Source organism: Nonomuraea sp. C10, assembly GCF_008017515.1.
GTDB classification, from domain to species: Bacteria; Actinomycetota; Actinomycetes; order Streptosporangiales; family Streptosporangiaceae; genus Nonomuraea; species Nonomuraea ferruginea.
This window is the reverse complement of record NZ_VPFF01000003.1, coordinates 2,360,541-2,418,211: the sequence shown is the minus strand read 5'-3', so window position 1 is coordinate 2,418,211 and position 57,671 is coordinate 2,360,541. Positions and strand designations below refer to the sequence as shown.

The following is a 57,671-nucleotide window of genomic DNA, read 5'->3' as shown; positions in this document are numbered from 1 at the left end:
CGTCCGCCACCCAGCCGTCGGCGAGCACCAGCAACGCCAGGGCGATCAACGCCGAGAGCGCGATCGCGGCGACCATGCCGGTGGCGTAGCCCTGCGCGATCCGCGTGCGCTCCTGGATGGCCGGCGCGTCCAGGCGCTGGTTGTCGTTGCGGAGCTCCTCCGCGGTGGTCGGCATGGCCGGCAGCGGCACCTTGGCCAGCCGGAACGACAGCGTGGGCACCAGCGGGCTGAGCGCCAGCAGCAGCGCGATGGCCACCGCCGCCACCCCGGCCGGCGGCGGCGACCACACCATCACGACCGCCGAGCAGATCCCGCCCACCGTGGCCACGCCGGCCGTGCCGAGGAAGCCGGGCACGCCGTCGGAGATCAGCGCGCCGCCCACGGCGGCCACCAGGGCCAGGCAGGCCAGCGCCGCCAGCAGGTGCGGCGCGCCGAACCCGGCCGAGGTCCCCGGCGCGAACAGGCCGGCGACGAACCCGTACGGCAGCGCCGAGTGCCCGATCAGCGCCCCGGCCATCGAGTCGCCGACCGCCCTGGACAGCAGCGTGCCGGTGACGATCAGCAGCAGCGCCAGCAGCCCGGCCACGATGGTGACGGTCAGCGCCGGCATGCCGGACAGCGCCAGGCCCACCGCGCCCAGCACGAGCAGGGCCGTCGCGCCGCTCGCTCCCATGACCCTGGTCTGCGTGGCCGACCAGGCACCGCGGCCCTCGCGCACGCCGGTGGCGACCACGTCCGCCACGTCGTCGAACAGGGCCGGCGGCAGGATCGCCTCACGCGGCCTGAGATAGAGGATCTCGCCGTCGAGCACGCCCAGCGAGCCGAGGCTCTGCCCCAGGTCGAACGGCTGGCCGCCGAGCCGCTGCAGCGTCCAGCCGGGCGCGGCGGCGGAGTCGCCGTTCACCTCGCCCAGCGCGCGCAGCAGGCTGGGCAGCACGTTCGGCAGCGGGATGTCGGCGGGCAGGGCCAGGTCGGCCTTGCGCCGGGGGCCGACGATCGTCACGTGGCACTGGGCCGGCAGCGGCACCGGAACCTGCGACAGGGCGCCCTGCTGGATCGGCCCGCGCGGCGGCCCCGGCGGCCCGGCGTATCCGGCAGGCCCCCGCGCACCGGGTGGTGGCCCGTGCATCGGCGGCTGTCCAGGTGGTGGCCCTGGGATCGAAGCCGGCGGGCCGGGCAGAGGTCCCTGAACGATCTGTCCCATCTCTACTCTCCGTCCCCACCAATGGTCACGGACAACAGAGAACATATCGGGTCTCTTCTGGTAAGAACGTCTCGATGAGCATCGTCGTCGTACGCCGACCAGAACGCCGCCCGGGACCCAAACCGCCGCGCGGCGAGGTCCTGCTCGAATCTCCGCCCGAGATTCCCGAGGTCCAGCCGCAGGGCTTCTCGATGGCCCTCACCTACCTGCCGATGCTGGCGGGCGCGGCGGCGATGGCGCTCATGTTCACCGCCTTCGGCAACGCCAACCCGATCATGTACGTGGCCAGCGGCCTGTTCGCGCTGTCCATGGTCGGCATGACGGCGGGCCAGCTCACCCGCCAGCTCGGCGAGCGCAAGTACAAGCTCAACGGCGCCCGCCGCGACTACTTCCGCTATCTGGGCCAGGTGCGCAAGAAGACCCGGCGCGCGGCCAGGCAGCAGCGCGAGGCCCTGGAGTGGAGCGGGCCCGAGCCGGACGCCCTGTGGTGGATCGCCATGGGACCCCGGCTGTGGGAGCGCCGCCCGCGCGACGAGGACTTCGCCACCGTGCGGCTGGGCACCGGCGTCCAGAAGCTGGCCATCCAGCTCATCCCGCCGGACTCCAAGCCCGTCGAGGACCTGGACGCGCTGGCGGCAGGCGCGCTGCGCAGGTTCATCAGGGCGCACTCCACCGTGGCCGGGCTGCCGGTCGCCGTGGCGCTCGGCTCGTTCGCCAGGATCCGGATCGGCGGCGACCCCGGGACCGTGCGCGACCTGGTGCGCGCCATGATCGCCCAGCTGACCGTGTTCCACTCGCCCGACGACATGCGGATCATGGTGTGCGCCGGGAGCGAGTGGATGACGTACTGGGAATGGGTCAAGTGGCTGCCGCACGCGCTGCATCCCGAGGAGACGGACGCGGCCGGCCAGGTGCGGCTGATGACCGACAACCTGGGCGAGCTGGACCGGCTGGTCGGCGGCGAGCTCAAGGAACGCGCCCGGTTCCGGCCCGGCGCGGCGGCCGAGTCGCTCCCGTACCACGTGCTCATCCTGGACGGCGGGCACGTGCCGCAGGACTCGCAGCTCGGCAGCGACGCCATCCAGGGCGTGACGGTCATCGACCTGTCGGGCTCGTCCGCAGACGTGGAGGAGAAGAGCACGCTGCGGCTGGACGTCCAGCCTGACGGGTTCCACATGGTGAAGCTCGACCACGCGGGCAAGGAGCACAGGACCCGGCTCGGCGATCCCGACGGCCTCGACTACCTGCGGGCCGAGGGCCTGGCCAGGCAGCTCGCGCCGTTGCGCACCTCGGCGTCCGGCGGCGGCGACGCCGAGGACGTGCTGGCGGCCAACACCACGCTGACCGACCTGCTGGGCGTGGGCGATCCCGGCCTGCTGGACCCGGCGGTCGCCTGGCGTCCGCGGGCCGGCCGCAACAGGCTGCGGGTGCCGATCGGGCTCGGCGCCGACGGCCGGGTCGTGGAGCTGGACATCAAGGAGTCCGCGCAGGGCGGCATGGGGCCGCACGGGCTGGTCATCGGGGCCACCGGCTCCGGCAAGTCGGAGCTGCTGCGCACGCTGGTGCTGGGCCTGGCGGTGACGCACTCGTCCGAGATCCTCAACTTCGTCCTGGTCGACTTCAAGGGCGGCGCGACCTTCCTCGGGCTCGACTCCCTCTCCCACGTCTCGGCGGTCATCACCAACCTGGAGGACGAGCTCCCGCTGGTCGACCGCATGTACGACGCCCTGCACGGCGAGATGGTGCGCCGCCAGGAACTGCTGCGGTCGGCGGGCAACTACGCCTCGCTGCGCGACTACGAGCGGGCCAGGGAGCAGGGAGCGGACCTGGCGCCGATGCCGACGCTCTTCGTGGTGCTGGACGAGTTCAGCGAGCTGCTGTCGGCCAAGCCGGAGTTCGTCGAGCTGTTCGTCATGATCGGCCGGTTGGGCCGCTCGCTCGGCGTGCACCTGCTGCTGGCCTCGCAGCGCCTGGAGGAAGGGCGGCTGCGGGGCCTCGACACCCACCTGTCGTACCGGATCGGCCTGCGGACGTTCTCCGCCATGGAGAGCCGGGTCGTGCTCGGCGTGGCCGACGCCTACGAGCTGCCCTCCGCGCCGGGCAACGGTTACCTCAAGTTCGACACCACCGGCATGACCAGGTTCAAGGCCGCGTACGTGTCGGGCGCCTACCAGGCGGACGGCCGGCGCGTGAGCGGCGACGACGGCCACACGATCCTGCGCCAGGTCGTCGAGTACGGACCGGCGTACGTGCCGCTGCCCGTCAAGCCGAAGCCCAAGGAGGCCCCGGCGGCGGAGGTGGACGAGCGCTCCCCTTCGCAGACCAGCCTGCTCGACATCCTGGTGCGGCGCCTGCAGGGGCACGGACCCGCGGCCCACCGCATCTGGCTGCCGCCGCTCGGCGAGCCGCCCACGCTGGCGCACCTGCTGCCGCCGCTCTCGGTGACCCCCGAGCTCGGGCTGTCCACGCCGGGCTGGAACGGCAGGGGGACGCTGCACGCCGTCATCGGCATCATCGACAAGCCGTTCGAGCAGCGGCGCGACCCGTACTGGCTGGACCTGTCCGGCGCCGCCGGGCACGTCGGGGTGGCCGGCGGCCCGCAGAGCGGCAAGAGCAACGTGCTGCGCACGCTCGTCACCGGCATGGCGCTCACCCACACGCCGGCCGAGGTGCAGTTCTACTGCCTGGACTTCGGCGGCGGCGGCCTGGGCGCGCTGGAGGGGCTGCCGCACGTGGGCGGCGTGGCCACCAGGCTCGACGCCGACCGGGTACGCAGGACCGTGGCCGAGGTGTCGGGGATCCTGCGGCAGCGGGAGCGGGGGTTCGCCGAGCGCGGCATCGAGTCCATCGCCACCTACCGCAAGATGGTCGGCGAGGGCAGCGCCCAGAGCGACGGCTTCGGTGACGTGTTCCTGGTCATCGACGGATGGCTGACGATCAGGCAGGAGTTCGAGAGCCTGGAGGCCGTGATCACCGACCTGGCGGCCCGCGGGCTGGGTTACGGCATCCACGTCGTGGCCACGACCAACAAGTGGTCGGAGTTCCGGCCGGCCATCAGGGACCTGTTCGGCACCAGGATCGAGTTCAAGCTGGGTGACGCGTACGAGTCGGAGATCAGCAGGAAGGCGTCGCTCGCCGTGCCCGAAGAGTCGCCGGGACGCGGCCTGACCAGGGACGGCATGCACTTCCTCGCGGCGCTGCCGCGCATCGACGGGCGGCGCGGGGCGGACGACGTCTCCGACGGCATGCGTTCGCTGGTCGAGAACGTGCGCAAGGCGTGGCAGGGGCCGTCGGCGCCGCCGGTGCGCCTGCTGCCGTCGCTGCTGCCCGCGGCCGACCTGCCGGGGCCGGAGCAGACGGGCCCGCGCCGGATCGCGATCGGCATCGACGAGGACGCGCTGGCGCCCGTCGCGCTCGACTTCGAGACCGACCCGCACTTCGTGGTGTTCGGCGACAACGAGTGCGGCAAGTCCAACGTGCTCAAGCTGATCATGGAGGGCGTGGTCGCGCGGCAGACGCCGGGCGAGGCCATGATGATCGTGATCGACTACCGGCGGTCGCTGCTGGACACGGCGGTGACCGACCACCGCATCGGCTACGCCGCCTCCAGCACCGCGGCCAACGACCTGATCAAGGACGCCCGCTCGGCCCTGCTCAAGCGCCTGCCGCCCGCCGACCTCACGCCCGAGCAGCTCCGGTCGCGGAGCTGGTGGCAGGGCGCGGACCTGTACATCGTGGTGGACGACTACGACCTCGTGGCGACCTCCAACGCCAACCCGCTGGCGCACCTGGCCGACCTGCTGCCGCAGGCCCGGGACATCGGCCTGCACCTGGTGCTGGCCCGTCAGAGCGGCGGCGCCAGCCGGGCCATGTTCGACCAGGCCGTGCAGCGCCTGAAGGAGATGGCCAGCCCGGCGCTGATCATGTCGGGCAACCGGGAGGAGGGCCAGCTCTTCGGCAACGTCCGGCCGCAGCAGCTGCCCGTGGGGCGCGGCTTCTACGTCGACCGGCGGAACGGCTCGCGCCTGATCCAGACCGCGTACCTGGAGCAGGAGCAGCGGTGACCCCCTCCTGACGGCGAGGGCCGGGAAACGCCCGGTTACATGATCGTGAACGGCGAGCGCCTATTGCCCTTCACCTGGGCGAATGCCGATTTTTCAGGCTTATTCGGGTGGTACAAAGATCACGTGTCGACCGAAGAGGCATCCCCGCTGAGCCCGTGCCCGCACAACCCCGCGTGCCCGCCGCCCGTCTGCCTGCCGCCGTCGCTGCGGCCCACGGCGGCGACGGCGACGCCGGTCCGCCACGACCCCGCGGGCGGCACGAACCTGCCAGGCTACGAGACCCGGACCGGCCACATCGACGGGTTCGCCGGCACCATGAGCGGCACCGCCGACGGCGTGGGCCTGGTCAGGGAGCGGACCCCGCGCTTCGAAGGCTGGAACCTGGTCCCCCTGGCCGGCGTCCCCGTCATCGGCCTGATGTTCGTCAACCGCCTCAACACCATCTCCGACACCTGGCGCGACAGCGCGGGCATCCTGCGCGACGTGCTCCGTACGGACGCCGCCAAGGTCAGCAGGGCGGCCGCCAACTACCGGCAGGCGGAGAACCCCGGCGGGGAGAACTGAGAGATCATGGCGCCTGACCCCCGGCTGATCCTGCCCGGCCAGACCACTCCCCCGCAGGGCACCCAGCAGCTCCACCTCGCCAACAACCACGGCAACGTCACCAGGACCGTCCAGGTGCCGCCCGCCGCCACGCGCACCGACCCCGGCTTCTTCAAGCGCCTGGTCACCCAGCTCAACCCGCTGAGGCAGACGACCAGGGGCGCGATGATGCTCTCCGGCCTCGGCCTGGGCGCGCTCGCCATGGACGTCGCGGCCACGGCCAACCTGGGCAACCCGTTCCTGTTCTACGACCGGCGCGAGACCTGGAAGGAGATGTCCGGGTCGCTGGAGGGCAACCGGTCCAACCTGTGGCGTGGCTACTTCGACGACATCTCGCCGAACTGGAACGGCCAGGCCGCGGGCATGCTGCAGCAGTACGTCCGGTTCAACGTCAACGGCCTGTTCAGCCAGCTCGGCAAGGTCAGCGACGAGATGAGCGGCACGATGCACGGCCAGTACAAGGAGGTCCTGGAGTACGACCTGTCGGTCATGGGGCTGTACGCCGCCTCGGCGCCGATCCTGCGGACCCTGGCCGCCATGAGCGCGCACCCCGTCGCCAAGGTCGCCCTCGCGACCCAGGTCGGCGTGTTCACGACCGCGCTCGGCAACCTCGTCAAGCAGTTCGCCGACATCTACAACTCGTACGAGGGCGATCTCAACAAGCTGGAGCTGAAGCTCAACGACCTCAGGGGCGCCTTCTACAACTCCGGCGACCCGAACCTCGGGGCGCGCGAGCTGAACCTGTCGGACACGATCGAGGACGCCACGGTGGACGACATGTGGGTGCCGGCGGTGCAGGACTGATGGGCGAGATCGACGCGTTCGCCGCGGGCCGGGAGGGCGACCTCGCCGCTCTGCTGCGCGAGGTGGACGGCTGGACCGCCAGGGTCACCGGCATGTTGGAGGAGCTGGCGAGGGAGCGGCTGGAGGGCGCCGACGCGAGCGGCGTCGTCCGGGCCAGGGTCTCCGGCACGGGACGGCTGCTCGGGCTCGACATCGACGCCAGGGGCCTGCGCGACCTGGACCACGAGCGGCTGGCCGAGGCCGTCAAGGAGGCCGTCGGGGCGGCGCGGACCGCCATGGGCGACCGGCTGGCGGAGCTGACCGGCGATCCTGCCTCGGCCGCCGATCCGCTGGCGCCCCACGTCGAGCGTGTCATGCGGGAGGGCTGAGCGGTGCGGGAGATGGAAGAGGCGATGGCGCGCCTGGACGAGCTGGTCTCCACGGCCCGGCGGGCCGAGGAGGCGGCGGCCGAGTGGAGTGCGCGCCGGTTCACCGGGCGGGCCGACGAAGGCCGCGTCGTCGCCACGACGGACGCCCTCGGTGTCCTGCTCGACCTGCGGATCCATCCGGTGAGCCGGAGCCGGCTGGACGCCCGCCGGCTCGCCGACGAGATCCTCGCCGCCATCACCCGTGCGGAGGAAGAAGCCGAGAACGCCAGATCCCGCCTCCTGCCCGGCCTCCACTGACAGGAAAGAAAAACCCCCTCCAGGGCCTCCTGGAGGGGGTTTCTGAGTACTCATCCCCCTCCGGCATCGCCGGTGGGGGTTTTCGCGTACCTGTCCCCCTCGGGCGTCAGCCGGTGAGGTTTCGAGTACGAGTCCCCTCCGGGGGTCACCCGGAGGGGGTTCTCGCTACCTGGGTCAGCCGCAGTTGCCCCAGCCGGTCCTCATGCCTTCGTCGCCGACGCTGCCGGCGAACCGGACGCACTTGCCCCTGGCGGGCAGCTTGATCGGTCCGGCGTAGTACTCGTAGTTGCCCAGAGCGGTCTTGGCCTCGCCGCCCTGCACCTCCAGCGTGACGCTCACCTCGGAGGCCTTGCCGACGTTCACCCGCTTCAGGGTGACCGCGCAGTTCTCACCGGTGGCGTTGTTCCAGAGCTGGTAGGTCTCGCCACCCTTGAACGCCTGCTGACGCTGCACGACGAAGCCGGAACCGCAGACCTGGACGGCCGTGTACGGGTTCTTCGCCGAGGGCGTCGCGGTCGGCTTCTTGGTCGGCGTCGCGGTCGGCTTGACCGTCGCCGTGGGCTTCGCCGTGGCCGTGGGCTTCGCCGTGGGCGGCGCGGTGTCCGCCGGGGGCGGCTCAGGCGTGGCGGTCTCCGTGACGGTCGGCGTCGGCGTGACCGTCACCGTGACCGTCGGGGAGGGCGTCGGGGTCGGGGTCGGCGTCTGCGTGACGGTGACCGTCGGCGTCGGATGGACCATGTCCTCCGACTTCGACGGGCGCGGCCTCGACCTCTCCGTCTGGGTCGCGTCGGAGGACTCCGTCACGGTCACCGTCGGCTGCGCCTGGGTCGGCTGCGTGACCGACTGGGTGGCGATCTGCACGGGCGTCGGCACGGTGCTCAGCTCCGGCGGCGCGGGCGACTGCGACTCCCAGTCGTTGGGCAGCACCATGGGGCCGACGTCGTTCGGGTTGCCGTTGGTCGGGCTGGCCCACGGCACCGTCACCTCGGGCTGGCTCTGCTGAGGCTCACCCTGCGGCGGCGGGTTCTGCTCCGCCTGCGCGACGCCGTTCTCCACCTTCTCGCTGCCGGAGCCCCGCCCGTCGGCCTGGTCCCCGGCCGCCGCCACCGGCTCGAAGCGCTGGGTCGAGGCGTACTGGTTGGCGCCCCAGAGCCCCACACCGGACAGCAGCGCCAGCGCGCCCACCGCGGCGACCAGACCCGCCGGGAACTTGCGCCGCGGGCTGGAGGACACCGTCTGCCCCGCCACGGGCGCCTGCCGCGTCTGCTCGCGCGGCGGCTCCCAGGCCGGGGCCGGCGGCGGCATCGGCACGCCCTGCATCGGCTCGGCGCTCCCCTGCAGCGCTCCCTGCGGAGGCACGCCGGGGTGCCCGCCCTGCTGGGGCACGGGCGGCGGCCCCCAGGACTGCTGCGGAGGCACGCCCTGAGGTGGCATCATCTGCGTCGGCACGCCGTCGAGCGGCACCCCCTGCACGGGCACGCCCTGCAGAGGCTCTCCGTCGGCCTGGGCGCCCTTCTGTGCGACGACCCCGCCGCGCTTGTCGCCGAGGAGCTGCAGCAGCGCCATGTACGTGGTCGGCCGCTGCGCGACGTCCTTGGACAGCGCCGACATCACCACCCGGCGCAGCGGCTCGGCCAGGTCGCCGAGCTCGGGCTGCGCGTTCAGCAGCGCGTCCTCGTCATGGCCGAACGGCGGCTGCCCGGTCACGGCGAACACCACGGTGGCCGCCCAGGCGAACACGTCGGCGTAGGGCCCGTACGCCAGGCCCCTGACCTGCTCCGGAGCCCGGAAGCCCAGCTCGCCCACCGGCTCGCCCTGGTCCAGGTCGGTCACACGGGGGCCGTCGGCGCCGAGGATGACGTTGTGCGGGGTGAGACCCCGGTGGGTGATGCCGGCCAGGTGGACCGCGGTCAGCGCGGTGAGCACACCCACGGCCACCCGTTCCAGGCCGTCGCCGTCGAGCGGGCCGTCCTCGGCCACCACCTCGGCGAGCGTGCGGCCCTCGACGTACTCACGGGCCACGTAGAGGTGGTCGCCGTGCTCGCCGGCCTCCAAAGTCCTGGCGACGTACGCGCTGGACACGCGCTGCACCCCGGTGAGCCTCGCGACGCCGTCGTCGCCGCCCTCCGGCACTGGAGGCAATAACTTGATCACTGTCAGCGGCGCGTCATCGGACTCCTTGCCGAGGAACACCGCTCCGCGCGGCCCGTCAGCCAACCGTCCTGAGATGACGTACGCGCCCAGCTTTTCGGGATCACCCGGCAGCAGGGGGTGCATCTCCATCCCTTCAGTAAAACCATGATCTCGAAGGGACATTCAACCGCATCTACCACTTTTGCATCAGTAGTTTCACCGACGAATTGACAATTCACCCACAGGACAGCCTCAAGACGTACGGCCGGGCCGCCAGCCCCGGCGCCGGCCCAGCGGCACGAGCAGCGCCAGCGCCACCGCCACCATGGCGGCGAGCAGCGCCCCGCCCCCCACCGCCGTGGCGATGCCGATGGCGGTCTCGTCGCGGGGCGGGACCTTGGCGATGGCGTCGGCCGGCAGCGCGGTCGGCGGCGGATCGGCCACCACGGGCGCGTTGGCGGCCTCGTACGGCAGCACGGCCGTGACCGCGAGCACCGGGTTCACCATGCCCGCGCCGGTGCCCGCGCCGGCCGTGCCGTCGGCGGTGGCGATGATGCGCCGGCGCACCTGCTCCTGGTTGAGCCCGGGGAAGCGGGCCCGGACCAGGGCGGCGGTGCCGGCCACGTACGGGGTGGCGTAGCTGGTGCCCTCCAGGCCGCGCTTGTAGGCCTTGCCCGGCCAGGGGGCGGTGATGTCCGTGCCGGGGCCGACCACGCCGACCGGGGTGGCGGCGTTGGAGGAGTCGACGCGGCGGCCGTCGGGCGCGGCCCCGCCCACGGACAGCACGCCGTCGTAGGCCGCGGGATAGGCGGGCACGCTCTCGTCGTCGGGGCCGGTGACGTTCCCGGCGGCGGCCACCACGACGATGTCGCTGGCCAGCGCCCGCTGCACCGCGGCCCGCAGGGACGTGTGGTCGGAGGCGCGCACGGAGACGTTGATCACATCGGCCCCGGCGTCGACCGCGTGGTTGATGGCGTCGACCAGCTTGCGGATGTCGCCGTCTCTCTTGTTGCTCTGCTTGAGCACGACGAGCCTGGCGTCGGGCGCGACGCCGTGGAAGGGGACGCCGGCCACGTAGCGGGCGGCGATGATGCCGGAGACGGCGGTGCCGTGGCCGACGCAGTCGTGGTGACCGGTGTGCGTCTCGTCGACGATCTTGGAGACGCGCAGCTGCGGGTGGCCGTAGTCGACGCCGCTGTCGATGACGGCGACCGTCACCCCGGCGCCCCTGGTCAGCCGCCAGGCGTTCTTGACGTCGAGACGTTTCTGCGCCCACGGCTCGCCGGCGGGCAGCTGGAGCGTGCCCTTCTCCGGTCTGCAGTCGTCGGGCGCGGCCGCCGCGGGAACCGCGACGAGGTGCAGGGCGAGCAGGCTCGCCAGGAGGGCGCGACCGATCATGTCGGGAAAGCGTAGCGCGCCCGGGCCGGCGCGCGGAGGCCCCGACCCCGGACCGGGGCCTCCGCGGCGCCGCCGTCAGCGGGTCGCGGACTCGATGTTGCCCCGGTAGGTGTCGATGACCCGGGACGCCTCGACGAGCTCCTCGGTCATGCGCTGGAAGGCGGTCCGGTAGTTCTGCCAGGCGCCCTGGAACTTCTGGGCTCCCGGGCCGGTCCAGGCCGTGCCGACCTTGGCGGCCTCCTTGTCCAGCGCCGCCATCGTGGCGCGCACCGCCTCGGACTGCTGCTTGAACTGAGCGGACATCGCCTGCATCTCTGCAGGGTCGCCGCCGAGCATGCTCTGGCTCACGCAAACCTCCTGGTTGGGGACCTGGTTGGGGACGCTGAGTCGGACGGGGAAGCGCCCTCACCCTAGATGCGCCCCCACCGCCTCGTCGGCCTCCATACCGAGCGGCTATGGCCCCCTACGACCCGACCCACCTGCGGATGATCGATTTGCAGCACTTACACTCCCCTCAGTGCTCGCCGAGGAAGGATGGATGTCGGTGCAGAAGGTTCTCATCGCCAATCGCGGCGAGATCGCCGTACGGGTGGCTCGCGCGTGCAAGGACGCCGGGATCGGGAGCGTGGCCGTCTACGCCGAGCAGGACCGGGACGCCCTCCACGTGAAAGTCGCCGACGAGGCGTACGCGCTGGGCGGTCAGTCGCCCGCGGAGACCTACCTCGACTTCGGCAAGCTGCTCGACGTCGCGGCGCGGTCGGGCGCCGACGCGGTGCACCCCGGTTACGGCTTCCTGGCCGAGAACGCCGGCTTCGCCCAGGCGGTCATCGACGCGGGCCTGATCTGGATCGGCCCGCCGCCCTCCGCCATCGCCGCGCTCGGCGACAAGGTGCAGGCCAGGCACATCGCCCAGAAGGTGGGCGCGCCGCTGGTCGCCGGCACCAAGGACCCCGTGTCCGGGGCCGACGAGGTCGTCGCGTTCGCCGAGGAGCACGGCCTGCCGATCGCGATCAAGGCCGCTTACGGCGGCGGCGGGCGCGGCATCAAGGTCGCCCGCCGGCTGGAGGAGGTCGCCGAGCTGTACGAGTCGGCGGTGCGCGAGGCGGTGGCCGCCTTCGGCCGGGGCGAGTGCTTCGTCGAGCGCTACCTCGACCGGCCGCGGCACGTCGAGACCCAGTGCCTGGCCGACAGCCACGGCGACGTCGTCGTGGTCAGCACCCGCGACTGCTCCCTGCAGCGCCGCCACCAGAAGCTCGTGGAGGAGGCCCCCGCGCCCTTCCTCGACCAGGAGCAGCTCGACATCCTCTACGCCAGCTCCAAGGCCATTCTCAAGGAGGCCGGCTACGTGGGGGCCGGCACCTGCGAGTTCCTCGTCGGCCAGGACGGCACGATCTCCTTCCTGGAGGTCAACACCCGCCTCCAGGTCGAGCACCCGGTGACCGAGGAGGTCGCGGGGGTCGACCTCGTACGCGAGATGTTCCGGATCGCCGACGGCGAGCCGCTCGGCTACGGCGACCCCGAGCTGCGCGGCCACTCGATCGAGTTCCGCATCAACGCCGAGGACGCGGGCCGCAACTTCCTGCCCGCGCCGGGCACCCTCACCGCCATGCGGGCGCCGTCGGGTCCCGGCGTGCGGCTCGACGCCGGCTACGAGACCGGCATGACCGTGCCGGGCGCGTTCGACTCGCTCGTGGCCAAGCTGATCGTGACCGGCCGCACCCGCCTGGAGGCCCTGGAGCGGTCGCGGCGCGCGCTGGCCGAGTTCGAGATCGACGGCATGCCGACGGTGCTGCCGTTCCACCGGGCGATCGTGTCGGACCCGGCGTTCACCTCCGACCCGTTCACCGTCCACACGCGGTGGATCGAGACCGAGTTCGACAACACCATCCCCCCGTACGCGGGAGAGACCCACGCCGACGAGCCCGAGCCGCGCGAGACGGTCACGGTCGAGGTCGGCGGCAAGCGGCTGGAGGTCATGCTGCCCGCGGGCCTCGGCGCGGCCGCCCCGGCCGCGGCGGGCGCGAAGAAGCCCCGGCGCGCGGCGGGCGGCGCGAAGAAGGCGGCCGCGAGCGGCGACGCGCTGGTCTCCCCGATGCAGGGCACGATCGTCAAGGTCGTGGCCGGCGACGGCGCCACGGTCGCCGAGGGCGACACCGTGGTGGTGCTGGAGGCCATGAAGATGGAGCAGCCGCTGACGGCGCACAAGTCCGGCGTCATCACCGGTCTCTCCGCGGACGTCGGCCAGACGGTCACGTCCGGGGCGACGATCTGCGAGATCAAGGACACGTGACGGCGATATCGGGCCCCAGGCGGGCCCGATATCGGCGATGCCGGAAGTGAGGACCGCCCGGCGTTCCCCAGATCCGCCGGGGGGCTCGCGCGCCGGGAGGGCTTCTGGCGGGTAACGTGCCCAGTGAGGAACTTTGCCGACCGCCCGTTCGTCCTCATGGGCGAAGGAGGCTTGCTGCCAATGACACATCCGCTGCGCCGCGCAGGGGCCGCGATCGCGGTTCTCGTCGCCGGTCTATTCGTCACTCTTGCGCTGTCCCCTGCGGCCATAGCCGCGGCGGCGCCGCCCGATGCCCAGACGGTGCTCTCCCATTGGAAGGGCGGCGACCCACTCTATGTGCAGTCCGGGTCCGCGCTGAGCTCTGACCAGCAGTCCGAGATCCGCGACGCGCTCAAGGACTCCAAGAACGACATCTATCTGGCCGCGCTGCCCGACGACACGGTGACCGACCCCGCCGGCTACATCAAGCAGCTCGGCGACGCGGTGTCCGAGGCCAAGAAGTCCTCGTCGGGCGGCCAGTGGACCGTCGCCGTGCTCGACGGCCCGACGCTGTTCGCCGCGTCCAACTTCGGCAAGGCCGGCATGACCGACCAGCTGTCGAAGCTCGCCGTGCGCAACAACGACGACGTCGTCTCCGGCATGGAGGACTTCATCGCCCGGGTCAACCTCATGGCCGAGGGCAAGACGCGCTCCGCGCTCGACTCCGGCCCGGTCAACGACGGCAGCGGCTTCGGCGCGCTGGCCACGCTGGGCGTGCTCGCGGTGGCCGGCGGTGGCGGCTACTTCCTCTACTCGCGCAACAAGAAGAAGAAGCAGGCCATCCAGGACGCCAAGGACCTGGCCGCGGTCAAGCAGACCGTCGAGGAGGACGTCACCAAGTTCGGTGAGGAGATCACCGCGCTCGACACCGACGTCGTGCTCTCCGGCGAGGGCGGCAAGCACATCGACGAGTGGGCGCAGGCTCTCGACTCCTACGAGAAGGCCAAGACGCAGCTCGCCGCGATCGAGCGGGCCGACCAGGTCCGCGAGGTCACCGGGACGCTCGAGGAGGGCCGCTACGCCCTCGCCGTGGTGAAGGCCAGGGTCGACAACCAGCCGGTGCCCGAGCGGCGCGCCCCCTGCTTCTTCAACCCGCAGCACGGCCCCTCCCTGCGCGACGTGCGCTGGGCCCCGCCCGGTGGCGTGGTCCGCGACGTGCCCGCCTGCAAGGCCGACGCCGAGGCGGTGGAGCGCGGCTTCGACCCGCAGATGCGCGAGGTCATGGTCGACGGTCAGCGCCGTCCCTACTACGACGCGGGCCCGGCCTACCAGCCGTACGCCTACGGCTACTACGGCGGCTTCGGCGACATCATGACCGGCATGTTCATCGGCACCATGATGGGCTCCATGATGGGCTGGGGCATGGGCGGCATGATGATGGGCGGCATGATGGGCGGCGGCTACGACGCCGGTGCCGGCGGTGACTTCGGCGGCGGTGGCGACTTCGGCGGTGGCGGAGACTTCGGCGGCGGTGGCGGCTGGGGCGACTTCGGCGGCGGCGACTTCGGTGGCGGCGACTGGTAGCCCACCCTCACTCACCAGCATGAGCGCGCTCCCTTCGGGGGGCGCGCTTTTCGCTGTCCGTCGCGGCGTTTTGGGGATACTCCGAAATTACGTAATATCGGAGTTATGAAGCGAGCAGCAGCCCTGGCCGCCCTCGTCGTGGCCGCCCTCGCCCTGTTCCCGGCCCCGAGCCCGCCCACGCTGAGCGAGGCGACGACCGGCGACCCCGCCCTGGCGAAGCTGGTACGGAGCGCCGCCGGAGAGGGCGGATACCGGGGGCTGTCGGTCGCCCTCGTCGAGGACGGCCGGATCCGCCACGCCGGGGTGGGCGACACCGGCGGCCCCGACCCGCGCCCGGTGGACCAGGACACGTCCTACGAGCTCGGGTCGATCGCCAAGCCGATGACCGGGATGCTGCTGGCGAGCCTGGCCGAGGAGGGGCTCTCCCCCGGCACGCCGGTGCGCGAGAAGCTGCCGGGCGTCCGCTTCTCCGATCCCGCCGTCGGGTCGGCCACCCTCGCCGAGCTCTCCTCGCACCGCGCGGGGGTGCCCAGCGTCCGCGTGACGCCGCTCTCGTTCCTCCGCTCGTACCTGTACGTCTTCGCCGGCCAGGACCCGTACGGCGCGGCGGGGACGCGGAGCATGCTGGACGACGCCGCGGCCGTCTCCGCCGAGGGCCGGGGCGAGGTCGCGTACTCCAACCTCGGCGTGGCGCTGCTCGGCCAGGCCCTGGCCGAGCACGCGGGCACCGGCTACGAGGACCTGCTGCGCGCGCGGATCCTCGCTCCGCTCGGCATGGACTCGACCGTCGTGCTCGGGCCGGACGAGCCGCTGCCCGCCGGTCACGCGCACGGCGAGGGGAAGAACGGGCTGCCCATGGAGCCGTGGCGCGACCACGGCCACGCGGGCGCGGGCGGCGCCGTCTGGTCCACCTCCCACGACGTGGCCCGGCTCGTCCAGGGCGTGATGGCGGGCTCCGCGCCGGGCGCGGACGCCGCGACGCCGCGGTTCGACGCCGGCGGGGACGAGCGGATCGGCTACGGCTGGTTCACCACCCGGCACGGCGAGCGGGAGATCACCTGGCACAACGGCGGGACCGGCGGGTTCCGCACCTACGCGGGCTTCGACCGGGCGTCCGGCCGGGGCGTGGTGGTCATGGGCAACACCGGCACGCCGGTGGACGGCGTGGGCCTGCGCCTGCTCGGGGTCGAGGCGCCGGACGACGACGGCCCGGAGATCCGGCCGCTGGTCTTCGCCCTGACCTTCCCCTTCGCCGGGCTGGGCCTGCTCTGGTCGGCGTTCCGCACGCCGGGGCTGGACCGGGTGTCGGTGGCGAGCCGCGTCCTGTACGGGATGCTGTTCCTCGGGCTGGGGCACACGGCGGGCGCCTGGGGGGTCGTCCCGCCGTTCGTGTGGGCCCTCGGGGCGGGAGTCCTGGGCGCGGCCACGGCCGCCGCGCTGACCCGCTGGCCCGCCCTGCCGCTCAGCGCGAAGCCGATGAGGTGGCACACCTGGCTCTCCCCCGCGATCCCGGCCGCCCTGCTGATCGGTTTCGCGGTCGTCCTCGTGACCTGAGGTCAGGTGCTGGCGCGCAGGGCCAGGTGGGGAGTGAGCAGGGTGGCGTCGGGGGTGGGCTTGCCGTCGAGCTTGTCCATCACCAGCCGGACCGCCTCCCGGCCCACCTCCTCGGCCGGGATCAGGACCGAGGTGAGCGGGGGGCTGGCACGTTCCGCCACGTCGTCCGGGCAGATGGCGACCACCGCCACGTCCTCGGGGACGCGCCTGCCGAGCTGGCGCAGGGCGCTGAGCACGTGGCCGACCGCGGCCTCGTTGTGCACGACGAGCCCGGAAAGGTCCGGCTGGTCCCTGAGCAGCCTGCTCAACGTCGAGTACACCTCGTCGAACGTCTCCTCGCACGGCAGCGCCACCCCGGTCACCCGGTGCGCGGCGACGGCGGCGACGAAGCCCTCGCGGGTGCGGCGGGCGAAGCCGGTGCCGCGCTCGTAGACGACGGCGGGCGCGCCGAGCAGGGCGATCCGGGAGTGGCCGCGCTCGGCCAGGTGGGCGACGCACTGCGCGCCGGCGGCGGCGAAGTCGAGGTCGACGCAGGTCAGGCCGGCGGGTTCGGCCGGGAAGCCGATGAGCACGCTGGGCTCGGCCAGCTCGCGCAGCAGCGGCACCCTGCTGTCGTCCAGCTCGACGTCCATCAGCACGAACGCGTCGACCAGCGCGCTGGCCGCCACCCGCCTGATGCCGTCGGTGCCCTCGTCGGCGGTCAGCAGCAGCACGTCGTGGTCGAAGCGACGGGCGGCGGTGACGACGGCGCTGGCGAAGCGCATCAGCACCGGCACGTGCATGCCGGCGCGCAGCGGCAGCACCAGGGCGATCACGTTGGACCGCTTGCTGGCCAGCGCACGGGCGCCGGCGTGCGGGTGGTAGCCGAGCGCGTCGATGCTGTCGAGCACCCGGCGCCTCGTGCCGGCCGAGATCGTGCGCTTGCCGCTGAGCACGTACGAGACGGTGCTGACGGCCACGCCGGCGTGCCGGGCGACCTCCGTGATGGTGACCGTGCGCCCGCTCAAGTCGCCGCTCCGAAGTCGATCTGGCTCAGCGTGACGCCCTCGTTCTCGAACACCACATAAAGATCGTGCACTCCCCGCGTGGCCGCAAGGGAGGTGACGATGGCGTGCAGGTCGTACCGTCCGGTGCGGGGCACGGGCAGGGTGGCGATCGGCTGCCCGTAGAGGGGGTCGCCGATCCGCAGCGTGATCATGCCGCCTTCGGTGCTGCCGAGCACGGCCAGACAGGAGGCGGCGCCGTTGAGGTCCACCTGCCGGAACAGGATCCAGGCGCCCTCGGCGTCGGCGCGGACGGCGTCGCCGTTCTCGCGGCTCGCCTCGGTGAACGTGACCGCGTCGTACTCGTCGTGGTCGACGGCGCGCAGCAGCCCGCGGCGCGGCGGGATGGTCTCGCCGTCGACCTCGAAGCGGGCGGTGACGCGCAGGTCGGTGGCGCTGCGGCCGGCCATGAGCCGGTGCGGCGCGCGCTCCACGACGAACCGGCCGCTGGTCACGTCCCAGCAGGCCAGCTCGCGCACGGGCAGGTCGAGGCGGACGACGCGGCTCTCGCCCGGCGCGAGCCGCACCTTCTCGAAGCCGCGCAGCCGGCGCAGCGGCTGCTTGACGCGGGAGCGCTGCTGGTGGGTGTAGAACTGGACGACCTCGACGCCCTCGCGCGGCCCGGTGTTGGTCACGGTCACCGAGGCGCGCACCATGCCCCCGGGGTCCACCTCGACCGTCAGGCCGGAGTAGCCGAACTCGGTGTAGCCGAGCCCGTGCCCGAACGGGTAGCGCGGGATGCCCCGGAAGTACATGTAGGTGGCGTCGGCGGTGATGATGTCGTAGTCGAGCAGGTCGGGCAGCTCCTGCTCGGAGCGGTACCAGGTCTGGGTGAGGCGGCCCTCCGGGTCCGCGTCGCCGAGCAGCACCTCGGCCAGCGCGTGCCCGTACTCCTGCCCGCCGTGCGACGACCAGAGCACGGCCGGCACCCCGGAGGCGCCCCAGGTGAGCGGGTAGCCGCTGCTGATCACCATGACCGTGCGCGGGTTGGCGGCGAGCACGGCCTGGACCACCGCGTCCTGGGCGGGGGCGAGCGCGAGCGTGCTGCGGTCCTCGGTCTCGCGGCCGTTCACCAGCGGGTGGTCGCCCACGACCACGACGGCCACGTCGGCGGTGGCGGCCAGCTCGGCGGCCTGCCGCGCGCCGCTCCTGACCACCTCGGGCACCAGCCAGAGCGCCTGGTCGGCGTCGTCGACCAGGCGGAGCGTCCCGTCGGCCGCGGCGCCGACGTAACAGCCGGTGGAGATGTGCCGCAGTGCCACGGCCCCGCGCGGCCGCTCCTCCATCCGGAACGTCTGGCGCACCTCCCAGCCGTTCGGCCCCGGCTGGTCGTTGACCAGCACGCCGTCGTCCACGGACACGAACCGGCCGGTGGCCACCGCGCGCAGCGCGTAGGCGCCGCCGCCCCAGTCGAACACGTCGAACGTGCCGGGCTCGGACCCGAGGCTGAGCGGCCCGCCCGCCGGGTCGGCCGTCACGCAGCCCGCCTCGGCGGTCATCGTCACCCGGTCGACGCCCTCGCAGAAGACGGTCGCGCACCGCTCGGCCAGCCCGGCGCGTGCGGTGACGGCGTACGGGAGCGTCCCGCTGTACCAGTCCTCCATGAGCGTGTCGCCGAGCTGGCCGATGACCGCGACGGTGGCGACGTCGCGCAGCGGCAGCAGCCCGTCGTTCTCCAGCAGCACGAACGAGCGCCGCGCCGCCTCGCGGGCCAGGTCCTGGTGGCGCGGGCAGTTGACGACTTCCTCGGTGACGTCGTCGTACGGGGTCGCGGGGTCGAACTCGCCGAGCCGGAAGCGGATCGACAGCAGGTGACGCACGGCGGCGTCGATGTCGTCCTCGGCCAGCAGGCCGCGATCCAGGGCCTCCCTGACGTGCCCGAGCGTGGCCTCGGCCCGGTCGTCGTCCTGGGTGAAGCTGTCCAGCCCCGCTCTGATCGCGTGCGCGTACGCCTCGGCGGCGCTGTCGTGGTAGCCCTGCAGCGTGACCAGGTTGCCGGGCGCGTAGGCGTCGCTGACCACGAGGAGGTCGTCCGGCGCCCAGGCGCGCAGCGCCTCGCCGATGAGCGGGCTGAGGTGCGCGGGCCGGCCGTTGACCAGGTTGTAGGAGGGCATGACGGCCACCGCGGCGCCCTGCTCGATGGCGGGCCTGAAGGCGGGCAGCTCGTACTCGTGCAGCACCCGGGGCGGCACGTTGCTGGAGGTGACGCAGCGGTCGGTCTCGTTGTTGTAGGCGAGGAAGTGCTTGAGCGTGGGCGCGGTCTTCAGCACGTGGGGATCGCTCCCACGAAGGCCCCACGCGTACGCCGCGGCCAGGAGCCCGGTGAGCCACGGGTCCTCGGAGTAACCCTCCTCGTTGCGTCCCCAGCGCGGGTCGCGCAGCGGGTTGACGACGGGGGCCCACACGTTGCGCCCGGCGCCCGTCGGGTCCTTGTGGTGGAAGGCCAGCACCTCGTCGGAGGTGGCCTCGCCGACGCGGCGCAGCAGCTCCGGGTCCCAGGTGGAGGCCAGCCCGACGGCCTGCGGGAACACCGTGGCGGGGCCGAGCCAGGCCAGGCCGTGCAGGGCCTCGGTGCCGGTGCGGAACGCCGCCACGCCCAGCCGGTCGATCGGCGCCTGGTACTGGTGGAGCAGGCCGATCTTCTCCTCGAGCGTGAGCCTGCGCGACAGGTCGGCGATCCGGTCGGGAAGGGGGATCTCGGGGTCGCGGAAGGGTTCGTGCATGGCCATCCTCTGGGGGGAGTGTCGAAGCGCTTCGATGACCGGCCGGTGGAGTTACGTCGGTGTTTCTGGGGGTTTCATGAAGGGTGCACGCGTCTGTGAAGCTAGGTCAAGTGGTTCGTGAGATTCCGCCGGGCAATCTTCCCGAATCGAGCGAGTCGAGCACCCGCGCCGCCCCGCCCAGCGCCGCCGCGTCGTGACCGAGCGTGGAGGCCACCACCTCGCAGCCCCCGGCCTGCGGCGCGATGGAGCCGTCGCGCACCGCGGCGCGCACCGGCGGCAGCAGCCACGGGGCCAGCGCCACGTAGTAGCCGCCCAGGATGACCACCTGGGGGTTGAGCAGGTTGGCGATGATCGACACGCCCCTGCCCAGGCCGGCGCCCACGGCGGCGAGCGTCGCCAGCGTGGCCTCGTCGCCGGCCCGCGCGGACCTGACGACCTCCTCCAGCTCGATCTCGATCTCGGCCGGTGACGGGTCGGCCCGGCGGAGCACGGCGCCGATGCCGGCCATCGCCTCCAGGCACCCGCGCCGCCCGCAGCGGCACGCGGGGCCCTCGGGGTCGAGCTGGACGTGGCCGAGCTCGCCGCTGTAGCCGAGGCCGCCGCGGCGCAGCCGCCCGTCGAGGATGACGCCCGCCCCGACGCCCATCTGCCCGGTCAGGTAGACCAGGTCGTCGGCCCCCGCGTTGCCGCCGAAGCGCTGCTCGGCCAGCGCCGCCAGGTTGGCGTCGTTGTCGACCTGGATCGAGAAGCCGGGGTCGCGCAGCGCCTTGGCCAGGTCGCCGCCGATGTCGGCGTCGCGCCAGCCGAGGTTGGGCGCGATGCGCACCGTGCCCTGCACGTCGACCAGGCCGGGCACGGCCACGGCCAGGCCGAGGACCTGCCGCTCCTCCTTGGCCATGCGGTTGACCACCCGCCGGACGACGGCCGCGACGTTGGCCACGCCCTGGTTGACCGACTCCCCCGCGCTGAAGGAGCGCCGCCAGGCCAGCAGCCGCTGCCCCGCCAGGTCGGTGGCGACCGCGGCGACGTAGTCGACGTTGATCTCGACGCCGATCGCGGCGTACGGGGAGCCGTCGAGGACGAGCATGGTGGCGGGCCTGCCGACGCGGTTCTCGGTGAGCCCGGTCTCGCGCACCAGGCGGCGGTCGATCAGGTCGGCGACCAGGCTGGAGACAGTCGCCTTGTTGAGCCCCGTGTTGGCGGCGATGTCAGCGCGGGAGCACGGCGCGTGCTCGCGTACGAACCGGAGCACGACCGCGAGATTGGTGGCCCGGACGTCCGCGAAGTCGGCCGGCTGCGGGCCGGTCGTGGATGTGATCAATATCAGCCCCGTTCCCACCGAGAAGTGACCCCAGCATGCCGCATCGCGGGCTCCCTTCACCAACCTGTGACCGTGCCGCTCCCTTGTGGTCGCGGTCACAGTCTACTAATTTGTTTGGGCGTAATACCAACTAATTAATCCTAGTTGGCCATTCCCACTCGGAGAAGGGTGCGAGCGATGAATCCGACGACTCGCCGAGGGTTCCTCGGCCTGGTCGGCGCGGGCGTCCTGGCGGCGGCGACCGGCTGCGCCGAGAAGCGGGGGCCCGCCCAGGGCACCGCGGTCGCCGCCGACAAGCTGGCGGGCCTGGTGCCGACCCGTATGCCGTACGAGATCCCCGGCCTGCGGCCCGACCTGCCCGGCAACGAGTTCGTCGCCCCCGGCTTCCTCACCCGGCCCGCCCAGATGGTGCAGGCGGTCACCACCAAGCCGATCACCAGCGGCAAGGAGGTGACCGCGATGACCCCGCTGTGGGGCACGGTGCCTCCCGGCCTCGGCGACAACTCCTACTACGCGGCCGTCAACGAGCGGCTCGGCGGCACCGTCCGGTTCAACATCTCCGACGGCAACACCTACGTGCAGAAGGTCTCCACCCTCCTGGCCAGCGGCGACGTCCCCGAGCTGATGCAGATCCCCGGCTGGGAGCTGATCAAGATCGCCCGCTTCACCGAGGCGGCCAACAAGCTCTTCGCCGACCTGTCGCCCTATCTCGCCGGCGACAAGGCCAAGGAGTTCCCACTGCTGGCCAACTACGACACGGCCGCCTGGCAGTTCGGCGTGTTCGGCGGCGTGCTGCAGGGCATCCCCTGGCAGAACGAGCCCTTCCCGTTCGCCCTCTTCGTCCGCCAGGACATCCTCGACGAGCTGGGCCTGCCGCACCCCAGGAGCACCGACGACCTGCTCACCCTGGGCAAGGAGCTGACCGACGCGAAGAAGAAGCGCTGGGCCTTCGGCGGCGTCGACCAGGAGCTCCAGCGCGCCTTCGGCGCTCCCCGCGAGTGGCGCAAGACGGCCCAGGGCACGCTGGTCCACAAGTACGAGACCGACGAGTTCGCGGCGGCGGTGGAGTTCCTGACCAAGCTCTTCGAGAACGGCTGGGTGCACCCCGACATCGTGGCCAACGCGTTCGCCGACCAGAAGGCGCCGTTCGGCAGCGGCCAGCTCATGATGCTGAAGGACGGGCTCGGCTCCTGGCACGAGAACCTCGGCCGCTTCCTGCCGGACAACCCGAAGTTCGACCAGCAGCCCGTGGCGCCGTTCGCGGCCACCGCCGGACAGGCCCCCATCGTCTGGCGCAACGAGCCCGCCAGCATGTTCTGCTTCGTCAAGAAGGGCCTGGGCGACGCCCGCACCCGCGAGCTGCTGGCCATCGCCGACTGGTGCTCGGCCCCGTTCGGGACCCAGGAGTACGAGCTGGTCAACAACGGCGTCGAGGGCGAGCACTACAAGGTCGAGGACGGCAAGGTGGCGCAGACCGCCCTGGGCCGCAAGGAGGTCGCGCCCACGTACATGTTCCTGTCGGGACGGCCGCCGGCGAACTCCATGAGCCAGTACGACGGCCTCGTCCAGTCGCTGTGGGACTGGCAGACCGGCGCGGCCAAGTATCTGGAGAACGACCCGTTCGTGGGGATCCGGGTGGAGGTGCCGTCGAAGATGGCGGGCCTGGTCCAGCCGACGGAGGACAAGCTCAACGAGATCTACCGCGGCAAGCGGCCGGTCTCCGAGTGGAAGACGATCGTGAAGGAATGGCAGGAGCAGGGCGGCAACGAGGCACGCGAGTTCTACAGCAAGGTCGCCAAGGAGAACGGCCGGCTGTGAGCTCCCCCGCCGTGACCGCCGAGAAGCCGGCCCGGCGCCGGGCCGGCGGGAAACGCGGCAGGAAACGCGGCAGGACCGCGGACTGGCGCGCCAAGCTGCGCCGCGACTGGCCGCTGCTGCTGATGAACCTGCCGATGCTGCTGCTCGTGGTGGCGTTCTGGTGGATCCCCGGGCTCGGCAACATCATCGCCTTCCAGGACTACAGCCCCTACTCGGGCGGCATCCTGGGCAGCCCGGTCATCGGCTTCACCAACTTCGCGCTGCTCTTCCAGGACCCGCAGTTCCTGCGCGCGATCGTCAACACGCTGTCGATCACCGCCTTCCAGCTGATCTTCTACTTCCCGGTGCCCATCATGCTGGCGCTGCTGCTCAACAGCGTGGTCTCGGCCAGGCTGCGGGCCTTCGTGCAGGGCGTCGTCTACCTGCCGTACTTCTTCTCCTGGGTGCTGGTGGTGGCCATCTTCCAGCAGATGTTCGGCGGCGCCGGCCTGCTGGCGCAGCTGCTGCGCGAGCGCGGGCACGAGGGCGTCGACTGGATGACGAACTCCGACACGTTCATCCTGCTGCTCACCACGCAGACGATCTGGAAGGACGCCGGCTGGGGGGCGATCATCTTCCTGGCCGCGCTGAGCACGATCAACCCCAGCCTGTACGAGGCCGCGGCGGTCGACGGCGCCAAGCGGTGGCGCCGGATGTGGCACATCACGCTCCCGGGGCTGCGGCCGGTGATCATCCTGCTGCTGATCCTGCGGCTGGGCGACGCGCTGAACGTCGGCTTCGAACAGTTCATGCTGCAGCGCGGCGCGGTCGGCAGCGAGGTGTCGGAGGTGTTCGACACGTTCGTCTTCTACTCGGGCCTGCGCACCGGGGATCTCGGCTACGGCGCGGCCGCCGGGCTGTTCAAGGGCCTGGTCGGGCTGCTGCTGATCGTCGCGGCCAACCGGGTGGCGCACGCGTTCGGCGAGCGAGGGGTGTATTCGAGATCATGACTCTGCTGGCGACGAGGAAGAAGCCGTCGGGCCTCGCGGCGTGGGAGGAGCCGCCCTCACCGGCCGGGCGGGTCGGCAAGGGCGCGGTGCTGACGGTCATCGTGCTGGCCGTACTCCTGCCGCTCTACACGATCGTGCTGACGAGCCTGAGCTCCAAGGCCACGGTGAACCGGGTGGGCGGGCTGGTGCTGATCCCGGAGGGCATCACTTTCGACGCCTATATCCAGATATTTTCGGACACGGTGGTGCGGCGGGCCGTGCTGGTCGCCACCGGCGTCACCGTCGTCGGCACCGCCATCAGCCTGGGCGTGAGCATCCTCGGCGCGTACTCGCTGGCCCGGCCCGGCTCGTTCCTGCACCGGCCGCTGCTCTTCGCGGTGCTGCTGATGTTCGTGTTCTTCCCCGGCATCATCCCCGTCTACCTGATGGTCAGCGGGCTCGGGCTGAAGGACACCTACTGGTCGCTGATCCTGCCGACGGCGGTGTCGGCGTTCAACGTGGTGGTGATGCGGGCGTTCTTCATGAACATCCCCGGCGAGATCATGGACAGCGCCCGGATCGACGGGGCGGGCGAGTTCCGCATCCTGTGGCGGATCGTGCTGCCCATGTCGAAGGCCGTCACCGCCGTCGTCGGCCTGTTCTACGCGGTCGGCTACTGGAACGCCTGGTTCAACGCGATGCTCTACCTCGAAGACTCCCGCAAGTGGCCGCTGGCGCTGGTGCTGCGGCAGTACGTGGTGGACTCCAACCCGCTGCCCACGGCGACCGTGGGCGTCACCGGGGCGGGCGACATGCCGCCGACGCTGGCCATCAAGATGGCGATCGTGGTGGTCGCCGTGGTCCCCGCGCTGGTCATCTACCCGTTCGTGCAGCGCCACTTCACCAAGGGCGTGCTGATCGGTGCCGTCAAGGGGTGAGGGCGCCCCCGGAGGGGCGCCCTCAGGCTAGACGGGCGTGCAGGTGAGGGCCGGCGTGGAGCCGGCGCTGGTCTGGCTGCCGTTGAAGCCGAACGACGTGGACGCGTTCGGCGCCAGGTTGCCGTTGTAGCCGACGTTGGTCACGCTCACGTTCGCGCCCGACTGGGTGTGCGAGCCGCTCCAGAGCTGGCTGATCCTCTGGTCACCCGGCCAGGTCCAGGTCACCCGCCAGCCGGTGATGGCCGAGCCGCCGGTGTTGCGTACCGTGACCTCGGCCTGGAAGCCGCCGGGCCACTGGTTGCCCGCCTGGTAGGTGGCCGTGCAACCGGTGCCGGTGGTCGGGGTGACCGTGGGAGTCACCGTGGGAGTCACCGTGGGGGTGACAGTTGGAGTGACCGTCGGAGTGACCGTGGGCGTCACGGTGACCGGCGGGCCTGTGCGGTCGCCGTAGATGATGCCGCGGCCGTTGGTGCCCAGGTAGACGCGGCCGTACACGCGCGGGTCGCCCGTCAGCGCCTCGCCCATGTTGCCCCACTGGTGCTGGTCGTCGTTGATCCGGACCCAGTTCGCGCCGGTGTCGTCCGAGCGGTAGAGGCCGGTGACGCCGTCGATCGTGGCCACCGCGAAGATCGCCATATAGTTCGCGCCGGGCGCGGCCTTGCCGAAGCCGACGTTCACCGAGCCGGTGATCCCGGAGACCTTGGTGAAGGACGCGCCACTGTTGGTCGAGCGCCACAGGCCGCCCTCGCCCGCCAGCCAGATGTGGCCCTCGACGCCGGGCACGGCCTTGAACTTGCCGGTCGTGGGCAGCCCGGAGGCGGCGGTGGCGGTGAACGACGCGCCGCCGTTCGTGCTGGCGTAGAACCGGCCGCCGTCGAACCCGTAGAACTTCGAGGCGTTGACCCGGTCGGACTCGACGATCGCGCCCGTGGGCAGGCCCTGCACCTGGGTCCAGGAGTTGCCGAAGCCGACCGAGTAGTGCGGGGTGACGCCGCGCGGCGCCCACACGAAGCGGGAGCCGTCGGCCGCCGCCGCGACCGTGCCGCCCTCGTTGATCCCGCCGGGCTCGCTGCCCTGGAACCAGTTGGCGCCGCCGTCGGTGGAGAAGGCCACGTGGCTGTCGTTCGGCCGGTCGGCGTCGGTGAAGTTGCCGGCCCGCACCATCACGGACGGGTTCCGCTCGGCGTAGTCGAGGCTGGTCGTGGAGGTGAAGTTGGGCGAGGTGAACATCATCGGCGGCACCGCGTCCAGGTTCGTGTGCCGGAACCCGGCGATGTCGCCCAGGCCGCTGATCAGCGGGGCGCCGCTGGGCGGGCTGATCAGATCGAGCACCGCGGTCTCCTCCAGCCCGCGGACCATGGGCTTGATCGTGAACGTACCGCCGGAGTCCCACTGGGTGAGGTTCTCGGTGCCGTAGATCGTGGCACCGGTCCCGTACATCATCCGGTTGGAGTCGAACGGGTCGATCTCCAGCGACTCGGTCATCCAGCCGAGCTTGGGCGTGACCTCGGGCGGCTGCGGGTTGGTGCCGAAGGTCAGCCAGGGCACCTCGAAGACGTTCATCTGGTAGCGGAAGCTGCGGTTCGGGTACGAGGTCCAGTCCCAGACCCGGGTCCAGGTGGCGCCGGAGTCCGTCGACCTGAAGAAGATCACGTCGGGCCACCAGGAGATCTGGGTGGCGACCATCAGCGTGCCGGGGTCCTGCCGGTCCAGGGTGAGGCCGCTGTAGCCGAAGTAGTCGTCCGAGCTGGACGACGGCACCGGGCTGACCTGGGTCCACGTGCCTGTCGCGGTGTCGAGCCGCCACACGTCGCCCTTGGCGCCGTCGTAAGGGCCGCTGGTGTCGCTGGTGGCGATGAACAGGTGGCCGTTCTGGGCGTCCAGCACGCCCTTGTGCGCGATGTAGCCGGTCGGCTGGCCCGCCACCCGCTGCCAGGTCGCCCCGGCGTCCGTGGTGCGGTAGACGGTGTTCTGCTTGTCGGCCACGCCCACGTAGATGGTCCTGGTGGCGGTGCCCGAGGAGGACGAGCGCGGGTCGTAGGTCACCCAGACGACGCCGGGGCGGTGGCTCTGGTAGCCGTTGGGGTCGCTCGGGTCGTCGGCGTGGTTGCCGGGGTTGGGGAAGCTCGTCACCTTCGCCCAGGTGGCGCCGTAGTCGGTGCTGCGCCACAGGCCGTTGCCGTTGGGGGCGCCGAAGTAGAGCACGCTGTTGCGGTTGGGGTCGACCGACAGCGCCTCGCCCATGCCGCGGCCGGGCATGTTGCCGCCGAGTTTGAACGGCAGCTGGGTGGCCTGCCAGGTGGCGCCCTTGTCGGTGGAGCGCAGGATGGCGCCGTTGTTCGGGTCCCAGTCGTTGGTGTACATGCCGACGGCCGCGTACAGGCGGTTGGTCTGCACGGGGTCGGTGGCGAGGCTGATCACGCCGTTCCAGCCCCATTTGTCCCAGCCCACCCAGTCGAGCAGTGGCGTCCAGGACTTCGACGACTGGTTCCAGCGGTACGCGCCGCCGATGTCGGTGCGGGCGTAGATCAGGTTGCGCTCCGTGGGGTTGAAGACGATGCCGGGCACGAACCCGCCGCCGTCGATCCGCACGTTCTTGTAGGTGTACGGGTCCGCCGCGACGGCGGAGACCGGAGTCATCCGCACCACTGCTGTGGCCAGCAGGACGGCGATGATCGCGAGCAGGCTGAGTAATGCCTTTCGCATGAGCGGCTCTCCCTTTCCTGGCACGCCGAAAGAGCGCACCTGAGGACAAACAGATGACCGCCATGCACGACCAGGTTGCAGGACCCTGACCATCGCCGCGCCCTCGCGCATGAGCAATTAGAGGCTCACACACGCCTCAACGGCCCGTCAATAGTTTGGACGTACAACCAAATAAGTCGGCCCGGCACGGAGCCATGCTCCCCGTGCCGGGCCGACGCTCCGTCACCGGGCCAGGGTCAGATCCCTGAGCCGGATCCCGCCCTTGAAGAGCACGTACAGGTCGCCCTTGCCGGGCTTGAGCCGCGCCGTGACCGTGGCGTACTCGTACACCCCGCCCGTGGCCGGCACCTGGACGGAGGCCAGCAGAGCGCCCTTCGGTGAGCCGCGGCGGAGCTCGATCGAGCCGCCCGCGACCGAGGCCACCCCGGCGCTGAGCTCAGCCCCGTAGACGGCGTCGGTGAACGAGATCCAGCCGCCGTCCGACCCGGCCACCACGTCACCGCGCACCTTGTTCTCGTCGGCGAACGTGACGCCCGCGTAGTCGTCGAAGTTCATCGCCCTGGTCGGCTTCGTCAGGTCGCGCGGCGGCACCTTCTCCCCGCTCACCTTCAGCGTCGTACGCTGCCTGATCTTGTCCGAGGCGGAGCCCACGAGCACGTCGTGCGCGGCGTCCTCGACCACCCACGTATCCCGCGTGTGGTCCCACACGGCCAGGTCGGACTTCTTCAGCGGGAACGTCACCGTCTTCGACTCGCCCGGAGCCAGCGCGATCCGCTGGAAGCCGCGCAACCGCTTGACCGGCTGGTCGAAGCGGGACTGCCGCTGGTGCGTGTAGAGCTGCACGACCTCCTCGCCCGCCACGCGGCCGGTGTTGGTGACCTTGACGCTCACCTGCTCGCCCTGCGCCTTCAGCCCCTGGTAGCCGAACGTGGTGTAGCTGAGCCCGTGGCCGAACGCGAACTGCGGCCGGCCCTCGTGGTACAGGTACGTCATCCCGGTCTTGGCCAGGTCGTAGTCCAGGATGCTCGGCAGCTCACCACCGGCGTACCAGGTCTGGGTGAGCCGCCCGGCCGGGTTCACCTCGCCGAAGAGCACGTCGGCGACCGCGTGCCCGGTCTCCGCGCCCGCGTGCGTGGTCCACAGCAGCGCCGGGGCGTCCACGATCACGGGATAGCTGGTCTCCAGCACCACCACGGTCCTCGGGTTCGCCTTGCGCACGGCCTCGATCAGCCGCTTCTGCCCGTCGCCCAGCCGCAGGTCGTCACGGTCGTGGAACTCGCGGCCGTGCACCCACGGGTGGCTGCCGACGACCACGACCGCGACCTCGGCCTTTCGGGCCTGCTCGGCCGCCGCGGCGATGCCGTCGGAGACGACCTCCTTGGCGAACCTCGCCGCCTCCGCCTTCGGGGCCAGCGCGAGCGCGCCGTCGGCGGTCACGGTCACGTACGGGTCGGGCAGCGCGTACCAGCCCTCGACCGCCTCGAACCCGGCGTACCGGATCAGGAAAGTCCCGTCGCCCTGCTTCTCCAGCGAGAACTGCTGCGACACGTACCAGCCGTTGGGGTCGTCGTCGTCGGTGTCGAGCGAGCGCCAGTCGCCGCCGAGCAGCTTGCCGTTGCCCGCGTTGCGCAGCGTCGAGATGTCGCTCACCCAGTCGGTCACGTCCCACTGCGAGGCGGGCGTCGGCGCGGTGTCGACGAGCGCGGCGTTGTCGTCGGGCCCGGTTCCGGTGGCCGTGACGTACTTGCCGGACTCGACGTGCTTGAGCGCGACGCGCTCCAGGCCCGCCCCGGTGCTCACGTCGGCGACCCGCTCCTTGATCCCGTCCAGCGGGGTCACCTCGTACGGCATCGTGCCCGCGTACCAGTCGCTGTAGAGCTCGTCCGCCAGCGGGCCGACCACGGCCGCCGACTTCGGCGACCTGAGCGGGAGCGTGCCGGAGTTCTTCAGCAGCACGGCGGCCTTGGCCGCGGTCTCACGGTTGAGCGCGCGGTGCGCGGGGCTGTCGATCACGCCCGCGCCGATGCCCTTGTACGGACCGCCGTCCGGATCGAAGTGACCCAGGCGGAACCGGATGGTCAGCGCCCGGCTGACGGACCGGTCGACGTCGGCCTCGGTGATCAGGCCGCGTTCCAGGGCCGTGGTGAGGTGCTGCACCATCGGGCCCTTGTCGCTGCCGTCGATGGTGAAGCTGTCCTGGCCGGACTTGAGCACGGCGGCGAACGCCTCGGCCTTGTCGTCGTAGTACCGCTCCAGGTCGGTGAGCGCGTGCGGGCCCCAGGCGTCGCTGACGTTGTAGAGCGTCTTGTCCGTCCAGGACCTGACGACCTCTTCCAGGTCGGAGTTGACGTGGTTGGGCCGGCCGTTCACCAGGTTGTACGAGGCCATGACCCCGGTCGCGGCGTCAGCCGAGATCGCCGACCTGAACGCCTGCTCGTAGTACTCGTGCTTGAGCCTGGGCGTCAGGTTGGACGAGGTGAGGCTGCGGTTCACCTCGTTGTTGTAGGCCAGGTAGTGCTTCAGCACCGGCGCGGTCTTCAGGTAGAACGGGTCGTCGCCCTGCAGGCCCTTGCCGTACGCGGTCGCGATGGCGCCGGTCAGCAGCGGGTCCTCGGAGTAGCCCTCCTCGTTGCGGCCCGCCCGGGGGTCGCGCAGCGGGTCCACCACCGGCGCCCAGACCTGCAGGCCCCACAGCGTCGGGTCGGTCGCATTGTAGCCGCGCGCCTCGTCGCCGACGGCCGAGCCGACCCGCTTGATCAGCTCCGGGTCCCAGGTGCTGGCCAGGCCGACGGCCTGCGGGAACACGGTGCCCTTGGCCAGCTTCTGGTTCCAGTTGTCGTCGAGCGCGTTGGACCAGGCGACGCCGTGCAGCGCCTCGGTGCCGTTCTTGTGGTACGGGATGCCCAGGCGCGGGATGGCCTCCTGCGACTGGTGCAGCAGGCCCAGCTTCTCCTGCAAGGTGAGCCGGCCCAGCAGGTCGGCGACCCGCTGCTCCACCGGCAGCGACGGGTCGCGGAACGGTAACTCCGCCTGCGCCGCGGCCGGTGCCGCGAGCAGCGACGCGACCAGGGTCAACGCGATCAGGATCGGTTTCTTCATGGGGGGTTCTCCTCGGGAGGGAGGCTCACTTCACGGCCCCGACCGTGATGCCTCGGGTGAGCGTGCGCTGGAAGATCAGGAAGAACGCCACCGCCGGGACGATGCCGAGCAGGGCGGAGGCGCTGGACATGGTCGCGTCCATGTACCGCTCGCCCTGGAGCACGCCCAGCGCGACCGGCACGGTCTGGTTGTCGTTGGAGATGAGGAAGATCAGCGGCAGGAAGAACTCGTTCCAGGTCCAGATGAAGAAGAAGATCATCAGGACGCTGATCGTCGGCCGGCTGATCGGCACCACGACCCGGACCAGCGCCCTGAACCGGCCGGCCCCGTCGATCTCGGCCGCCTCCAGGATCTCCTTGGGGAACTGGCCGAGCACGGCGCTGAGCAGGTACGTGCCGAACGCCGCCTGGATCACGGTGAAGATGATGATCATCGACAGCCTGGTGTCGTACAACCCGGCTTCCTTAGCCAGGTAGTACAGCGGGTAGGCCAGCGCCTCCTGCGGCAGCGTGTTGGCCACCAGGAACAGCACCAGGATCGACAGCCGCCCGCGCACCCGCCCGATGCCGAGCGCGTACGCGTTGAGCACCGACAGCACGACCGCCAGCACCGCCACGGAGCCGCTGATGAGCAGGCTGTTCCAGAGCTTCTCGCCGAAGTCCACCCGGTTCCAGAAGTCCACGATGCCCTGGAGATAGAGCCCGCCGGGCAGCCCGAGCGGTCCCTCCGACGCGTACTCCTCGGGTGTCTTGACCGCGTTGAGCGCCACGAGGGCGAACGGGAACACCATCACCAGCGCCGCCACCGTCATCGACGCCAGGACGGCCCACCGGCCCGGCCCTCTCATGACTCACGCTCCTGCACCCGCAGGAACAGGAACGTCACCACGACGATGATCAGGGCCAGCACGGTCGCGATCGCGGACCCGTACCCGACGTTGCTCTTCTGGAAGAAGTTCAGGTACGAGAAGTACGACGGCACCAGCGTGGCGTTGCCGGGCCCGCCCCGGGTGAGCACGAAGATCGGCCCGAACACCTTGAGCGCGGCGATCGTGCAGGTGAGCAGCACCACGAAGATCTCCGGCCGGATCTGCGGGATCGTGATGTGCCACACCTTGCGCCACCACGACGCCCCGTCCAGCTCGGCCGCCTCGTAGTAGGCCGGGTCCACCCGCTGCAGCCCCGCCATGAAGATCACCACCGGGTAGCCGAGCTGGAACCACACCATCACCGCCATCACGGTGGCCAGCGCCAGGTCGGGGTCGCCCAGCCAGTCGAGCTCCAGGCCGAACGCCTGGTTGACCGCGCCGTACGACGGGTGCAGCATCCAGCCCCACACCACCCCGGCCACCGCCACGGGCAGCACCTGCGGCAGGTAGTACATGGCGCGCAGCGCCGAGGCGGTGCGCGGGCCGAACCGCCTGCCGATGTAGTCGAACAGCGCCGCCGCCAGGACCAGGCCGAGCACCGTGGGCACGATCGCCATCGCGAAGATCAGCGCCACGTTGTTCTGGAACGACAGCCAGAACCGCTCGTCCTCCAGTAACCGGGCGTAGTTCTCCAGCCCGACCCACCTGGGCGTGCCGACCCCCGACCAGCGGGTGAAGCTCACGCCCAGGTTCATCAGGAACGGCACCACGATGACGGCCAGGAACAGCACCAGGCTCGGCACCAGGTAGAGCCAGTAGCCCTTCTTACGGACGCGCATCTAGTTGCCGAGGTCGGCGAGGTTGTCCTCGTACGGCTGCGCGAGCTCGTCCAGCATCGCGGCGGGCTGCTTGCTGCCGTTGATGAGGTTCTGCGTGGCGGCGACCATGACGTCGTAGTAGCCGGGCGCCGGCCAGTCGGGGTAGAACGCCAGCCCGTCCCTGGCGGTCAGCGTGTTGAAGCTCTCGATCAGCTCCTTGCTCTTGGCGTCCGTGATCGCCGCCGGGTCGGCCGCGACCGGCACGCCGCCGGAGTTGCCCAGCAGGTTCTGGATGTCCTTGCTCATCGTGATGTCGATGAAGTCGTAGGCCAGGTCCTTGTTCTCGGACTTCTCCGGCACGACCCAGAGGTTGCCGCTGGAGCCGGGCGCCATCGTGGCCCCGGGCCACAGGAAGTGGCCCCACTCGAAGTCCTTGATCTCCGAGGCGAACCGGCCGTACCACCAGCTTCCGCTGACCATCATCGGGTGCTCGCCCTTCATGAACGACACGCCCATGTCCTCGGCCTTGATACCGGAGGACTTCTTGTCGAGGTAGCCCTTGCCGACCCAGTCGGCGAACGTCTGCGCGCCGTAGGTGAACTGGGGGCCGTGGAAGTCGACCTTGCCCTGGTACGCCTGGAAGGCGTCAACCCAGGCCCGGTCGGCCTTGCTGAGCGCGAGCTGGTAGAAGATCTGCTGCGCCGGATACTCGGCCCCGGCCGTGCCGATCGGGGTCACCCCTGCCTTGACGAAGGTGTCGAGCGCGGCGGTGAACTCCTCGAAGGTCGTCGGCACCTCGACCTTGTGCTTCTCGAACAGGTCCTTGTTGTAGTAGACCATCACGAACTCGCCGTAGTTCGGGATGCCGTACCACTTGCCGGCGCCCATGACGCCCCGCTCGTCGTACTTGGCCGTGGTCTGCAGGCCGCCCGGCAGCAGCTTGTCCCAGCCGCGCCCGGTGACCTCGGCGCTCAGGTCGGCGAGCAGGCCCTGCTTGGACAGCAGGCCGGCGGTGGCGTTGCCCTTGTTGTACTCCATGAGGTCGGGCGCCTCGTCGGAGTTGAGCACCATGCTCGCCGTCTTCTGGATCTGCTCGAAGCTCTTCTCCTCGAACTCCACCTTGACGTTCGGGTGGGACGCCTCGAACTTCTTGATCGCCTCGGCCCAGGCCTTGCCCATGGCGGACTCGGCGGCCTCGTAGTGCCAGAGCTTGAGCACGCGGGGCCCGTCGCTCTGCGCGGGCGGGCTCTCCGAGCCGGAACCGCAGGCCGAGAGGGCCAGCACCATGGCTGCCAGCGCCGCCACGCCAGACTTTTTGATCATATTTCCTCCTGGGTGATGACGGCCCGGCCGGGCGCGCCCGGCACCGGGGCGAACTCGACGGCGGCGACCCGCTTCGGCCCGGCGACGGTCACGCGCAGCGTGTCGCCCTCCAGGATGGCCGTGACGGCGGTCTCTCCGTCGGTGTCGTGGATCCGCATGCGGCGGTCGCCGCTCCCGAAGGCGACCAGCGTGATCCGGTCCGGCGTCCGCACGGTGTCCCCCGGCTCGGCGACAGGGATCAAGGCACCGTACCGGACGAACAGCGGGAGCTCGGCGAGCGGCTTGACCACGCGGACGTAGCGGGAGCCGGCGTGCACCTCGCCCGTCCAGTAGTCCACCCACTCGCCCTCCGGCAGGTAGACCTCCCGCGCGCCCTCCGGCGAGGTCATCGGCGCCACCAGCAGGTCGCGGCCGAGCAGGTACTGCAGGTCCGCCTGCCAGGCGACCGGGTCGCCCGGGTGGTCGACGCAGAGCGCGCGCATCATCGGGGCGCCCGTCCTGGCGGCGTCCACGGCCGCCGAGTAGATGTAGGGCATCAGCCGGTAGCGCAGCCGGAGCGCGGCCACCGCGTGCTCCTCCACCGCCGGGAACTCCCACGGCTCCCTGCTGGTGGTGCCGTGCAGCCGCAGCAGCGGCGACAGCGCGCCGAACTGGGTCCACCGGACGAACAGGTCGTCGCTGGGCCTGCCGGTGAAGCCGCCCGCGTCGTGGCTCCAGAACGGCACCCCGGACAGGCCGTGCGCCAGCCCGCCCCGGATCGTGCTGCCCATCGCGGCGTAGCTCGTGTAGGTGTCGCCGCTCCACTGGGCGCTGTGCCGCTGCCCGCCGAGGAACGACGAGCGCGCCCACACCAGGCTGTGCCCGTGCACCTCCCTGGTGACCTCGGCGACGGCGTCGTTGAACAGCAGCGTGTAGACGTTGTGCAGGTCGGTGCCGGTCATCCCGTTGGCCGCGACCGCGTCGTGCGGCACGCCTTCGGCGAAGTCGGTCTTGAACGCCTGCACGCCCTGGTGCAGCAGCGCCCTGAGCCGGTCCTGGAACCAGCGGACGGCGTCGGGGTGGGTGAGGTCGAGGATGCCGCAGGCGGGGTAGGAGCCGTGCCAGGTGTCGGCCACGTACGGCTCACCATCGGGTTTCTTCAGGAAATATCCGGCATCGGCTGCTTCCTGGAACGCCGGGCTCTGATGGGAGATGTACGGGTTCATCCACAGGCAGACCTTGAACCCCATCCCGTCCAGCTCCGCCAGCATCGCCTCCGGCTCGGGGAAGTTGACCGGGTCCCAGCGCAGGTCCGACCAGTGGCCGTCGGTCTGCCAGTAGGTGTCCAGGTGCAGCACGTCGCACGGGATGCCGCGCTCCCTGATCGTGCGCGCCCTGGCCAGCACCCGCTCCTGGCTGTCGACGCAGAAGCCGGAGGAGATCCAGGTGCCGAACGCCCACTTCGGCGGCAGCACCGGCCGGCAGGTCAGCCCGTTGTAGCGCTCCAGCACCTCGGCCGGGGTCGGCCCGGCCAGCACGTAGTAGTCCATGACGTCGTCGGGCACCACGATCTGCACCGCGCTGTGCGTCGACTGGCACACGTCGAACTCGGTGGGCGCGCCGCTGTCGACCAGCACCCCGTACCCCTTGCTCGACACGTACAGCGGGATGTTCTTGTACGCGCGCTGCGACTCGGCGCCGAAGGCGTCGAAGTTCCACATCAGGGGCCGCTGGCCGCGCTTGTCGAGCGGCGCGAACGACTCCCCGAACCCGGCGAACGCCTCGTCGGGCGCGACCTCGAAGCTCTCGTGGAAGGCCACATGCGCGCCGCCCGCCGACGACCGGCCGAACGGCAGCGTACGCAGCCGGCCGCTGATGTCGGTGTGCCCCCGGTCCTGCTCCAGCAGCGGGGCGCCGGTGGCGTCGGTGAAGCGCAGGTGCCACGGCGCCAGCCTGATCTCGGCCCGCAGCGAGCCCGCGTCGATCACGATCGGCTCCCCCGGCGTCACCTCGGCCCGCGCTCCCGCGTACGAGCCCGGCGTCACCATCGCGATGGCCCGCTCCGAGCGGGGCCGGGCGTCGGCGTCCTCGCTCAGCCGGACCCGGATCACGCCCTCGCCCGCGACGCCGATCTGCACGACCAGGGTCTCCTCCGCCGTGGTGACGGCCTTCAGCATCACTCCCGCGCCGTCGGCGGCGACCAGCTCGGCGGCGGTCAGCGCGGACAGTCCACCCTCGCCGTGGGCGCGCACCGGCAGCTCGGGCGGGTCGGCGACGAAGTACTCGTGCGCGACGAGTGGGGGGCGGTAGGGCATGGACGCTCCTCTTCCAGACAGCGCAAAACTCGTGAATTAGTTTGGTGCCCATACCAACAAACGTCAACGGTATTCGTGAGCGCGATGAACACTTAGCCCTTGCGCTGACTATCAGCCTCCGCAATACTTAGCCGCATGGCACAGTATTCGGCACAACTGGACGGCGTTTTCGTCGCCCTGGCCGACCCGACCAGGCGTGCCGTCGTCCGGCGCCTCGGCCACGGGCCCACGAGCGTCGGCGACCTCGCCCGCGAGTTCCCGATGACCCTCCCCTCGTTCATGAAGCACGTGCGGACGCTCGAGTCGAACGGGCTCATCCGCACGGTCAAGTCCGGCCGGGTGCGCACGTGCGTGCTCAACCGCGAGCGGCTCGCCCTCGTCGACGACTGGCTCGCCGAGCAGCGCCGCGTCTGGGAGGAGCGCACCGACCGCCTCGAACGGTTCGTCACGGAGGACGACCAGTGAACCCCGATCTCGACCTCGCCCTGGAACGGATCATCCGGGCCCCGCGCGCGACCGTGTGGAGCGCCTGGACCGACCCGGCCAAGCTCGCCCGCTGGTGGGTCCCGGCCCCGTCCCGCTGCCGCGTGGACCGCCTGGACCTACGGCCCGGCGGGGCGTTCGTGACGCGGCTCAGCGACGACGGGGCCGTTTTCGTACCGCATCTGGACGCGTGCTTCCTCGCCGTGGACGACCTGGAGCGGATCGTGTTCACCAACGCGATCACCAGCGCGTGGCGTCCCGCGAACCCCGACCCGGTCGCGATGACGGCCACGATCACGCTGGACGACCACCCTGACGGGACCCGCTACCGGATGCTCGTCCGGCACGGCGACCCGGCGTCCCGCGCCCATCACGAGAAGATCGGCTTCGCCGCCGGCTGGGGCACCGTCGCCAGCCAGCTGGCCGCTTTCACGGAGGCACCGCAATGAAGATCACCCTCACCGAGTTCGTCACGCTCGACGGCGTCAGCCAGGGCCCCGGCTCGCCCGACGAGGACACCAGCGACGGCTTCACCCGCGGCGGCTGGCTGGTGCCGCACATCGACGGGATGTTCGTCCGGCGCGCCTCGGACTGGCTCGACCTCGCCGACGGCCTGCTGCTCGGCCGGCGCACCTACGAGGCGTTCGCGCGTGACTGGCCGAAGATCACCGACCCCGCCGACCCGTTCGCCGGACGGATGAACGCGCTGCCGAAGTACGTCGTCTCGAACACCCTCACCGAGGGCGGTTGGGACCCCACGACCGTGCTCACCGGTGACCCGGTCCGTACGGTCGCCGCGCTCAAGTCACGGCCGGGGCGGGAACTCCAGATCCACGGCAGCGCCCGCCTGGGCGACACGCTCCTGTCGGCCGGCCTGGTCGACACGCTCCGCCTCGTGGTCGCCCCCACGGTGCTCAGGACCGGCCGCCGCCTCCTGTCCGGTGACGGCGACGCGTCCGGTTTCCGCCTGACCCATCACGAGGCGACGCCGAACGGCCTGCTGCTCCTCGAATACCGGACGACAGGCCAGGCGCCCCGGGCCGAGTACGCCGGCGTCACGGCCTTCATCTAGGAGGACGCGGCCGCCCCTCATCAGGCGGAGCCGCGGCTCCGCAGGAGGGGCAGGTAGACCTCGTCGACGATCTCGACCAGGACGTCGTCGGGCACGGTCGTGAGCCCTCGCGTCACGTACTCGTTGCGCAGCAGCGCGAGGGCCACGGTGACGACCCTCGGATGCAGGGCCTCGGGCGGCACCTCGCCGCGCGCCACCGCACGGCCCACGATCGTCAGCCAGACGCCGGACCCGCCGTCGGCGACGGCGTCGTGCAGCCGCGCCAGCAGCTCCGGCTCGTCGCCGACGCCCGCGAGCAGGCCGCGGAGGATCTCCGCCTGCGGCGAGGACAGGTCGCAGTTGACGCGGCGCAGCAGCCCCAGCGCGTCGTCACGGAGCGCTCCGGTGTCCGGCGGCCGCAGCTTCTCCGTGGCGAGCCGCTGGTATGCGGCGACGCCCAGCGCGGCCCGGTTGGGCCAGCGGCGGTAGATCGCGTTCTTGTTGGTGCCGGCGCGGCGGGCGACCCGGTCCATGGTCAGCCCCTGATAGCCCGACTCGGAGAGCTCCTCCACGGCCGCGCGCAGGATGGCGCTCTCCAGCTCGGCGCCACGACGCCTGCTCGCGGGCTTCGCCGCTGACTCTCCGGCCGCACTCACCCGCGTAGGGTACCGCACGTACCCCATTCCCGGAAATGTCTGGACTCTCGGGAGGAATTTACGGTACTTTGCGTACCCTATCGAGGGAAAGGACATACCGGCATGCGAGCCAAGGGCATCGGTTACGACACCGGGATCATTCTCGACGGCGTCGAGAACAGGCCGTTCGACCGGACGATCATGGAACGGGAGCTCCAGATCATCCGCGACGACCTCCACTGCACCGCCGTGCGCATCTTCGGCACCGAGCCGGACCGGATCGAGTTCGCCGCCCACCACGCGGCCGGCCTGGGCCTTGAGGTCTGGTTCTCGCCGTTCCCGCATCACCTCGACCGGGGAGAGCTCCTCGACCTGCTCGCCGACGCGGCCGAGCGCGCCGAGCGGGTCCGCCGCGGGGGCGCCGAGGTGGTGTTCGTCGCCGGGGCGGAGGTGAGCCTGTTCAACCGCGGGTTCGTGCCCGGTGACACCATCCAGGAGCGCGTGGGCGCCCTCCTCGCCCGGGGGCCGGAGCTGGGCCGGCTGTCCGCCCAGGTCAACGACTTCCTCGGCGAGGCCGTGTCCGTGGTGCGCGAGCGGTTCGGCGGCAAGGTCACCTACGCCTCGATCCCCCTGGAGAACGTCGACTGGACGCCGTTCGACATCGTGTCGGTGGACGCCCACCGCTCGAAGGAGGTCGCCCACCTCTACCAGCAGGGCATCCGCTCGCTGGTCGCCCAGGACAAGCCGGTCGCGATCACCGAGTTCGGCTGCACCGCCTACCGCGGCGCGGCCGACCTCGGCGCCCGCAGCGGGGAGATCATCGAGTACGACGGCGTCATCCCGGTGGGGATCAACGGCGACTACGTCCGCGACGAGGAGGAGCAGGCCACCTACCTCCGCGAACTGCTGGACGTCTTCACCGAGGAGGGCGTCGACGCCGCCTTCGCCTGCACCTTCGTCTGCTACGGCCTGCCGCACCGCCCCGACCCCCGCAAGGACCTCGACCTGGGGAGCTGGGGCGTGGTCAAGGTCCTGGACCACGGCTCCGGCGAGACCTACCCCGGCCTCCCCTGGGAGCCCAAGGCCGCCTTCGCCGCGCTCGCCGGTTACTACGGCGGGCACTGACCCACGGGCGCACATTGACTAAATGCATCGTGCATCTAGTCAACCCTGCGTCGGCGGGTGCGCGGTGTCCCTGGTCCCCACCGCGCACCCGTCCTCCGGGACGAAAGGGACCTTCGGTGAGCAGCCGCAGGATCTCGACCGTGACCGTGGGGGGCGCTCGCGCTGACCGCCGTCATCCCGGCGACTGCGCCCCCTTCGCCGCCATCTGGACGAAGTGACACGGCCGCGGACGATCTCCATGCGTCCGTCCGCAGGTGAGGCCCGGTTAAACCCCGAAGTTCGCAGGGTACGCCGTTGCGTGTTTCCGGCGTTCTACGCGACGCCGACACGGGGGAGCAATCGGGGGCACGATGCAAGCGTTCGTGATGAAGGGGATCGGACAGGTCGGCTTCATGGACAAACCCGTCCCGCGAGCCGGTCCCCTCGACGCCGTCGTCAGGACCACCACCGCCCTCATCTGCACCTCTGACTCCCACACCGTCGCAGGCGGCATCGGGCCACGGGAGAACCTCACCCTCGGCCACGAGGGCGTCGGCGTGGTGCACGAGGTGGGCAGCGAGGTGAAGATCTTCCGGCCGGGCGACCGCGTCCTGGCCGGCGCCATCACCCCCGACTGGGGCGATGTCGCCTCCCAGAACGGTCACCCGTCACAGTCCGGCGGACCGCTCGGCGGGTTCAAGTTCGCCAATTCCAAGGACGGCGTGTTCGCCGAGTACTTCCACGTCAACGAGGCCGACGCCAACCTGGCGAAGATCCCCGACGACGTCCCCGACGAGATGGCCGTCTACTGCGCCGACATGCTCTCCACCGGGTTCATGGGCGCGGAGAACGGCGACATCCCCATCGGCGGGACCGTCGCCGTGCTCGCCCAGGGCCCGGTGGGCCTCATGGCCACCGCGGGCGCCAGGCTGCGCGGCGCCGGCCTGGTCATCGGGATCGAATCGGTGCCCGGCCGGCAGAAGCTCGCCCGCTACTACGGCGCCGACGAGATCGTCGACTTCACCACCGAGGACGTCGTCGAGCGCGTCCTCGACCTGACCGGGGGGCAGGGCGTGGACACCGCCATCGAAGCCCTCGGCACGGACGGCACCTTCCAGACCGCCATCAAGATCACCAGGCCGGGCGGGACCGTATCCAACACCGGCTACTACGGGGAAGGCGAGTTCGTGCGCATCCCCCGCGTCGAGTGGGGCGTCGGGATGGCCGACAAGACGATCGCGACCGGTCTGTGCCCGGGCGGCCGGCTGCGCATGGAACGGTTGCTGCGCATCCTGGAGAACAAACGGCTCGATCCGACCCACCTGACCACCCACACGTTCCGCTTCGACGAGATGGCGCGTGGCTTCGAGGTCTCGGACAAGAAACTCGACAACGTGGTGAAAGTGCTGATCACCTTCGCGTGACGGAAGCCGGTCCCGGACATGCTCGATCTCGATCCGCCCTTTCGCCCGGTGCACCACCGCGACGGCTACCTGGCGCTGGAGGACCTGGGCCTCATCGGCGACGGCACGACGGCGGCGCTGGTCGGCGTCGACGGTTCGATCCCGTGGCTGTGCCTGCCCCGCTTCGACAGCGAGCCCCTGCTGTGCGGCCTGCTGGATCACGCGCGCGGCGGCCACTTCACGCTGACCGTGGACGGCCTGCGCGAGGCCCGGCAGTTCTACGAGCCGGACACCGCCGTGCTGGTGACCGAGCTGCGCGGTCCGACCGGCCTGGTCCGGATCACCGACGCGCTGGCCCTGCGGGCCGGCGCCGACCTCAGCGACGACGCGGGCAGCGGCCGGTCCGAGCTCGTCCGGTCCGCGGTCGTCCGGTCCGGGACCGTGCGCCTGCGGGCGGAGCTGGAGCCGCGCGGTGGCGGGCAGGCGCGAAGCTCTCACAGCGGTCTGGAGGTGCGCGCCTCCCGGCACCCCGGCCTGCGGCTGCACCTGCGGTCCAACCGTCCGCTGACCGGCATGCGCACCGCGTACGACCTTCAGGAGGGTGACCGCCTCGACCTGGTGCTCTCCTGGGGACGCGTGCACCGCCACCACCGGTTCGACGCCGAGACGATGCTGCGGCAGACCGCCGAGGCCTGGCGGCGCTGGATGCGCAAGTGCAGCTACCGCGGCCCGCAGGAAGCGCTGGTCCGGCGCTCGGTGATCACGCTGAAGCTGTGCGACGACTGGGCCAACGGCTCGCTGGTCGCCGCGCCCACGTCCTCCTTGCCCGCGCCGATCGGCGGGGTGCGCAACTGGGACTACCGCTACACCTGGATCCGCGACGCCGCCTACGCCGTGTTCGCGCTGCGGCGCGTCGGCATCGGAGAGGAGGCCGACGCCTTCCTCGGCTGGATACTCGACGCCTTCGAGCAGAGCCGCCGTCCACGCATCATGTACACCCTCGGCGGCGACCCCGTACCGGAGGAGATCCACGACACCGATCTGGAGGGCTACCGTCGCTCGGCGCCGGTGCGGTGGGGCAACGGCGCCGCCGACCAGCGCCAGCACGACGTCTACGGCGAGGTGCTGGACTGCGCCGACCAGTGGCTGCTCCCCGGCCGCGATCTCGAACCGGCGCTGTGGTCCGGCCTGTCGGAGCTGGCCGAGGCCGCCGCGCACACGTGGTGGCAGCCGGACCAGGGCATCTGGGAGGTACGCAGCGAAGGCCGGGTCTTCACTTATTCGACCGGGATGTGCCAGGTGGCCCTGGACCGGGCCGCGGCCATCGGTGAGCGGCTCGGCTTGTCCGGGCCGATCGCCACCTGGCGCGCTACCGCCGAGAAGCTCCGCCGGCTCATCCTGGACCAGGCGTGGAACGAGGACACGCAGGCCCTCAGCGAGCACCTCGACGGGGCCGGCGGCCTGGACGCCAGCCTGCTGGCGCTGCCGCTGCGCAAGGTCATCCCGGCCTGCCATCCCCGCATGACGGCCACGACCGAGGCCATCGCCGAGCGCCTGTCGGCCGGTGACGGGCTGCTCTACCGCTACCTGCACGAGCACTCCCCCGACGGCCTGCCCGGGGACGAGGGCGCCTTCTTGCTGTGCAGCTTCTGGCTGGTCGACAACCTGATCCTGCAAGGCCACCAGGACCGGGCCGAGGACCTGTACGCGTCACTGTGCGCCCGCGCCAGCCCGGTCGGGCTGCTACCCGAGCAGATCGACCCGTCCACGGGCGCGTTCATGGGCAACTTCCCGCAGGCGTTCAGCCACATCGGGATCATCGCCAGCGGCGTCAACCTCGCACGCATGAGAGCAGGAACCACGACATGATCAACCGACTCGTCATCCTCGGCGCGACCGGCGACCTCAACGCCCGCTACCTGCTGCCGGCCCTGGTCGCCCTGCGCTCCGCCGGGCACCTCGGCGACGGGTTCGAGCTGACCTGCGCCGACCGGTCGGACTGGTCCGTCGAGGAGTTCCGTGACTGGGCGTCCGACCAGCTCGCCCGGCACGCCGCGGACCAGCCCGGCGAGGGCGTGCGGGAGATCGCCGGGTCCATCCGGTACCGGCAGGCGGACGCCACCGACCCGGCCGACCTCGCCTCGCTGATCGCCGGTGAAGGGCCCGTCGCCCTCTATCTCGCCCTCCCACCGGCGATCTTCCCCGGCACGGTCGCCGCCCTGCGCGACGCGAACCTGCCGCCCGGCAGCCGGATCGCGCTGGAGAAACCCTTCGGCGAGGACCTGGACAGCGCGGCGGAGCTGAACCGCCTGCTGGAGGCGGTCGTGCCCGAGCAGGCGGTGTTCCGGATCGACCACTTCCTGGCCATGACCACCGTCCAGAACGTGCTCGGCGGCCGGCTGGCCAACCGCGTCCTGGAGCCCATCTGGAACAGCGCGCACATCGACGAGGTGGAGATCGTCTGGGACGAGTGCCTCACGCTGGAAGGCAGAGCGGGCTACTACGACGGTGTCGGCGCGCTCAAGGACATGGTGCAGAATCACCTGCTGCAGTTGCTGTGCCTGGTGGCCATGGAACCACCGATCAGCATCGGCGAGCGTGAGCTGCGTGACCGGAAGGTCGATGTGCTGCGCTCGGTGCGGCCCTTCACCGAGCAGGACGTGCTCCGCCGCACCCGCCGCGCGCGCTACACGGCCGGCCGGGTCGGTGATCGCGTCGTGCCCACCTACACCGACGAGGAAGGCGTGGACCCGGGGCACCGCACCGAGACCTTCGCCGAGGTGGAGCTGGAGCTCGACAGCTGGCGCTGGTCGGGCACGACCTTCCGGCTTCGCAGCGGCAAAGCGCTCAGGAATGACCGCAAGGAGATCGCGGTACGCTTCCGGCCCGTGCCTCACCTGCCCTTCGGCCACGGCGAGGCACTGCCCAACATGCTGCGGTTCGGGCTCGACCCGGAGGGTTTCGCGCTGGATGTCACGGGCGTCGGTTCCCACGCCCAGACCCTTGTCCCGCTCACCCTGGCCGCCCAGATGGACGCACCCAGCCTGCCGGCCTACGGTCAGGTGCTGCTCGACATCCTGAGCGGGAACGCCACCCTGTCCATCCGCGGCGACGAGGCCGAAGAGGCTTGGCGTGTCCTCACACCCGTGCTGTCAGCCTGGTCGAAGGACCTCGTTCCGCTCCAGGAGTATCCGGCGGGATCCGACGGGCCCCCGAAGCAGCCAGGCCTGGTGGGACAACACGGGCAATCCGGCGATGACCGCTCTCTACCTGGAGCGTTTTCTCAACTACGGCCTCACCTCGGCGGAGCTCCAGTCGGGCCGGCCGATCATCGGCATCGCCCAGACGGGTAACGACCTGGTTCCCTGCGACCGGCACCATCTCGCCCTCGCCGACCGGGTCAAGGCCGGGATCCGTGACAGCGGCGGCATCCCGCTCGAGTTCCCCGTCCATCCCCTGCAGGAAACCGGCAACGTCCGGGCAACCCCCTCTTCGAGCTGCCCCATGTGATCGTCACACCTCATGCCGCCGAATACTCCGAGGAAGCCATCGGGACGGTGCGCCGCATCGCCGCCGAAGAGGCCGTACGGGTCCTGACGGGGCAACCGGCGCGTTTCCCGGTCAACGACGTGACCGTGGGCTCCCACTCCCCGAAGAGTCCATAGCGGGCGCCCCTCACCGCGATTTGCCGGATCGGCAAAGACATTTGCCACGACGGCGTGACCGCCCGCATAGTGTGCGCGGAGGTGGTCACGATGACCGAGCAGCTGAACGACAGCTATGACGTGGTGGTGGTCGGCGGCGGCGCCGCGGGGCTCAACGGGGCGCTGATGCTGGCGCGGGCCCGGCGGACGGTGCTGGTGGTCGACGCGGGCAGCCCGCGCAACGCCCCGGCCGAAGGCGTGCACGGACTGCTGGCCCGGGACGGCATGCCGCCGGGTGAGCTGCTGGAGCGCGGCCGGGCGGAGGTACGCCACTACGGCGGCCAGGTGGTGACCGGCGAGGTCGAGGCCGCGGTCCGCGACGACGACGGGTTCGGGGTGACGCTGACCGACGGCCGGACGGTCCGGGCGCGCCGCCTGCTGGTCACCACGGGGGTGGTGGACGAACTGCCCGACGTGGCGGGGCTGCGGGCCAGATGGGGCCGGGATGTCGTGCACTGCCCGTACTGCCACGGCTGGGAGGTCCGCGACCGGGCGATCGGCGTGCTGGCGAGCGGGCCGATGTCCGTGCACCAGGCGCTGCTGTTCCGGCAGTGGAGCGACGACGTCACGTACTTCGCGCACACCATGCCCGCCCCCACCGGCGAGGACGCGGAGCGCCTGGCCGCGCGCGGCATCAGGGTGGTGGAGGGCGAGGTCGCGTCCCTGGAGGTCGCCGAGGACCGCCTGGTGGGAGTACGGCTGAGCGACCGCACCCTGGTCAGCCGTGAGGTCCTGGCGGTGGCGTCCCGCATGGAGGCGCGGGCCGGTTTCCTGGCCACCCTCGGGCTGCGGCCCGTCGAGCACCCGGGCGGCGCAGGTGAGCACATCCCCGCCGACGCGACCGGCCGCACCGAGGTGCCGGGGGTGTGGGTCGCGGGCAACGTCACCGACCTGGTCGCCCAGGTCGGCACCGTGGCGGCGGCGGGCGCCGGCGCGGCCGCCCAGATCAACGCCGACCTCGTCGCCGAGGAGACCCGCGAGGCGGTGGCCGCCCACCGCGAGCTGACCTCGGCCGGATCCCGCTGACCCCGAAAGGAACGACTGTGTCCGAAACCTTCGACAAGGCGTACTGGGACGAGCACTACGACGGTCACGCCCCGGCCGCGGCCGGCGGGCCCAACCCCTACCTGCTGGCGGCGGCCCGGGACCTCACGCCCGGCACGGCCCTGGACGCGGGCTGCGGCGAGGGAGCCGAGGCCATCTGGCTCGCCGCGCACGGCTGGCAGGTGACGGCGGTGGACATCGCCGACACCGCCCTGCACCGGGCGCGCGAGCACGCCGCGGCCGCCGGCGTCACGACCGGGATCGACTGGATCCAGGCCGACCTGACCACGTGGACGCCCGCCGAAGAGCGCTTCGACCTCGTCTGCTCCCACTACGTGCACCCGGCGGCGTCACCCGGCGACCTGTTCCGGCGGCTGGCGGCAGCGGTCGCGCCCGGCGGCACGCTGCTCCTCGTCGGCCACCACCCGTCGGACCACCACACCGCCACCACCCCGGAGGCCCACGTCGAGATCGGAGAGCTCGCCGCCGTCCTCGACCCCGGCCGATGGGACATCGCCGTCGCCGGGGACCGGTCCCGCGTCATGTCCCACGGCGGCCGCGAGATCCCCCTCCAGGACACCGTCCTCCAGGCCCGCAGGCGCGGTCAGGCGGCGGGCGGGCGCCTCGGACGGTAGTGCAGGGAGACGATGCCCGAGGCGTAGGGCCTGGCCTCGGTCAGTTCCAGGTCCAGCCGGTTCAGGTCGTCGGGGAAGAGCTTGCGGCCCTCGCCGACGGCGACGGGGATCACGCGGAGCTGGAGCTCGTCGAGCAGGCCGGCGCGGATCAGCGAGCGGGCGAGAGACAGGCTGCCCCAGAGCATCATGTCCCCGCCCGGCTGCCGCTTGAGCGCGGCGACCTCCTCGGCCGCGTCGCCGCGCACCACCCGCGCCGCCTCCCAGTCACCCCACGGCGCCTCGTCCAGGGTGGCGGAGAAGACCACCTTGGGCAGGGTGTTCACCGTCTTGGCGACCGTCTCGTCAGCGGTGGGCCAGTATTGGACGAACATCCGGTACGTCTCCGCCCCCAGCAGGACGGTGTCCACGTCCGCCAGGATCCGGAGGTTGTCCTGGTCCACCTGGCTGTAGTCGGTCACGGACTCGAAGAAGCCGAGGTCCCCGTCGGGCCCGGCCACGTAGCCGTCGACCGAGACGAGCTCTTGGATGATGAGTTTGCGCACGTTTGATCAGACCACGCCAGCCGACCGAAATCATCGGCCGGGCGGAGGAGAGTCAGATGTCGAGGGAGGTCTCGGGCTGCATGAGGCGGCGGGCGGCCTCGGTGATGGAGCCGGACAGCGACGGGTAGACCGCGAACGTGTGGGCGAGCTGGTCGACGGTGAGCCGCTGCTGCACCGCCACCGACACCGCCAGGATCAGCTCCGACGCCCGCGGCGCCACCACCACGCCGCCGAGCACGATCTGCGTGTTGGGGCGGCAGAACAACTTGACGAAGCCGTCGTTGAAGCCCTGCATCTTGGCCCGCGCGTTGGTGGCCAGCGGCAGCTTGACCACCTTGGCCTCGATCTCGCCCGCCTCGATGGCCCGCTGCGCCACGCCGACGGCGGCGATCTCCGGATCGGTGAAGATGTTGGACGCGACGGTGGCCAGCCGCAGCGGCTGCACGGCCTCGCCGAGCGCGTGCCAGACGGCGATGCGGCCCTGCATGGCGGCGACGGACGCGAGCATGAGCACGCCGGTGCAGTCGCCGGCCGCGTAGACGCCGGGCGCGGAAGTGCGCGAGACCTTGTCGACCTTGATGAACCCGTGGTCGTCGAGCTGGACCCCGGCCTCCTCCAGGCCGATGCCGGAGGTGTTGGGGATCATGCCGACCGTCATCAGCGCGTGGGAGCCCTCGGCGGTGCGGCCGTCCTCGAGGGTCACGACCACGCCGTCGGCGGTGCGTTTGACGGAGGCGGCGCGGCTGCGGCCCATGACGTTCATGCCGCGGCGGCGGTAGACCTCTTCGAGCACCTCGGCGCCGTCGGCGTCCTCGTTGGGCATCATGCGGTCGCGGCTGGAGACCAGCGTGACCTCGGCGCCCAGCGAGCGGTAGGCGCCGGCGAACTCGGCGCCGGTGACGCCGGAGCCGATCACGATGAGGTGCTCGGGCAGCTTGTCGAGGTCGTAGAGCTGCCGCCAGGTGAGGATGCGCTCGCCGTCGGGCTCGGCGCCGGGCAGGATGCGGGGGGTCGCGCCGGTGGCCACCAGCACCACGTCGGCCCGGATCGTGCGGTCGCCGGCCTTGACCACCTGCGGGTCGACCAGCCGGCCCTGCCCCTTGATGATCTCCACGCCCTCGGCCTCGACCCGGGCCCCGATGTCGGCGGACTGGGCCTGGGCCAGCTCCTTGACCCGCTTGTTGACGAGGGGCAGGTCGACATGCGCCACGCCGACCTCGCCGTCGAGCCCGCCGTCGAAGCCGACGCCCAGCGACGGCGCGTCGAGCAGCGCCTGCTTGCGGACCGAGGTGGTGATCAGCGTCTTGGACGGCACGCAGTCGGTCAGCACGCACGCCCCGCCGGGACCGTCGCGCTCGATCATCGTGGTCTGCGCGCCTAGCTGGGCGGCCACCAGCGCCGCCTCGTAGCCGCCGGGTCCGCCACCGATGATCACGATCCTCGTCACGTACCTATTGTCCCGCATCCTCTGAGCTGCTGACGAACGGGGCGGCCACGGTCACGCTACTCTTGCATGCTGTGCCTGTTTACGCCGCCTACGGCAGCAACATGGACCCGGAGCAGATGGCCATGCGGGCCCCTCACTCTCCCGTGCGGGGCGTGGGCTGGCTGCCCGGCTGGCGCCTGACCTTCGGCGGGGAGACCCTGGGCTGGGAGGGCGCGCTCGCCACCATCGTGGAAGACCCGACGGATCACGTCTTCGTCGCCCTCTACGACGTGCCGGAGTTCGACGAGCAGTCCCTCGACCAGTGGGAGGGCGCGGCCCGCGGCCTCTACCACAAGGTCCGCCTGCGGGTGCAGACGCTCGACGGCGAGGTGGTGGCCTGGTTCTACGTCCTCGACGGCTACGAGGGCGGCCTGCCCTCGGCCCGCTATCTCGGCATCCTGGCCGACGCCGCCGAGCGCGCCGGCGCCCCCGACGACTACGTCAAGGAGCTGCGCGGACGCCCCTGCAAGTCACTCGGCGACTGACCCGGCGCATACCCCGACCCGCCCGGGTAGTGCAGACTCTCATCCAGGTCGTACCGGCCCGTTCAACCCTGGAGAAGAGATCATGACCCCTGCCGAACTCGAAGTCGCCGACCTGTGCGTGGAGCTCATCCGGGTCGACAGCAGCAACTACGGCGACGGCAGCGGCCCGGGCGAGCGGGCCGCCGCCGAGGTCGTCATGGCCAGGCTCGCGGAGGTCGGCATCGAGGCCACCTACCTGGAGAGCGCGCCCGGCAGGGGCAACGTGATCACCCGCGTCGAGGGCACTGACCCATCGCTGCCCGCCCTGCTCGTGCACGGCCACCTGGACGTGGTCCCGGCCAACGCCGCGGACTGGACGGTCGACCCGTTCTCCGGCGAGGTGCGCGACGGCTACATCTGGGGCCGCGGCGCGGTCGACATGAAGGACATGGACGCCATGATGCTGGCCGTGCTGCGCCAGTTCGTCCGCGACGGCCGCAGGCCCCGCCGCGACCTGGTGTTCGCCTGGCTGGCCGACGAGGAGGCCGGCGGCACCTTCGGCGCCAAGTACCTCACCAAGCACCACCCCGGCCTGTTCGAGGGCGTGACGGAGGCGATCAGCGAGGTCGGCGGCTACTCGCTGGAGGTCGACCCGTCGCTGCGGCTCTACCTCATCGAAACCGCCCAGAAGGGGCTGGCCTGGATGAAGCTGGTGGCCGACGGCACCGCCGGCCACGGCTCCATGCTCAACTCCGACAACGCCGTCACCGAGGTCGCCAAGGCGGTGGCCAGGATCGGCTCGCACGACTGGCCGCTCGCCTACACCCCGACCGTGCGGCGCTTCCTCGCCGAGATCGCCGACGCGTACGCGCTGCCGTTCGACGAGGACGACCCGTCGGTGCTGCTCGACCGGCTCGGCCCGCTGGTGCGGTTCGTCGGCGCCACGCTCCGCCACACCGCCAACCCGACCCAGCTCGACGCCGGCTACAAGTCCAACGTCATCCCCGGCCAGGCCAGCGCCGTCATCGACGGCCGTTTCCTGCCGGGCTTCGAGGACGACTTCTTCAAGACGATCGACTCGCTGATCGGGCCGAAGGTGCGCCGCGAGTTCGTGCACCACGACATCGCGCTGGAGACGACGTTCGACGGCGCCCTGGTCGAGTCGATGATCGCGGCGCTGAAGGCCGAGGACCCCGCCGCGCGCGCGATCCCGTACTGCATGTCAGGCGGCACCGACAACAAGACGTTCTTCGCCGACCTCGACATCCGCGGGTTCGGGTTCGTGCCGCTGCGGCTGCCGGCCGGCATGGACTTCGCCTCGATGTTCCACGGCGTCGACGAGCGGGTGCCGGTGGACGCCCTCCAGTTCGGCGTGCGGGTGCTGGAGCGCCTCCTCCTAGACTACTGACGTGAGCACCGACCCCTATTCCCTCGCCGGCGACGCGGCCGCCGCTCTGAAGGCGGCCGCCGGTCTCGACACCTTCGACGTGGCCCTCGTGATGGGGTCGGGCTGGGTCCCGGCCGCCGACGCGATCGGGCAGGTGGTGGCCGAGGTCCCGTTCACCGACCTGCCCGGGTTCGCCGCCCCCGCCGTGGCGGGCCACGGCGGCCGCATCCGCGTCGCCCGCACCGACGCCGGCCGCCACGCGCTGATCTTCCTCGGGCGCAGTCACCTGTACGAGGGGCGCGGCGTCGACTCGGTGGTCCACGGCGTCCGCACCGCCGCGGCCGCCGGGATCCGCACGATCGTGCTGACCAACGCGGCCGGCGGGCTGCGCCCCGAGACGCAGCAGGTCGGCGACCCGGTGCTGATCAGCGACCACATCAACCTGACCGGCGCCAACCCGATCACCGGCACCACCTTCCTCGACCTGACCGAGGTCTACTCCAAGCGGCTGCGCGACCTCGTACGGGAGATCGACCCGAGCCTGTCCGAGGGCGTCTACGTCGCCTTCCGCGGCCCCACCTACGAGACGCCCGCCGAGATCCGGATGCTGCGCACGCTCGGCGGCGACCTGATCGGCATGTCCACCGTGCTGGAGGCCATCGCGGCCCGCGAGTCCGGGCTGGACGTGCTGGGCGTGTCGCTGGTCACCAACCCGGGCGCGGGCCTGGCGGGCGACCCGCTCGACCACGAGGAGGTGCTCCAGGTCGGGCGCGCCACCGCCGCCCGCATGGGGGTGCTGCTCGCGAAGGTGGTCGACCGGCTTTGACCTCTGTCGTGAGCATCGAGGAGCGCGCCCGCGCCTGGCTGGCGCAGGACCCCGACCCCGACACCCGCGCCGAGCTGGCCGCGATGCTGGAGCGCGGCGACGCCGAGGGGCTGCGCGACCGGTTCGGGGCCAAGCTGGAGTTCGGCACCGCCGGGCTCCGCGGCGAGCTGGGCGCCGGGCCCAACCGGATGAACCGCGTCACCGTCATGCGCGCCGCCGCCGGGCTGGCCCGGGTGCTCGGCTCCGGCAGGCACGTGGTGATCGGTTACGACGCCCGCCACAAGTCCGACGTGTTCGCCCGCGACACGGCCGCCGTGCTGGAAGGCGCCGGGCTGCGCGCCTCCGTGCTGCCGCGCCCGCTGCCGACCCCGGTGCTCGCCTTCGCGGTCCGCCGTCTGGGCGCCGACGCGGGCGTGACGGTCACGGCCAGCCACAACCCGCCCCGCGACAACGGCTACAAGGTCTACTGGGGCGACGGCTCGCAGATCGTGCCGCCGATCGACGCCGAGATCTCGGCCGCGATCGACGCCGTGGAGTCCGTCTCCGAGCTGCCGCTCGGCGGCCCGGGGACCCTTCTGGACGATTCCATCGTCGACGCCTACATCGAGGCCGTCACCGCGCTGCCGCTGGGCGACGCCCGTGACCTGCGGGTCGCCTACACGCCGCTGCACGGCGTCGGCGCGGCCACGCTCGCGCGGGCCTTCGAGGCGGCCGGGTTCGAGCCTCCGCTGCCCGTGGAGGAGCAGCGCGAGCCCGACCCCGACTTCCCGACCGTGGCCTTCCCCAACCCGGAGGAGCCCGGCGCGATGGACCTCGCCATCGCCCTGGCCGCCAAGACCCGCGCCGACCTGGTGCTGGCCAACGACCCCGACGCCGACCGGTGCGCGGTGGGCGTCCCGCTGCCCGGCGGCGGCTGCCGCATGCTCACCGGCGACGAGGTGGGCGGCCTGCTCGCCGAACACGTCATCACCCACACCTCGGGCGAGCGCATGGTGGCCACCACGATCGTCTCCTCGACACTGCTCGGCAAGATCGCCGGCGCCCACGGCGTCGGTTACGGCGAGACCCTGACCGGCTTCAAGTGGATCATCAAGGCCGGCCCCGGCCTGGTCTTCGGCTACGAGGAAGCCATCGGCTACAGCGTCGGCGGCGCCGCGGGGCTGCCGGTGCGCGACAAGGACGGCATCGGCGCCGCCCTCACCGTGGCGGCCATCGCCGCCGGCGCCAAGCGCGCCGGCCGCACGCTGCTGGACCTCCTCGACGACCAGGCCCGCCGCTACGGCCTGCACGCCACGGCCCAGCTCTCCTTCCGGGTGAGCGACCTGGCCCTCATCACGGAGGCCATGACCCGCCTCCGCGCCACCCCGCCGGCCCGGCTCGGCGGCCGTGAGGTGACCCGGATCGACGACCTGAGCCGCGGCGACGGCGGCCTCCCCCCGACGGACGGCCTGCGCTTCCTGCTGTCGGGCGACGCCCGCGTGGTGGTCCGGCCCTCCGGCACCGAGCCCAAGCTCAAGTGCTACCTGGAGGTGGTCGTCCCGGTCACGGACGAGGTCACGCCCGCCCGCGCCCGCGCCTCCCAGGACCTGGACACCCTGAAAGCCGACCTGACCACCGTCCTGCGGCTCTGACGGGCATCTAGGATAGGACCAAATTTGGACCATCCACTTTTGGTGGGTCCAAATTTGGTTCTACCAGGAGGTGCAGCGTGTTCATCGGGCGTAGCCGCGAGCTGGCGGCGCTAGGGCGTTTCTTCACCAGGGTGGGCACCGGTGATCGGCCGGGGCGCGCCGTCCTCATGCGGGGTCGCCGCCGGGTCGGCAAGTCGCGGCTGGCGGAGGAGTTCATCCATCGGTCCGGTGTGCCGTCCGTCTTCTACACCGCGGCCACGGAGCCGATCAGCGAGCAGCTCGCGAGCTTCAGTGCCTCCGTCGCCACATCCGACTTGCCGGGGGCGGCGCTCTTCGGCGAGATGGTCCCTACGTCCTGGGACAGCGCGCTGAGACTCCTGGCGCAGGCGGTGCCCCAGGACTCGCCAAGCATCGTCGTCATCGACGAGCTGCCGTACATGATGGCTCAGGACCCGCATCTGGAGGGCAGACTGCAGCGGCTCTTCGACCGCGAGTTCTCCCGGCGGCCGATGCTGCTCATCCTGATCGGCTCCGATCTTTCTGTCATGGAGGCGATCAACCAGTACGACCGCCCCTTCTACATGAGGGCGTCGGACATGGTGATCCATCCGTTGACTCCGGCGGACGTGGCCGAGCGGCTTCGACTGCCGCCGGCCGAGGCCATCGACGCCTATCTCGTGACCGGCGGACTGCCGATGATCCTCGACGAGTGGCCCACGGGTGCCTCTCTCTGGGAGTACCTCGACGGCGCCATCCCCGACCCCATGTCGGCGCTCACGGTGAGCGGCGTGCGCGCCATGGCAGCGGAGTTCCCGCCTGAAGCGCAGGCCACGATGCTGCTCAAGGCCGTCGGGCCGGGGCAGCGCACGTTCTCGTCCGTCCTGCGGGCCACAGGCGGCATGCCGGCGACTTCAGCGAAGCGCGGCATGCAGATCCTGCTGGACAAGCGCATGGTGACTGCCGAGCTGCCCCTGTCCACGAAGCCCTCCAGAGAGACCCGCTACCACATCGCGGACACTCACCTCCGGTTCTGGCTGTCCTTCGTCGAGCCCGGACTGACGGAGATCGACCGGGGCCGCGGCGACCTGGCCCTGAAGCGCATCGAACGCTCATGGACCGCCTGGCGGGGGATGGCCGTGGAGCCCGTCGTCCGGGAGTCGCTGCGGCGCATGGACGGCCTGCCCGAGGAGACGGGCGCCGTGGGCGGTTACTGGACGCGGACCAATGATCCGGAGATCGACCTGGTCGGCGCCGACCGGGAGCCGGTGGCCAAGCGGGTCACCCTGCTCGGGTCGATCAAGTGGCTGGAGAACCGGCCGTTCGACCACCACGACCTGACTGAACTGATCGTGCACCGGTCGAAGATGCCCGGCGCCGACGCCGGCACACCGCTGTACGCGGTCTCCCGGGCGGGGTGCACCGTGGACGGGGTCCGGCACGTCACACCGGAAGAGCTCATCGAGGCGTGGCGCTGAGCCTGGACTTTGGTCTCATCCGTGAGACCGAACTCGGCGCGAGGTCTCACGGTTTCACTTGGTGAGACCAATCTTTTCGTTGGTCTCATCCGTGAGACCAAACCGCAGGCACCCGCGCTGCCACTCTAGGCAATACGGCTTTTGTCCTTTATCGTGCGGAATATCGGATCAACCGAACGTTCGGTAGGCGACATGACCCCCCTCTCCACCTACCTCACCGACCGCCACGCCGACGCCGGCCTGCGCATCAGGACGGCGGCGGTGCTGCTGTTCGCCCGCCAGGGGTACGCGGCCACGACCATCCGCGACCTCGCCCGTACCGTCGGCATGACGAACGCCGGCATCTACCACCACGTCACCAGCAAGGAAGCCCTCCTCGCCGACCTGCTCATATCCGGGCACCGCGGGCTCATCGAGGCCGCGGAGCAGGTGCTCGACGGGGTGAAGGACGCCGCCGAGCGCTTGGCCCTGCTGATCAGCTCGCTCACCGCCATCCACGCGCTGAACCCGATGACCACCCGCGTCATGGACGGCGAGCTGCGCGCCCTCACCCCCGGCTCCGCAGCCCTGGCCGAGGTCATCGCGCTGCGCGACGCGTACGAGGATCTCTGGCGGGGGGCGGTTGCCGACGGGGTCGGCGCGGGCGTCTTCCACGTCGCCGACCAGAAGCTGACCCGGCTCGCGCTCATGACCATGTGCACCGGCACCAGCGAGTGGTACCGCCCGGACGGCGACTCGACGCTGGAGCAGGTGTGCGCGGAGTTCGTGGCCATCGGGCTGGCGGCCGTCCGCGCCCCGGCCCGCCCGCTGCCGATCGCCGACTTCTCCCTGTTGCCCGAACTGCCCTGGGAGCCGCCCCGTGACTGAACCGTACCGAACGATCCCCGAGCTGGTCCGCCACGCCGCGCAGCGGTACGGCGGGCGCGAGTTCCTGCGTTTCCCCGAGGCGTCTCTGAGCTTCGCCGAGGCGGACGCCGAGTCCGACCGGCTGGCCGGGGCGCTGGCCGCGAAGGGCGTCCGCCCGGGCGACCGGGTGGCGATCATGATGGAGAACGTCCCCGGCTGGCCGCTCAGCTGGCTGGCCGTGCTCAAGGCGGGGGCGATCACCGTGCCGGTCAACGTCCGCTACCGGGCCGCCGACCTGGAGCACGTGCTGCGCGACTCGGGCGCGGTGGTGACGCTGACGACGCCGGAGCACGTCCCGCACATCCCCGGTCCCGCGTACCCGCTGGACGCCCTGGCCGGCCCGGCCGTCCCGCCCGACATCTCGCCGGACGCGGACGATATCGCGAATTTTCAGTACACCTCGGGGACCACCGGCTTCCCCAAGGCCTGCCTGCTCACCCACGACTACTGGATCCGCTGCGCCCGCATCGTCGCCGACCACGTACGGCTCCGCGACGACGACGTCATGATCATCGCGCAGGCGTACTCCTACATGGACCCGCAGTGGACCACGCTGATGTGCCTGATCGGCGGCATCCCGCACGTGGTGCTCCCCCGCTTCTCCGCCTCCGGCTTCTGGCCCGCCGTCCGCGAGCACGGCGCGACGCTCACGTACGTGCTCGGCACGATGCCGCTGCTCCTGCACAAGCAGCCGCCGCACCCGCTCGACCGGGAGAACCGCATGCGCCTGGTCCTGTGCTCCGGCATCGCCCCGAACCTGCACCGCACGTTCGAGGAACGGTGGGGCGCGCCCTGGCGGGAGCTGTACGGGTCCACCGAGAGCGGCCCCGACCTGCTCGCCGCCCTGGACGCCGCCGACACGGTGGGCACCGGCGCCATGGGCCTGCCCCCGGACGGCAAGGAGGTCAAGATCGACGAGAGTACGGGCGAGATCCTGGTCCGCGGCACGCCGATGATGAAGGGCTACTGGAACCACCCGGAGGCCACCGCCGAGGCCCTCCGCGGCGGCTGGTACCACACCGGCGACCTGGGTTTCCAGGACGAGCACGGCTACATCCACCACTCCGGCCGGCTGAAGGACATGGTGCGCAGGGGCGGCGAGAACATCTCCTGCGCCGAGGTCGAGCGCGTGCTCGGCGAGCACCCTGCCGTCCTGAACACCGCCGTCGTGCCCGTGCCCGACGACCTGTGGGGCGAGCTGCCCAAGGCGTTCGTCCAGCTCAGGCCGGACCATCCGGCCTCCAGGGAGACGGCCGTGAGCCTGGCCGAGCACGCGCGGGAACGCCTGGCCCGCTTCAAGGTCCCCGCGTTCGTGGAGTTCGTGGACGGCTTCCGGCTCACCCCGTCCGCCCGCGTCGAGAAGCGCCACCTGCTCCGCCCCGACCAGCGTGCCGGAGCGTTCGCCGTCGAAGCCGCCGAAGCCGTCGAAGAGGAGAGATCATGATTGACATCACGGTCCGCGACGAGGTCGCCGTCATCACCCTGAACCGTCCCGAGAAGCTCAACGCCCTCACCGCCGGCATGCGCCGGGACCTCGCGGCGGCCGTACGCGCCCACGGCGACGGCTCGGCCCGGGGCATCGTGGTGACGGGCACCGGGCGGGCGTTCTCGTCCGGCGAGGACATCAACCAGGCCGTCGACCGGTCACTGCTGGACGAGGTCGAACTGTTCCACGACCTGACCAGGGCCGTCCTGGAGACCCGGGTGCCCGTGGTGGCCGCGGTCAACGGCCTGGCCGTGGGCGGCGCCGCCGAGTGGACGCTCTGCTTCGACGCCCGCATCGGCACCCCCGGCGCCGAGTACTTCTGGCCGGAGAACCACATCGGGCTGTCGGTCTCCAACGCGTCGAGCCTGCTGCTGACCCGCCTCGTCGGCGGCGGACGGGCGCTCCGGCTGGTGCTGGACTCGTCCCGGATCAGCGCGGAGGAGGCGCAGCGGCTCGGCATCCTCGACGAGATCGTCGCCCCCGACGCCCTCCTGGACACCGCCATCGGCCTCGTCCACCGCTGGACCCTCCCCGGCACGGCCACCGGAGTCCACCTCCGCCTCCTGCGCCCGTCATTGGAGGAGGTGGAGCGCGCCTTCGCGGCGGAGACGGAGGCGGCCAAGGAGGTCGAAGGCTCCGGCATCGCCAAGGCCGGCATGGACCGCTTCGTCAACCGCGACCGCTGACCTCAACAGAACCACGTCCCCGCTGCACATGGCCCGTAAGAGGCTCTCTTGGCCGCCTCCCCGGGCCATCGTGCGCAACAGCATGGTTCGCCATGCCTCACGTGTCGCGGCTCCTACCTCGCTTCTTACGAGCTGCCGGCGCGGTGTACGGCTCCGCGCCGCGCGTGGTGAGTCGCCATACACCGGCCCCTCTCTGACTGGCAGCGCTGCACATCGACGGCAAACACGCTGCTATCAGCTCGACGCGCTCATCGATTTTCGACTCCGCCGGCATCAAGAAGACCGACACACCGGCCTTGAGATACGCCTCGTACTCGTGCGGACGCTCGAATATCCGGAAATCCGTCGCGAGCACAGTCCAGCCTCGCTGACCTACCTTCGGCAGCCAGTCATCATCATCGGCCCCCAGCGCCTGATCCCTCGACCCGTACAACTCCGCAGGACTGTGAACGCGATAGCCGAGTCCGGTGAGCAGCCTGCGGATGGTTCGGCTGACACTGTTCTCGTCGAGGTAGAACTCAGGCGG

Annotated in this window: 48 protein-coding genes (3 of these 48 running past the window's edge); 30 read left to right on the top strand and 18 right to left on the bottom strand. The window is 71.3% G+C overall.

Annotated features, from left to right (window positions below; translation table 11 throughout):
• A protein-coding gene (gene eccD, locus FR742_RS43480; RefSeq protein ID WP_148036987.1) for a type VII secretion integral membrane protein EccD crosses the window boundary here: on the bottom strand, positions 1 to 1,129 show its 5' portion. Its footprint begins 344 nt before the window's first position; only the first 1,129 of its 1,473 coding nucleotides appear in the window; its start codon is at positions 1,127 to 1,129; the stop codon falls past the left edge of the window.
• Between the two features lie 149 nt (positions 1,130 to 1,278).
• Here eccD and eccCa point away from each other — a divergent pair, with 149 nt between their 5' ends.
• The 5 genes from eccCa to FR742_RS43455 all read left to right on the top strand — a co-directional run bounded on the left by eccCa (position 1,279) and on the right by FR742_RS43455 (position 7,340).
• Positions 1,279 to 5,268, top strand: a complete 3,990-nt coding sequence (gene eccCa, locus FR742_RS43475; RefSeq protein WP_148036986.1) for a type VII secretion protein EccCa — start codon at positions 1,279 to 1,281, stop codon at positions 5,266 to 5,268.
• A gap of 123 nt (positions 5,269 to 5,391) precedes the next feature.
• Complete coding sequence (locus FR742_RS43470) at positions 5,392 to 5,832, top strand: hypothetical protein (protein WP_148036985.1); 441 nt, start codon at positions 5,392 to 5,394, stop codon at positions 5,830 to 5,832.
• Between the two features lie 6 nt (positions 5,833 to 5,838).
• Positions 5,839 to 6,675, top strand: coding sequence for a hypothetical protein (locus FR742_RS43465; RefSeq protein ID WP_148036984.1), 837 nt, complete (start codon positions 5,839 to 5,841; stop codon positions 6,673 to 6,675).
• On the top strand, positions 6,675 to 7,043 hold the full coding sequence (locus FR742_RS43460) for a YbaB/EbfC family nucleoid-associated protein (RefSeq protein ID WP_148036983.1): 369 nt from the start codon (positions 6,675 to 6,677) through the stop codon (positions 7,041 to 7,043). The genes FR742_RS43465 and FR742_RS43460 overlap by 1 nt, the downstream gene beginning before the upstream one ends.
• A gap of 12 nt (positions 7,044 to 7,055) precedes the next feature.
• Positions 7,056 to 7,340 carry a YbaB/EbfC family nucleoid-associated protein gene (locus FR742_RS43455; protein ID WP_261809123.1) on the top strand — a complete coding sequence of 95 codons (285 nt, stop codon included), beginning with the start codon at positions 7,056 to 7,058 and terminating at the stop codon, positions 7,338 to 7,340.
• Positions 7,341 to 7,514: 174 nt separating this feature from the next.
• Here the strand turns inward: FR742_RS43455 and FR742_RS43450 are convergent, their stop codons facing one another.
• From FR742_RS43450 to FR742_RS43440, 3 genes are all read right to left on the bottom strand, one after another.
• The gene (locus tag FR742_RS43450; protein WP_187281634.1) at positions 7,515 to 9,623 is read right to left on the bottom strand and encodes a serine/threonine protein kinase; all 2,109 of its coding nucleotides are present in this window, start codon (positions 9,621 to 9,623) and stop codon (positions 7,515 to 7,517) included.
• A 102-nt stretch (positions 9,624 to 9,725) separates the two neighbouring features.
• Positions 9,726 to 10,871, bottom strand: a complete 1,146-nt coding sequence (locus FR742_RS43445) for a S8 family serine peptidase (RefSeq protein WP_148036980.1) — start codon at positions 10,869 to 10,871, stop codon at positions 9,726 to 9,728.
• Between the two features lie 75 nt (positions 10,872 to 10,946).
• A complete protein-coding gene (locus FR742_RS43440; protein ID WP_261809082.1) occupies positions 10,947 to 11,219 on the bottom strand; it encodes a WXG100 family type VII secretion target in 273 nt (90 codons plus the stop codon).
• Between the two features lie 196 nt (positions 11,220 to 11,415).
• Here FR742_RS43440 and FR742_RS43435 point away from each other — a divergent pair, with 196 nt between their 5' ends.
• The 3 genes from FR742_RS43435 to FR742_RS43425 all read left to right on the top strand — a co-directional run bounded on the left by FR742_RS43435 (position 11,416) and on the right by FR742_RS43425 (position 16,278).
• On the top strand, positions 11,416 to 13,161 hold the full coding sequence (locus tag FR742_RS43435) for a biotin carboxylase N-terminal domain-containing protein (protein ID WP_148037308.1): 1,746 nt from the start codon (positions 11,416 to 11,418) through the stop codon (positions 13,159 to 13,161).
• A 180-nt stretch (positions 13,162 to 13,341) separates the two neighbouring features.
• Complete coding sequence (locus FR742_RS43430; protein WP_261809081.1) at positions 13,342 to 14,724, top strand: hypothetical protein; 1,383 nt, start codon at positions 13,342 to 13,344, stop codon at positions 14,722 to 14,724.
• 105 nt (positions 14,725 to 14,829) lie between these two features.
• Positions 14,830 to 16,278 carry a serine hydrolase gene (locus FR742_RS43425; RefSeq protein ID WP_148036979.1) on the top strand — a complete coding sequence of 483 codons (1,449 nt, stop codon included), beginning with the start codon at positions 14,830 to 14,832 and terminating at the stop codon, positions 16,276 to 16,278.
• Between the two features lie 2 nt (positions 16,279 to 16,280).
• Here the strand turns inward: FR742_RS43425 and FR742_RS43420 are convergent, their stop codons facing one another.
• From FR742_RS43420 to FR742_RS43410, 3 genes are all read right to left on the bottom strand, one after another.
• A complete protein-coding gene (locus tag FR742_RS43420) occupies positions 16,281 to 17,285 on the bottom strand; it encodes a LacI family DNA-binding transcriptional regulator (protein ID WP_148036978.1) in 1,005 nt (334 codons plus the stop codon).
• Positions 17,282 to 20,044, bottom strand: coding sequence for a glycoside hydrolase family 3 protein (locus tag FR742_RS43415; protein WP_148036977.1), 2,763 nt, complete (start codon positions 20,042 to 20,044; stop codon positions 17,282 to 17,284). Before FR742_RS43415 ends, FR742_RS43420 begins: the two co-directional genes overlap by 4 nt.
• Positions 20,045 to 20,150: 106 nt before the next feature.
• Entirely contained in the window at positions 20,151 to 21,365 is a 1,215-nt protein-coding gene (locus tag FR742_RS43410) for an ROK family transcriptional regulator (RefSeq protein WP_148036976.1), read from the bottom strand.
• Positions 21,366 to 21,542: 177 nt separating this feature from the next.
• On the opposite strand from FR742_RS43410, the gene FR742_RS43405 reads away from it, so the two are divergent.
• Genes FR742_RS43405 through FR742_RS43395 form a run of 3 tightly spaced genes read left to right on the top strand, consistent with a single transcriptional unit; the run spans position 21,543 to position 25,089 of the window.
• Positions 21,543 to 23,183 carry an extracellular solute-binding protein gene (locus tag FR742_RS43405; RefSeq protein WP_148036975.1) on the top strand — a complete coding sequence of 547 codons (1,641 nt, stop codon included), beginning with the start codon at positions 21,543 to 21,545 and terminating at the stop codon, positions 23,181 to 23,183.
• On the top strand, positions 23,111 to 24,172 hold the full coding sequence (locus FR742_RS43400) for a sugar ABC transporter permease (RefSeq protein ID WP_148036974.1): 1,062 nt from the start codon (positions 23,111 to 23,113) through the stop codon (positions 24,170 to 24,172). Before FR742_RS43405 ends, FR742_RS43400 begins: the two co-directional genes overlap by 73 nt.
• On the top strand, positions 24,169 to 25,089 hold the full coding sequence (locus tag FR742_RS43395; protein ID WP_148036973.1) for a carbohydrate ABC transporter permease: 921 nt from the start codon (positions 24,169 to 24,171) through the stop codon (positions 25,087 to 25,089). Before FR742_RS43400 ends, FR742_RS43395 begins: the two co-directional genes overlap by 4 nt.
• 27 nt (positions 25,090 to 25,116) lie before the next feature.
• On the opposite strand, the gene FR742_RS43390 is transcribed toward FR742_RS43395, so the two are convergent.
• The 6 genes from FR742_RS43390 to FR742_RS43365 form a co-directional block, all read right to left on the bottom strand.
• Positions 25,117 to 27,795 carry a cellulose binding domain-containing protein gene (locus tag FR742_RS43390; protein ID WP_148036972.1) on the bottom strand — a complete coding sequence of 893 codons (2,679 nt, stop codon included), beginning with the start codon at positions 27,793 to 27,795 and terminating at the stop codon, positions 25,117 to 25,119.
• 222 nt (positions 27,796 to 28,017) lie between these two features.
• The gene (locus tag FR742_RS43385) at positions 28,018 to 30,894 is read right to left on the bottom strand and encodes a glycoside hydrolase family 3 C-terminal domain-containing protein (RefSeq protein WP_148036971.1); all 2,877 of its coding nucleotides are present in this window, start codon (positions 30,892 to 30,894) and stop codon (positions 28,018 to 28,020) included.
• 25 nt (positions 30,895 to 30,919) lie between these two features.
• Positions 30,920 to 31,741, bottom strand: a complete 822-nt coding sequence (locus FR742_RS43380; protein WP_148036970.1) for a carbohydrate ABC transporter permease — start codon at positions 31,739 to 31,741, stop codon at positions 30,920 to 30,922.
• On the bottom strand, positions 31,738 to 32,601 hold the full coding sequence (locus FR742_RS43375) for a carbohydrate ABC transporter permease (protein ID WP_148036969.1): 864 nt from the start codon (positions 32,599 to 32,601) through the stop codon (positions 31,738 to 31,740). The genes FR742_RS43380 and FR742_RS43375 overlap by 4 nt, the downstream gene beginning before the upstream one ends.
• A complete protein-coding gene (locus FR742_RS43370) occupies positions 32,602 to 33,903 on the bottom strand; it encodes an ABC transporter substrate-binding protein (RefSeq protein ID WP_148036968.1) in 1,302 nt (433 codons plus the stop codon).
• Positions 33,900 to 36,197: a TIM-barrel domain-containing protein gene (locus tag FR742_RS43365; RefSeq protein ID WP_148036967.1), complete on the bottom strand. Its 2,298-nt coding sequence runs from the start codon at positions 36,195 to 36,197 to the stop codon at positions 33,900 to 33,902. The genes FR742_RS43370 and FR742_RS43365 overlap by 4 nt, the downstream gene beginning before the upstream one ends.
• Before the next feature lie 135 nt (positions 36,198 to 36,332).
• On the opposite strand from FR742_RS43365, the gene FR742_RS43360 reads away from it, so the two are divergent.
• Genes FR742_RS43360 through FR742_RS43350 form a run of 3 tightly spaced genes read left to right on the top strand, consistent with a single transcriptional unit; the run spans position 36,333 to position 37,752 of the window.
• Positions 36,333 to 36,662, top strand: coding sequence for a helix-turn-helix transcriptional regulator (locus FR742_RS43360; protein WP_148036966.1), 330 nt, complete (start codon positions 36,333 to 36,335; stop codon positions 36,660 to 36,662).
• On the top strand, positions 36,659 to 37,129 hold the full coding sequence (locus FR742_RS43355) for an SRPBCC domain-containing protein (protein WP_148036965.1): 471 nt from the start codon (positions 36,659 to 36,661) through the stop codon (positions 37,127 to 37,129). Before FR742_RS43360 ends, FR742_RS43355 begins: the two co-directional genes overlap by 4 nt.
• A complete protein-coding gene (locus FR742_RS43350; RefSeq protein ID WP_148036964.1) occupies positions 37,126 to 37,752 on the top strand; it encodes a dihydrofolate reductase family protein in 627 nt (208 codons plus the stop codon). The genes FR742_RS43355 and FR742_RS43350 overlap by 4 nt, the downstream gene beginning before the upstream one ends.
• Positions 37,753 to 37,772: 20 nt before the next feature.
• Here FR742_RS43350 and FR742_RS43345 read toward each other — a convergent pair whose 3' ends face one another.
• The gene (locus FR742_RS43345; RefSeq protein ID WP_261809079.1) at positions 37,773 to 38,387 is read right to left on the bottom strand and encodes a TetR/AcrR family transcriptional regulator; all 615 of its coding nucleotides are present in this window, start codon (positions 38,385 to 38,387) and stop codon (positions 37,773 to 37,775) included.
• Positions 38,388 to 38,489: 102 nt separating this feature from the next.
• Between FR742_RS43345 and FR742_RS43340 the strand changes: the two genes are divergently transcribed.
• The 8 genes from FR742_RS43340 to FR742_RS43305 all read left to right on the top strand — a co-directional run bounded on the left by FR742_RS43340 (position 38,490) and on the right by FR742_RS43305 (position 46,256).
• Entirely contained in the window at positions 38,490 to 39,491 is a 1,002-nt protein-coding gene (locus FR742_RS43340; protein WP_148036962.1) for a hypothetical protein, read from the top strand.
• Between the two features lie 392 nt (positions 39,492 to 39,883).
• Positions 39,884 to 40,894, top strand: a complete 1,011-nt coding sequence (locus tag FR742_RS43335; RefSeq protein ID WP_261809078.1) for an NAD(P)-dependent alcohol dehydrogenase — start codon at positions 39,884 to 39,886, stop codon at positions 40,892 to 40,894.
• Between the two features lie 18 nt (positions 40,895 to 40,912).
• Positions 40,913 to 42,742 carry a glycoside hydrolase family 15 protein gene (locus FR742_RS43330; RefSeq protein WP_148036960.1) on the top strand — a complete coding sequence of 610 codons (1,830 nt, stop codon included), beginning with the start codon at positions 40,913 to 40,915 and terminating at the stop codon, positions 42,740 to 42,742.
• Entirely contained in the window at positions 42,739 to 44,226 is a 1,488-nt protein-coding gene (locus FR742_RS43325; RefSeq protein WP_148036959.1) for a glucose-6-phosphate dehydrogenase, read from the top strand. The genes FR742_RS43330 and FR742_RS43325 overlap by 4 nt, the downstream gene beginning before the upstream one ends.
• The gene (locus FR742_RS46720) at positions 44,129 to 44,383 is read left to right on the top strand and encodes a dihydroxy-acid dehydratase (protein ID WP_148036958.1); all 255 of its coding nucleotides are present in this window, start codon (positions 44,129 to 44,131) and stop codon (positions 44,381 to 44,383) included. Before FR742_RS43325 ends, FR742_RS46720 begins: the two co-directional genes overlap by 98 nt.
• The gene (locus FR742_RS43315) at positions 44,380 to 44,538 is read left to right on the top strand and encodes a hypothetical protein (RefSeq protein WP_222709298.1); all 159 of its coding nucleotides are present in this window, start codon (positions 44,380 to 44,382) and stop codon (positions 44,536 to 44,538) included. The genes FR742_RS46720 and FR742_RS43315 overlap by 4 nt, the downstream gene beginning before the upstream one ends.
• Positions 44,539 to 44,628: 90 nt before the next feature.
• Complete coding sequence (locus tag FR742_RS43310; RefSeq protein ID WP_148036957.1) at positions 44,629 to 45,603, top strand: NAD(P)/FAD-dependent oxidoreductase; 975 nt, start codon at positions 44,629 to 44,631, stop codon at positions 45,601 to 45,603.
• 17 nt (positions 45,604 to 45,620) lie between these two features.
• The gene (locus tag FR742_RS43305) at positions 45,621 to 46,256 is read left to right on the top strand and encodes a bifunctional 2-polyprenyl-6-hydroxyphenol methylase/3-demethylubiquinol 3-O-methyltransferase UbiG (protein WP_148036956.1); all 636 of its coding nucleotides are present in this window, start codon (positions 45,621 to 45,623) and stop codon (positions 46,254 to 46,256) included.
• Here FR742_RS43305 and FR742_RS43300 read toward each other — a convergent pair.
• Both FR742_RS43300 and FR742_RS43295 read right to left on the bottom strand, forming a co-directional pair.
• Positions 46,226 to 46,798: a dihydrofolate reductase family protein gene (locus FR742_RS43300; protein ID WP_148036955.1), complete on the bottom strand. Its 573-nt coding sequence runs from the start codon at positions 46,796 to 46,798 to the stop codon at positions 46,226 to 46,228. The genes FR742_RS43305 and FR742_RS43300 overlap by 31 nt on opposite strands.
• Positions 46,799 to 46,850: 52 nt before the next feature.
• The gene (locus FR742_RS43295) at positions 46,851 to 48,245 is read right to left on the bottom strand and encodes an NAD(P)H-quinone dehydrogenase (RefSeq protein ID WP_148036954.1); all 1,395 of its coding nucleotides are present in this window, start codon (positions 48,243 to 48,245) and stop codon (positions 46,851 to 46,853) included.
• Between the two features lie 71 nt (positions 48,246 to 48,316).
• Between FR742_RS43295 and FR742_RS43290 the strand changes: the two genes are divergently transcribed.
• From FR742_RS43290 to FR742_RS43255, 8 genes are all read left to right on the top strand, one after another.
• The gene (locus tag FR742_RS43290) at positions 48,317 to 48,769 is read left to right on the top strand and encodes a gamma-glutamylcyclotransferase (protein ID WP_148036953.1); all 453 of its coding nucleotides are present in this window, start codon (positions 48,317 to 48,319) and stop codon (positions 48,767 to 48,769) included.
• Positions 48,770 to 48,851: 82 nt separating this feature from the next.
• Positions 48,852 to 50,156 (top strand): M20/M25/M40 family metallo-hydrolase, encoded by a 1,305-nt coding sequence (locus FR742_RS43285; protein ID WP_148036952.1) that lies wholly within the window; start codon positions 48,852 to 48,854, stop codon positions 50,154 to 50,156.
• Position 50,157: 1 nt separating this feature from the next.
• The gene (locus FR742_RS43280; RefSeq protein ID WP_148036951.1) at positions 50,158 to 50,961 is read left to right on the top strand and encodes a purine-nucleoside phosphorylase; all 804 of its coding nucleotides are present in this window, start codon (positions 50,158 to 50,160) and stop codon (positions 50,959 to 50,961) included.
• Positions 50,958 to 52,592, top strand: coding sequence for a phospho-sugar mutase (locus FR742_RS43275; protein WP_396990943.1), 1,635 nt, complete (start codon positions 50,958 to 50,960; stop codon positions 52,590 to 52,592). The genes FR742_RS43280 and FR742_RS43275 overlap by 4 nt, the downstream gene beginning before the upstream one ends.
• Before the next feature lie 77 nt (positions 52,593 to 52,669).
• Positions 52,670 to 54,067: an ATP-binding protein gene (locus FR742_RS43270; RefSeq protein WP_261809077.1), complete on the top strand. Its 1,398-nt coding sequence runs from the start codon at positions 52,670 to 52,672 to the stop codon at positions 54,065 to 54,067.
• Positions 54,068 to 54,259: 192 nt separating this feature from the next.
• The gene (locus FR742_RS43265) at positions 54,260 to 54,934 is read left to right on the top strand and encodes a TetR/AcrR family transcriptional regulator (RefSeq protein WP_148036950.1); all 675 of its coding nucleotides are present in this window, start codon (positions 54,260 to 54,262) and stop codon (positions 54,932 to 54,934) included.
• The gene (locus tag FR742_RS43260; protein WP_187281633.1) at positions 54,927 to 56,417 is read left to right on the top strand and encodes a class I adenylate-forming enzyme family protein; all 1,491 of its coding nucleotides are present in this window, start codon (positions 54,927 to 54,929) and stop codon (positions 56,415 to 56,417) included. The genes FR742_RS43265 and FR742_RS43260 overlap by 8 nt, the downstream gene beginning before the upstream one ends.
• Positions 56,414 to 57,145, top strand: coding sequence for an enoyl-CoA hydratase/isomerase family protein (locus tag FR742_RS43255; RefSeq protein WP_148036949.1), 732 nt, complete (start codon positions 56,414 to 56,416; stop codon positions 57,143 to 57,145). Before FR742_RS43260 ends, FR742_RS43255 begins: the two co-directional genes overlap by 4 nt.
• A gap of 97 nt (positions 57,146 to 57,242) precedes the next feature.
• On the opposite strand, the gene FR742_RS46715 is transcribed toward FR742_RS43255, so the two are convergent.
• Positions 57,243 to 57,671, bottom strand: partial view of a hypothetical protein gene (locus FR742_RS46715; protein ID WP_364225424.1) — the 3' portion only. Its footprint extends 60 nt past the window's final position; 429 of the gene's 489 nt are visible here — the last part of the coding sequence; the start codon falls outside the window, past its right edge — the gene reads right to left on this strand; its stop codon occupies positions 57,243 to 57,245.
• On the bottom strand, positions 57,664 to 57,671 hold the end of the coding sequence (locus FR742_RS43250; protein ID WP_148036948.1) for a DUF433 domain-containing protein. It continues 661 nt past the right edge of the window; 8 of the gene's 669 nt are visible here — the last part of the coding sequence; the start codon falls outside the window, past its right edge — the gene reads right to left on this strand; it ends in the stop codon at positions 57,664 to 57,666. The genes FR742_RS46715 and FR742_RS43250 overlap by 68 nt, the downstream gene beginning before the upstream one ends.

Bases quoted from the DNA above. Each gene is read 5' to 3' on its own strand.
- FR742_RS43415 (WP_148036977.1), bottom strand. From the start codon at position 20,044: ATGCACGAACCCTTCCGCGACCCCGAGATCCCCCTTCCCGACCGGATC.
- FR742_RS43380 (WP_148036970.1), bottom strand. From the start codon at position 31,741: ATGAGAGGGCCGGGCCGGTGGGCCGTCCTGGCGTCGATGACGGTGGCG.
- FR742_RS43400 (WP_148036974.1), top strand. From the start codon at position 23,111: ATGGCAGGAGCAGGGCGGCAACGAGGCACGCGAGTTCTACAGCAAGGT.
- FR742_RS43445 (WP_148036980.1), bottom strand. From the start codon at position 10,871: ATGATCGGTCGCGCCCTCCTGGCGAGCCTGCTCGCCCTGCACCTCGTC.
- FR742_RS43285 (WP_148036952.1), top strand. From the start codon at position 48,852: ATGACCCCTGCCGAACTCGAAGTCGCCGACCTGTGCGTGGAGCTCATC.
- FR742_RS43365 (WP_148036967.1), bottom strand. From the start codon at position 36,197: ATGCCCTACCGCCCCCCACTCGTCGCGCACGAGTACTTCGTCGCCGAC.
- FR742_RS43430 (WP_261809081.1), top strand. From the start codon at position 13,342: ATGACACATCCGCTGCGCCGCGCAGGGGCCGCGATCGCGGTTCTCGTC.
- FR742_RS43455 (WP_261809123.1), top strand. From the start codon at position 7,056: ATGGAAGAGGCGATGGCGCGCCTGGACGAGCTGGTCTCCACGGCCCGG.
- FR742_RS43350 (WP_148036964.1), top strand. From the start codon at position 37,126: ATGAAGATCACCCTCACCGAGTTCGTCACGCTCGACGGCGTCAGCCAG.
- FR742_RS43450 (WP_187281634.1), bottom strand. From the start codon at position 9,623: ATGGAGATGCACCCCCTGCTGCCGGGTGATCCCGAAAAGCTGGGCGCG.
- FR742_RS43340 (WP_148036962.1), top strand. From the start codon at position 38,490: ATGCGAGCCAAGGGCATCGGTTACGACACCGGGATCATTCTCGACGGC.
- FR742_RS43460 (WP_148036983.1), top strand. From the start codon at position 6,675: ATGGGCGAGATCGACGCGTTCGCCGCGGGCCGGGAGGGCGACCTCGCC.
- eccCa (WP_148036986.1), top strand. From the start codon at position 1,279: ATGAGCATCGTCGTCGTACGCCGACCAGAACGCCGCCCGGGACCCAAA.
- FR742_RS46720 (WP_148036958.1), top strand. From the start codon at position 44,129: ATGACCGCTCTCTACCTGGAGCGTTTTCTCAACTACGGCCTCACCTCG.
- FR742_RS43325 (WP_148036959.1), top strand. From the start codon at position 42,739: ATGATCAACCGACTCGTCATCCTCGGCGCGACCGGCGACCTCAACGCC.
- FR742_RS43255 (WP_148036949.1), top strand. From the start codon at position 56,414: ATGATTGACATCACGGTCCGCGACGAGGTCGCCGTCATCACCCTGAAC.
- FR742_RS43370 (WP_148036968.1), bottom strand. From the start codon at position 33,903: ATGATCAAAAAGTCTGGCGTGGCGGCGCTGGCAGCCATGGTGCTGGCC.
- FR742_RS43405 (WP_148036975.1), top strand. From the start codon at position 21,543: ATGAATCCGACGACTCGCCGAGGGTTCCTCGGCCTGGTCGGCGCGGGC.
- FR742_RS43385 (WP_148036971.1), bottom strand. From the start codon at position 30,894: ATGAAGAAACCGATCCTGATCGCGTTGACCCTGGTCGCGTCGCTGCTC.
- FR742_RS43465 (WP_148036984.1), top strand. From the start codon at position 5,839: ATGGCGCCTGACCCCCGGCTGATCCTGCCCGGCCAGACCACTCCCCCG.
- FR742_RS43330 (WP_148036960.1), top strand. From the start codon at position 40,913: ATGCTCGATCTCGATCCGCCCTTTCGCCCGGTGCACCACCGCGACGGC.
- FR742_RS43335 (WP_261809078.1), top strand. From the start codon at position 39,884: ATGGACAAACCCGTCCCGCGAGCCGGTCCCCTCGACGCCGTCGTCAGG.
- FR742_RS43310 (WP_148036957.1), top strand. From the start codon at position 44,629: ATGACCGAGCAGCTGAACGACAGCTATGACGTGGTGGTGGTCGGCGGC.
- FR742_RS43375 (WP_148036969.1), bottom strand. From the start codon at position 32,601: ATGCGCGTCCGTAAGAAGGGCTACTGGCTCTACCTGGTGCCGAGCCTG.
- FR742_RS43395 (WP_148036973.1), top strand. From the start codon at position 24,169: ATGACTCTGCTGGCGACGAGGAAGAAGCCGTCGGGCCTCGCGGCGTGG.
- FR742_RS43425 (WP_148036979.1), top strand. From the start codon at position 14,830: ATGAAGCGAGCAGCAGCCCTGGCCGCCCTCGTCGTGGCCGCCCTCGCC.
- FR742_RS43265 (WP_148036950.1), top strand. From the start codon at position 54,260: ATGACCCCCCTCTCCACCTACCTCACCGACCGCCACGCCGACGCCGGC.
- FR742_RS43390 (WP_148036972.1), bottom strand. From the start codon at position 27,795: ATGCGAAAGGCATTACTCAGCCTGCTCGCGATCATCGCCGTCCTGCTG.
- FR742_RS43360 (WP_148036966.1), top strand. From the start codon at position 36,333: ATGGCACAGTATTCGGCACAACTGGACGGCGTTTTCGTCGCCCTGGCC.